The sequence below is a fragment of the Pseudomonas sp. IT-P260 genome, from assembly GCF_949768395.1.
GTDB lineage: Bacteria > Pseudomonadota > Gammaproteobacteria > Pseudomonadales > Pseudomonadaceae > Aquipseudomonas > Aquipseudomonas parakoreensis.
Genome location: NZ_CATKPO010000041.1, coordinates 281339 through 338597 on the forward strand (window position 1 = coordinate 281339; position 57259 = coordinate 338597).

Sequence of the window (57259 nt, forward strand, 5' to 3'; positions counted from 1 at the left end):
CGGTTTCCAGCGCATGGATCGCCGCCTCGGCAGTCTTGCGCCAGGCGTCGCGCACTTCCTGACGGCGCTTGTCGTCCGGACTTTTCTCGATCCCGCGCAGCAGCAACGGCAAAGCGATACAGGCGCAAATCAGCGACAACAGAATCACCCCGGCGGCGATGAAAATCAGCAGATCGCGCTCGGGAAACGCCTCGGCCCCCATCAGCATCGGCACCGACATCACACCGGCCAGCGTCACCGCGCCGCGCACACCGCCGACGGTCAGCAGCCAGCAGGATCGCGCGGTCGGCACTTGCGTCAGGTCGCCCTTGCCGCGCAAACGGCGCAGCAGTACCGACAGGCGCCAGATGCTCTGCACCCAGATAAAGCGCAACAGCACCAGCGCGAGGAATATCGCCACCACATCCAGGCCACGGTACAGCAGCGTCGGCCACAACGTCGGCTCGTGGCTGACCACCGCTTTGATGATGTCCGGCAATTGCAGACCCAGCAGCAGGAAGATCAGACCGTTGAAGGCAAATTCGAGCAGCGACCAGACGCTACGGTTGAGCAAGCGAGTGCTGGTCTGTCGTGGCAACAGATCGAGCCAGCTCTGCATCATCCCCGCCGCCACCGCCGACAGGATGCCGGAAGCGCCCAACCGCTCGGCCAGCACATAAGCCGCGAATGGCAGCAGCAACATGAACACCACGTGGGTGGCCGGATCGTCCCAGCCCCGGGCGATCATCCAGGCGCGCAAACGCCCGACCAGCCAGCTCAGCACCACGCCGACGGCCAAGCCTCCGACCGCCACCAGCACGAAGGTCAGGCTGGCATTGGCCAGTGAGAACACTCCGGTCACTGCCGCAACCAGGGCAAACTTGAACGTCACCAGACCCGAGGCATCGTTCATCAGCGCCTCGCCTTGCAGGATATGCATCAGCGGCGTCGGCAAACGGTTCTGCGAGATCGCCGACACCGCCACGGCGTCGGTCGGCGACAGCACAGCGGCGAGCGCGAAGGCCACCGGTAGTGGAATTGTCGGCAACAGCCAGTGAATGAAGTACCCGGCACCGACCACGGTAAACAGCACCAGGCCGACCGCCAGCGTCAGGATCGGCCCACGCAAATGCCAGAACTCGCGTTTGGGCATCCGCCAGCCGTCGGAAAACAGCAGCGGCGGCAGGAACAGAAACAGGAACAATTCGGGGTCCAGCGCTACGTGCAGGCCCAATGTCGGCCAGGCCAGCAAGGCACCGGCGGCGATTTGCACCAGGGGCAACGGCAGCGGGATGACCCGTCCGACCAGCCGCGAGACGCTGACCAGCATCAGCAGGATCAGGACGGTATAAGCGGTTTGCATAAAGCGGAAATCTCAGACAATCGACAGCGTTGAACGGTCATATTAGCCGCTCAGGATACGTCTGACCGTTGCACCTATGTCGCACTGCTGGAACGCAGTCCCCTTGTGGGAGCGAGCCTGCTCGCGAATGCGGTGTCTGATTCAACAGAGATATTGCCTGACACGGCCCCTTCGCGAGCAGGCTCGCTCCCACAGGTTTTGCACCGTTACGACAACCGTGGCCGCCCGAAACGCGTTGGTCATGGCATAATCCGACACCATTTTTTTCCAGCACCTGTAAAGGGGGCGATTCCTTGACCGTTTCAAGTAAAACGTTGCACCTTTTCGGCATCAAAGCCTGCGACACCATGAAGAAGGCGCGCACCTGGCTCGATGAACACGCTGTCAGCTACGACTTTCACGACTACAAAACCGCCGGTATCGACCGTGAGCACCTGACTCAATGGTGCAACGAGCACGGCTGGCAAACGGTGTTGAACCGTGCCGGCACGACCTTTCGCAAACTCGACGACGAACGCAAAGCCGATCTCGACCAGTCGAAAGCCATCGAACTGATGCTCGCGCAGCCCTCGATGATCAAGCGCCCGGTGCTCGATCTCGGTGACCGAACCCTGATTGGCTTCAAGCCAGACATCTACGCGGCCGCACTCAAGTAAGCAGCCCGTCACTTATTGCTAGAGGTATTCACATGTCCAACTCTCTGTTCAGCATCGCCTTTGGTGTCGGCACGCAAAACCGTCAAGGTGCCTGGCTGGAAGTGTTCTACGCCCAGCCACTGCTCAACCCGTCGGCCGAACTGGTCGCTGCCGTTGCGCCGATCCTCGGCTACACCGAAGGCAACCAGGCCATCACCTTCACCACCGCGCAGGCGGCGCAACTGGCTGAAGCGGTCAAAGGCATCGACGCCGTTCAAGGCAAGCTGCTGACCCGTCTGGCCGAAAGCCACAAGCCGCTGGTCGCCACCCTGCTGGCCGAAGACGCACAGCTGACCTCGACGCCAGAGGCGTACCTGAAGCTGCACCTGCTGTCCCATCGCCTGGTCAAGCCGCACGGCGTGAGCCTGGCCGGGATCTTTCCGCTGCTGCCGAACGTGGCCTGGACCAGCCAGGGCGCGATCGACCTGAGCGAACTGGCCGAAATGCAACTCGAAGCGCGCCTGCGCGGCGAGCTGCTGGAAGTGTTCTCGGTGGACAAGTTCCCGAAAATGACCGACTACGTGGTGCCGGCCGGCGTGCGTATCGCTGACGCCGCACGTCTGCGTCTGGGTGCGTACGTGGGCGAAGGCACCACCGTGATGCACGAAGGCTTCATCAACTTCAACGCCGGCACCGAAGGCCCGGGCATGATCGAAGGCCGCGTTTCCGCTGGCGTATTCGTCGGCAAGGGTTCGGACCTGGGCGGCGGCTGCTCGACCATGGGCACTCTGTCGGGCGGCGGCAACATCGTGATCAAGGTTGGCGAAGGCTGCCTGATCGGCGCCAACGCCGGTATCGGTATTCCGTTGGGCGACCGCAACACCGTCGAGTCGGGCCTGTACGTGACCGCCGGCACCAAAGTCGCGCTGCTGGACGAGCACAACAACCTGGTCAAAGTGGTGAAGGCGCGTGAACTGGCAGGTCAGACCGACCTGCTGTTCCGTCGCAACTCGGAAACCGGTGCCGTGGAATGCAAAACCCACAAATCGGCGATCGAGCTGAACGAAGCGCTGCACGCTCACAACTAAGCAGCACATTGATAACCTGTGGGAGCGAGCCTGCTCGCGAAGCTTTTAGCGTCCTCAAGGACGCCTTCGCGAGCAGGCTCGCTCCCACAAGGTTCGGCGTACATCCCGCCCCTCTTCACCTGGGCTGAAAACTGTGATGATTCCCTCCCCCTGGCGCGCCGACTTTCCGGCCATCGCCGCCCTGCAACGGCAAGACCAGACCTATCTGGACAACGCCGCCACCACGCAAAAACCCCAGGCCCTGCTTGACGCACTGACGCATTACTACGCCAACGGCGCGGCCAATGTGCATCGCGCGCAGCATCTGCCCGGCGCCCACGCCACGCAGGCGTTCGAAGACAGTCGCCTGAAGGTTGCCCAGTGGCTGAATGCCGGTGACAGCGGGCAGATCATCTTCACCCACGGCGCCACCAGCGCGCTGAATCTCCTGGCCTATGGCCTGGAACCTCTTTTCCAACCGGGCGATGAAATTGTCATCAGCGCCCTGGAGCATCACGCCAACCTGCTGCCGTGGCAGCAACTGGCGCAGCGTCGCGACCTGAAACTGGTGATCCTGCCACTGGACGAAGACGGGGTGATCGACCTCGGCGCCGCTGTGCGTCTGATCACCCCGCGCACTCGCCTGCTGGCGGTCAGTCAGCTGTCCAACGTGCTCGGTGTCTGGCAACCGTTGCCGGCGCTGCTGGCGATGGCCAAGGCGCACAACGCGCTGACCGTGGTCGATGGCGCCCAGGGTGTGGTGCATGGTCGCCACGACGTGCAGGCGCTGGGTTGCGACTTCTATGTGTTTTCCAGCCACAAGCTGTACGGCCCCGATGGCCTCGGCGTGCTGTTCGGGCGCAACAAGGCGCTTGAGCAACTGCAGCCGTGGCAGTTCGGCGGCGAAATGGTGCTGGAAGCCAATTATCACGATTCACGCTTCCGCCCTGCCCCGCTGGGTTTCGAGGCGGGCACACCGCCGATCGCCAGCGTGATTGGCCTCGGTGCCACGCTCGATTATCTGGCCGGGCTGGATCAGGACGCGGTGTCGGCCCACGAAGCGGCGCTGCACGCCTATCTGCTGCAAGGCCTGGCCGCGCGTAACGGCATTCGTCTGCTGGGCAAGCCGCAACTGGCGCTGGCCAGTTTTGTCGTCGAGGGTGTGCACAACGCCGATCTGGCGCACCTGCTCACCGAGCAAGGCATCGCCGTGCGCGCCGGGCATCACTGCGCCATGCCGTTGCTGAAAAGCTTCGAACTGGCCGGGGCGATCCGCGTGTCGCTGGCGCTGTACAACGACTCCGAGGATCTGGAGCGTTTCTTTGACGCGCTGGATCAGGCCCTGGAGTTGCTGCGATGAGCCTGCCGCTCGCCGCCGCCGATGTGCTGCAGACCTTTCAGAGTGCCGCCGGTTGGGAACAACGCGCACGGTTGCTGATGCAGTTTGGCGATCGTCTGCCGCCGCTGAACGACGCGGACAAATGCGAAGCCAACCGGGTGCATGGCTGTGAGAGTCAAATGTGGCTGGTGGGGGAATTGCAGGACGGCCATTGGCAGTTCAGCGCTGCCAGCGATGCGCGGATGATTCGTGGGTTGGTGGCGTTGTTGCTGTTGCGGGTCAACGGTTTGAGCGCTGGCGAGTTGCAGCAGGTGGATTTGCCGGACTGGTTCAATCAGCTGGGACTCTCGCGGCAGTTGTCGCCGTCGCGCAGTAATGGCTTGAATGCCGTGCTCCAGCGGATGAATGAGTTGGCCGGTTAATCGCCTTCGCGAGCAAGCTCGCTCCCACAGGGGATCTGTGAACACCACAAATCCAATGTGGGAGCGAGCCTGCTCGCGAAGGGGCCATTAAAGGCAACCTCAGACCTGAGGCTTGACCCGATCCGCCGGCCGCCGCACACCCGCCACAATCTTGTCCACCGCCTTGGTCGCCGCGACCATGCCGAACGTCGCCGTGACCATCATTACCGCGCCAAACCCGCCGGCGCAGTCGAGCTTCACCCCGTCGCCGACAAAACTCTTCTGCAAGCAGATGCTGCCGTCCGGTTTCGGATAGCGCAGTTGTTCGGTGGAGAACACACACGGCACGCTGTAATGGCGAGTCACGGTACGCGAGAAGCCATAGTCGCGACGCAACGTCGAACGCACTTTCGAGGCCAGCGGGTCGTTGAACGTGCGGTTGAGGTCACAGACCTGAATCAACGTCGGATCGATCTGCCCACCGGCACCGCCAGTGGTAATGATCTGAATCTTGCGACGTTTGCACCAGGCGATCAGCGCAGCCTTGGCGTTGACCGCGTCGATGCAGTCGATCACGCAGTCGATGTTCGGCGTGATGTACTCGGCCATGGTGTCGCGCGTCACGAAGTCCGCCACCGCATGCACGGTGCAATCCGGATTGATCCCGCGCAGGCGCTCGGCCATCACTTCGACCTTGGGTTTGCCGACGGTGCTGTCCAGCGCGTGCAACTGGCGGTTGGCGTTGCTGACGCAGACGTCATCGAGGTCGAACAGCGAAATCTCGCCGACGCCACAGCGGGCCATGGCTTCCGCCACCCAGGAACCGACGCCACCGACGCCGACAATCGCCACATGGGCCGCACGCAGGCGCTCGAGGCCCTCGATGCCATACAAACGGGCGATGCCTGCAAACCGCGGATCTTCTGTACTCATGACCATTACCCCAAAAACCGGCGCGCATTATAGGGCCGTCGGCGGCCAAGAGCATCTTTGACGCTATGAACGGTGAACGCAGGCGTTTTCACACAACCTTTGTGGAGAGGGAGCTTGCTCCCGCCGGGTCGCAAGCGGCCCTTTGAAAGCGGCCTGCTTCGCAGTCCAGCGGGAGCAAGCTCCCTCGCCACCGGGAATTGCTATAACTGAATAACAAAGTTTTCTCTTACAAGCTGTTACTAAAGAACTTAAATCAGGTTGGACTGCCCAATGTCTGGCATTTCCCTGTCCGGTGTACGAGCAGTGAACTGCCGGTGTAGGATTCGCGCCCTTTTGGCGCATGCCGACCGATCCTTCGTTCCACAGCCTTTGGAACCCGAAATAGCTATGTCATCGCGTAAATTTGGTCTCAACCTGGTGGTGGTTCTGGCAATCGCCGCCCTGTTCACCGGTTTCTGGGCGCTGATCAACCGCCCGGTCTCCGCGCCCAACTGGCCGGAGCAGATCTCCGGTTTCTCTTATTCGCCATTCCAGCAGGGCCAATTCCCGCAGAAGGATCAATATCCGACTGACGATGAAATGCGCCGCGACCTGGAGATCATGAGCAAGCTGACGGACAACATCCGCATCTACTCGGTCGACGGTTCGCTGCAGGACATCCCGAAACTGGCGGAAGAGTTCGGTCTGCGCGTGACCCTCGGGATCTGGATCAGCCCCGATCAGGAACGCAACGAGCGCGAGATCCAGCGCGCCATCGAACTGGCCAACACCTCGCGCAGCGTGGTGCGGGTAGTGGTCGGTAACGAGGCGATTTTCCGCAAGGAAATCACCGCTGAACAACTCAGCGTGCTGCTGGATCGCGTGCGCGCCGCGGTGAAAGTGCCGGTGACCACCTCCGAGCAATGGCACGTCTGGGAAGAACACCCGGAACTGGCCAAACACGTCGACCTGATCGCCGCGCACGTGCTGCCTTACTGGGAATTCATTCCGGTGGACAAGGCCGGGCAGTTCGTCTTCGACCGCGCCCGCGACCTGAAAAAGCTGTTCCCGAAAAAACCGTTGCTACTGTCCGAAGTCGGCTGGCCGAGCAACGGGCGCATGCGCGGTGGCGCCGATGCGTCGCCGGCGGATCAGGCGATCTACCTGCGCACGCTGGTCAACAAACTCAACCGTCAGGGCTTCAACTACTTCGTGATTGAAGCCTTCGACCAGCCGTGGAAGGCCAGTGACGAAGGTTCGGTCGGCGCCTACTGGGGCGTGTTCAACGCCGCGCGCCAGCAGAAATTCAACTTCGAAGGCCCGGTGGTGGCGATCCCGCAATGGCGCGTGCTGGCCATCGGTTCGGTGGTGCTGGCGCTGTTGTCGCTGACCCTGCTGATGATCGACGGCTCGGCCCTGCGTCAGCGCGGCCGGACCTTCCTGACCTTTATCGCGTTCCTCTGCGGTTCGGTGCTGGTGTGGATCGGTTACGACTACAGCCAGCAATACAGCACGTGGTTCAGCCTGACGGTGGGTTTCCTCCTGGCGTTGGGTGCGCTCGGGGTGTTCATCGTGTTGCTGACCGAGGCGCATGAACTGGCCGAAGCCGTGTGGATTCACAAGCGTCGGCGGGAATTCCTGCCGGTGATCGGTGATTCGGACTACCGGCCGAAAGTCTCGATCCACGTGCCCTGCTACAACGAGCCGCCAGACATGGTCAAACAGACCCTCGACGCTTTGGCCGCCCTCGATTACCCGGACTATGAAGTCCTGATCATCGACAACAACACCAAGGACCCGGCGGTCTGGGAGCCGGTGCGCGACTACTGCGCAACCCTCGGCCCGCGCTTCAAGTTCTTCCATGTCTCGCCCCTGGCCGGTTTCAAGGGCGGCGCGCTGAACTACTTGATTCCGCACACCGGCAAGGACGCCGAAGTGATCGCGGTGATCGACTCCGACTACTGCGTACACCCGAACTGGCTCAAGCACATGGTGCCGCATTTCGCCGATCCGAAAATCGCCGTGGTGCAGTCGCCGCAGGATTACCGCGACCAGAACGAAAGCACCTTCAAGAAGCTCTGCTACGCCGAATACAAAGGCTTCTTCCACATCGGCATGGTCACCCGTAACGACCGCGACGCGATCATCCAGCACGGCACCATGACCATGACCCGGCGTTCGGTTCTGGAAGAGCTGGGCTGGGCCGACTGGTGCATTTGTGAAGACGCCGAACTCGGTCTGCGCGTGTTCGAAAAAGGCCTGTCGGCGGCGTATTACCACGACAGCTACGGCAAGGGTCTGATGCCGGACACCTTCATCGACTTCAAGAAGCAGCGTTTCCGCTGGGCCTACGGCGCGATCCAGATCATCAAGCGCCACACCCGCAGCCTGCTGCGCGGCAAGGACACCGAGCTGACCCGTGGCCAGCGTTACCACTTCCTCGCGGGCTGGTTGCCGTGGGTGGCGGACGGCATGAACATCTTCTTCACCGTCGGCGCGTTGTTGTGGTCAGCGGCGATGATCATCGTGCCGCAACGGGTCGATCCGCCGCTGCTGATTTTCGCCATCCCGCCGCTGGCGCTGTTCGTGTTCAAGGTCGGCAAGATCATCTTCCTCTACCGTCGCGCCGTCGGCGTGAACCTCAAGGATGCGTTCTGCGCGGCGCTGGCCGGACTGGCGTTGTCGCACACCATCGCCAAAGCGGTGCTGTACGGTTTCTTCACCAGCAGCATTCCGTTCTTCCGCACGCCGAAAAACGCCGACAACCACGGCTTCTGGGTGGCGATTTCCGAAGCGCGGGAAGAGCTGTTCATCATGCTGCTGTTGTGGGGCGCGGCGCTGGGGATCTACCTGGTGCAAGGCATTCCGAGCAACGACATGCGCTTCTGGGTGGCGATGCTGCTGGTGCAGTCGCTGCCGTACGTCGCGGCGCTGATCATGGCGTTCCTGTCGTCGCTGCCAAAACCGGCGGCGGAGCCTGAACCGGCGCCTGTCGTCTAATTCCTCTTTGATCCACTAAACGGCGGCCAATGGTCGCCGTTTTGCTTTAAGATAACCGCCATTTTGCGGGGCACTCCTCTAATCCCTGTGGGAGCGAGCCTGCTCGCGAAGGCTTTGTAACATTCACTGATTATGTTGACTGACACACCGCATTCGCGAGCAGGCTCGCTCCCACATTGTTAGTCCGCGCCCACATTCATGACTTCGGAGTTTTCCATGACGGCCCACGCCGACCTTTCGCCGACCCTCCAACTCGCCATCGACCTGATCCGCCGTCCGTCCGTGACGCCGGTCGACGCCGATTGCCAGAAGCAGATGATGCAGCGCCTGGGCGATGCCGGTTTCACCCTCGAGCCGATGCGCATCGAAGATGTGGACAACTTCTGGGCCACCCACGGCAACGACGACGGCCCGGTGCTGTGCTTCGCCGGTCACACCGACGTGGTGCCGACCGGTCCGGTGACTGCCTGGCAGATCGATCCGTTCAACGCGGTGATCGATGAACACGGCATGCTCTGTGGCCGTGGCGCAGCGGACATGAAAGGCAGCCTGGCGTCGATGACCGTCGCCGCCGAGCGTTTCGTTGCCGACTACCCGAATCACAAGGGCAAGGTCGCGTTCCTCATCACCAGCGACGAAGAGGGCCCGGCGCATCACGGCACCAAAGCGGTGGTTGAACGTCTGGTGGCGCGCAAGGAGCGTCTGGACTGGTGCATCGTCGGCGAACCGTCGAGCACCACGCTGGTCGGTGACGTGGTGAAAAACGGTCGTCGTGGCTCGCTGGGCGCCAAGCTCACCGTGCGCGGCGTGCAGGGTCACGTGGCCTACCCGCATCTGGCGAAGAACCCGATCCACCTCGCAGCTCCGGCGCTGGCCGAGCTGGCCGCCGAGCATTGGGATCACGGCAACGATTTCTTCCCGCCGACCAGTTTCCAGATTTCCAACCTCAACTCCGGCACCGGCGCGACCAACGTGATTCCGGGTGATCTGGTGGCCGTGTTCAACTTCCGCTTCTCCACCGAATCCACCGTCGAAGGCCTGCAGAAACGCGTGGCCGACATCCTCGACAAACACAGTCTGGACTGGCACATCGACTGGGCGCTGTCCGGCCTGCCGTTCCTCACCGAGCCGGGCGCGCTGCTCGACGCGGTGTCATCGAGCATCAAGGACATCACCGGCCGCGAGACCCACGCGTCGACCAGCGGCGGGACTTCCGACGGTCGTTTCATCGCGACCATGGGTACGCAAGTGGTTGAGCTGGGCCCGGTCAACGCGACCATTCACCAGGTCAACGAACGTGTGCTGGCGGCCGATCTCGACGTGTTGACCGAGATCTACTACCAGACCCTGATCAAGTTGCTCGCCTGATGCTCGCGTGCCCGATCTGCAGTGAACCGCTCAGCCGCGTGGACAACGGCGTGGTCTGCCCCGCCGGCCACCGCTTCGACCGCGCGCGTCAGGGCTACCTGAACCTGTTGCCGGTGCAGCACAAGAACAGCCGTGATCCTGGCGACAATCAGGCGATGGTCGAGGCGCGCCGCGACTTCCTGAACGCCGGGCATTACGCCCCGGTGGCCAAGCGTCTGGCAGAACTGGCGGCGAGTTATGCGCCAGCGCGCTGGGTCGATATCGGCTGTGGCGAGGGTTACTACACCGCACAGATCGCCGAGGCCCTGCCGGACGCCGATGGCTACGCACTGGACATCTCCCGCGAGGCGGTGAAACGTGCCTGCAAGCGTAATCCGGCAATCACCTGGTTGATCGCCAGCATGGCCCGCGTGCCATTGGCGTCGGGCAGTTGCCAATTTCTCGCCAGCGTTTTCAGCCCGCTGGACTGGGAAGAGGCCAAGCGCCTGCTCAGCGTCGGTGGCGGCCTGATGAAAGTCGGCCCGACCAGCGGCCACCTGATGGAACTGCGCGAACGCCTGTACGACGAAGTGCGCGAATACACCGACGACAAGCATCTGGCATTAGTGCCCGAAGGCATGACGCTGGCGCACAGCGAAACCCTGGAATTCCAACTGACCCTGGACAAGCCAGAGGATCGCGCCAACCTGTTGGCGATGACGCCCCACGGCTGGCGCGCCAATGCCGAACGCCGCGCCGCCGTGATCGAACAGGCCGAGCCGTTCGTGACCACCGTATCGATGCGCTACGATTATTTCGTTCTTCAATAACTTTTGGTCTCGGGCAAGTGCCCGGGGCCGGCTAAATCCGCGAATGGATTTTTCAGACCCGCAGTGAGGACATCCATGCGCCAACCGGATATCGAGATTTACCTGAAAGACGCCGACGTCGACCACAAGGCGATTTCCGCCTGGCTCGGCGAAGCCCTGGGCCCGTGCAGCGACTGGGTACAGAAAGGCCAGACCTACAAGTGCAAGGCCGGCAACATCCCGGTGACGTGGCTGCCGAAAGCCGTGGGCAAATGGAACAGCCTGTACCTGGAAAGCGACGCGACTCCGTGGGACGACGACATCGCCTGCGCCCGTGCAGCCTTTGCCGCGCTGAACGTGGAAGTACGTTGCGCACCGGGCACGTGGGTAGAGGAAGAAGGTGAGGAAACGGCGGATCGCTGGATTCGCATCAGCGCCGACGGTGAAGAAGAAATCACCTGGAAAACCGCGTAACAACAGTCAACACAGATACAAATGTGGGAGCGAGCCTGCTCGCGAATGCGGTGTATCAGTCACCATTCATATCGACTGACACTACGCATTCGCGAGCAGGCTCGCTCCCACAATGGTTTTCAGGGACTTACAGGCCTACAACATCCTCGGCCTGCAACCCCTTCTGCCCTTCCACCACCGCGTATTCAACCTGCTGACCCTCGGTCAGCGAACGGTGGCCTTCACCACGAATCGCGCGGTAGTGCACGAACACGTCCACCCCGTCGTCGCGCTGAATGAAGCCGTAGCCCTTGGCGTCGTTGAACCACTTCACATTGCCGGTTTCACGTGTTGCCATCTGTTCATACTCCTTTTTTATTATTGAACAGGCTTTTCGCAGGAAAGCCTTTGCGGAACGTCAGCCTGCGCCCGACGTCCATAAAGGGCCCCGGCGACAGATTGCCGAGTATATGACAGGCGCAAAGACTCTCAACAGGAGATTACTTCGCCGCTTTTTTGCCGATTTTCGATGAATCCGGCAAACTGTCGACCGCCCGAGCAAACGCTCGGTTTTATTCACTCACGCAGAAGCCGTATGACCCGTTCCCCGTTCCGCCGTCTTGTGTTTGGCACCTTGCGCCGACTGTTGTACCTCTGGGTTCGCTCCGAGACGATCAACCAGTCGTCGCTCACCCTCAACCTCGACCGCAGTCGTCCGGTGTTCTACGTCCTGCAAAACCCATCGCTGACCGATCTGGCGGTGGTCGACACCGAGTGCACCAAGGCCGGTCTGCCGCGTCCGGTGCTGCCGGTGTCGGTGGGACCGTTGATCGAACCGGCGGCGTTTTTCTACCTGACGCCGGACCCGGACTGGCTCGGCCGTCAGGACAAGCGCGGTGCACCGCCGACCCTGACCCGTCTGGTCAGCGCCCTGACGCAGAACGCCGCCGAAGACGCGCAGATCATTCCGGTCAGCGTGTTCTGGGGCCAGTCGCCGGACAGCGAAAACAGTCCGTGGAAGTTGCTGTTCGCCGACAGCTGGGCCGTCACCGGGCGTCTGCGCCGACTGCTGAGCATCATCGTTCTGGGGCGCAAGACCCGCGTGCAATTCTCGGCGCCAATCCACCTGCGCGAACTGATCGAACACAACAAGGGCCACGAACGCACCGTACGCATGGCCCAGCGCATCCTGCGCGTGCACTTCCGCAACCTGAAGGCGGCAGTGATCGGCCCGGACATTTCCCACCGGCGCAATCTGGTCAAGGGTCTGCTCAATCAGCCACTGGTCAAGCAGGCGATCGTCGACGAAGCCGAACGCGAGAACATTTCCCTGGAAAAAGCCAAGGCCCAGGCCCTGCGCTACGGCAACGAGATCGCTTCGGACTACACCTACACCGCGATCCGTTTCCTCGAAGTGGTGCTGAGCTGGTTCTGGAACAAGATCTATGACGGGATCAAGGTCAACCACATCGAAGGCGTGCAGAAGGTCGCTCAAGGGCACGAAGTAATCTACGTGCCGTGCCACCGCAGCCACATCGACTACCTGCTGCTGTCGTACCTGCTGTTTCGCAACGGCCTGACCCCGCCGCACATTGCCGCCGGGATCAACCTGAACATGCCGGTGATCGGCAGCCTGCTGCGCCGTGGCGGCGCGTTCTTCATGCGCCGCACGTTCAAGGGCAATCCGCTGTACACCTCGGTGTTCAACGAATACCTGCACACCCTGTTTACCAAAGGTTTCCCGGTCGAATACTTCGTCGAGGGCGGCCGCTCGCGCACCGGGCGCATGCTGCAACCGAAGACCGGCATGCTCGCGATCACGATGCGCAGCTTCCTGCGTTCATCGCGGATGCCGATCGTCTTCGTGCCGGTGTACATCGGTTACGAGCGCGTGCTGGAAGGTCGCACCTACCTTGGCGAATTGCGTGGCGCGAGCAAGAAGAAAGAGTCGATCTTTGACATCTTCAAAGTCATCGGCGCGCTCAAGCAGCGCTTCGGTCAGGTCGCGGTGAATTTCGGCGAACCGATCAAACTTGCAGAGTTCCTCGACAGCGAACAGCCAGACTGGCGACAGCAGGAACTCGGCCCGCAGTACAAACCGGCCTGGCTCAACGAAACCACCAACCGCCTCGGCGAGAAAGTCGCGCAGCACCTGAACGAAGCGGCGGCAATCAACCCGGTCAATCTGGTGGCGCTGGCGCTGCTGTCCACCACCCGCCTGGCACTGGACGATCGGGCCATGGCGCGGGTGCTGGATCTGTACCTGGCGCTGCTGCGCAAAGTCCCGTACTCGCCGCACACGACCCTGCCGGAAGGCGATGGCCGCGCGCTGATCGAGCATGTGAAGGACATGGACCTGCTGTCCGAGCAGAACGATGCGCTGGGCAAGATTCTGTATCTGGACGAGCAGAACGCCGTCCTGATGACCTACTACCGCAACAACGTGCTGCACATCTTCGCCTTGCCAGCGCTGCTGGCGAGCTTCTTCCAAAGCACTTCGCGCATGAGCCGCGAGCAGATCCTGCGCTACACCCGCGCGCTGTATCCGTACTTGCAGTCGGAGCTGTTCATCCGCTGGAGCCTGGAGGAACTGGACGCAGTAATCGATCAATGGCTGGAAGCGTTCGTCGAGCAAGGCCTGCTGCGTTTCGAAAAGGACGTGTACCTGCGCCCCGCTCCAAGTTCGCGACACTTTGTGCTGTTGACCCTGCTGTCGAAAAGCATCGCGCAGACCCTGCAGCGCTTCTACATGACCGTCTCGCTGCTGCTCAACGCCGGGCAGAACAGCATCAGCGCCGAAGAGCTGGAAGACCTGTGCACGGTCATGGCCCAGCGCCTGTCGATCCTGCACGGCCTGAATGCCCCGGAGTTCTTCGACAAGAGCCTGTTCCGTCATTTCATCCAGACGATGCTCGACCTCGACGTCCTGCGCCGCGACGAAGCCGGCAAGTTGAGCTACCACGAACTGCTCGGCGAACTGGCGGAGGGCGCGGCCAAACGCGTGTTGCCGGCGGAGATTCGTCTGTCGATTCGTCAGGTGGCGCTGCATCGCAGTGAAGATGCCGCGGAAACGGCAGTGACACCGCAAGTCTGAAACTTGCCGACAACTAACGGGGTACCACTCGGGTTCCCCCGTTAGTTGATCCGTGAATTAATAGGCTCTTTAAAACAATCACGATAAGGATATCGAGATGAGCCTGTTACAAGATCCCGCTTCGGCAGTGACTTTAAACTTCAGCTTGCCTGCAGCCTTTCAAATCCCCTTCGACGGTGAACATGAAACCATTGTCAGTATCGAGGTGGTTAATCCGAAGTTGGCGACGCCCGCCAGGGAACAGCGCTTCGCGAGACTGTTCGAAGGCGACTGGAAGTTCGAGTTTGCCCATTCCCATACCAATATCGGCGTGAAGTACCGGATTACCGTGCGGATGTTCCACAACCGCCAACCCCTGCTGCTTGATCAGGAACACTTTGTTATCGTCAACACACTGCCTCATCGCCAGACTGTGCACTTGAGCCCGATCGGGCTGTTGTATGTTGAAGTTCAAGAGCCGGAAAGTTTCCCGACCGAAGAAGCGGTCACCATCAGCCTGCATGAAGCCGACAGCCCTGAAGTTGAACTGGTGCGCGTCAGCCATGACGAACAGACCGCGACTTCGTTCTATCTGCGATACGACCCGGCCAGCGTTACTCCCGGCAAACGTTATGCACTCAGCGGCATCGAAAATCGCTACCACCAGCGTATTTCGGTCAGTCCCGGTCGAATAGAACTGTGCCCGCCGCCACGCGCACAACGCGGGTGGTTCATGCAGACACTGGCGCAGTGGCTGGAAAAACCCTTACGTTTGTTCACTGACGCTGAAAGCAAAATCCGCTAGATTTCCATCGGCGCCGGGATTCTTCCGGCGCACCTGCCTCAGAGGTCCCGATGAAAAAACTCACCCTTCTCGCCGCAGCCACCCTGTTGAGCGCCTGCCAGTCGACCACCCCCGCCGGCAAAGTCGGCCTCGACGGTGAAGTGTTCTACCTGCAACGCATCGCCCTGCCACCGAGCGCGACGTTGAGCGTGAGCCTGCAGGACGTATCGCTGGCCGACGCCCCGGCGGTGGTCCTCGACGAGCAGAAAGGCCCGGTCAAAGGCCAGGTGCCGCTGCCGTTCCACTTGAGTTACGATCCGGCCCAGGTCAAACCCGGCCACCGCTACTCGGTCAGCGCGCGCATCGAAGTCAACGGCGAGCTGATGTTCATCACCACCGAGAACCACGCCGTGCAACTGGACGGCAACGATCCGCAGCCGCTGAAAATCCGCGTCGACGCCATTCGCTAATTGTCTTTCAAGGAAGCTGCCATGCTCCGCCCTACCCTTCGCTTCGCCGGCCTGTGCGCGGGCCTGATGATCTCTGCCAGCGCCCTGGCACTGTCGCTCAGCGACCTCTCGCAACAAGACGCCACCGGCGGCCTCAAGGACGCCCTGACCCAAGGCGCGCAAATCGCCGTCAAACAACTCGGCACCCCGGGCGGCTTCAGCAACAACCCGGAAGTGAAAATCGAACTGCCGGGCAAACTCGGCAAAGTCGCCGGCAAGATGAAAGCCTTCGGCATGGGCGCCCAGGTCGACGAACTCGAAACCGCCATGAACAAGGCCGCCGAAAGCGCCGTGACCCAGGCCCAGCCGATCCTCGTCGACGCCGTGAAGAAAATGACCGTGGCCGACGCCAAAGGCATCCTCAGCGGCGGCACCGACTCGGCCACCCAATACCTGGACAAAACCAGCCGCGAACAGATCCGCGCCAAGTTCCTGCCCATCGTCAAACAAGCCACCGACAAAGTCGGCGTAGCGCAAAAGTACAACGCCTTCGCCGGCCAGGCCGCGACCTTGGGCGTGGTGGATGCGAAAAGCGCCAACGTCGAAAACTACGTCACCGAACAAGCGCTCAATGGCCTGTTCGAAATGATCGGCAAACAGGAAGAAACCATCCGCAAAAATCCGGCGGCTGCAGCGACCGGTCTGGCGAAAAAGGTGTTCGGCACTTTGTAATTCTTGCCGCTGCACGAAAAAGCCCGCTGAACCGGTGAAGGTCAGCGGGCTTTTTATTGCGAGTCAGCCTTGCGGATCGACTTGATTGAGGAGGCGTTTTACCGAGGGCGTCGTGGAGCTTGCGCGAATCGAGGAAGGCGTAAGGTGCAGGGTCGCTTGGACATTCTGGTTCGGATTCGGGGGGTGTTTGAACAGAGTGGAACGCCTGACTATTCGAGTGGAGTAACCACCATCACTTGCAGATGATGAGCGGGCTTGCAGACCCGGTCGCTGAACTGGCAGCGACAGACTCAGGCTAGGGATCGCGCCTGCGACGGGCAACCTGAAAACCTTATGGGAAGGTTCTGATTAGCTGGAACATTTTTAAACAGACCAAAGAGTTGGGTGCCTGGGCGGACCTCTTCGCGAGCAAGCTCGCTCCCACATTTGGATTGGGTGCAGGCAGTTGGAGATTGGTCGGCTCATAGGCCGTCTTCGCGAGCAGGCTCGCTCCCACATTTGGATTGGGTGCAGGCAGTTGGAGATTGGTCGGCTGTCAGGCCGCCATTGCTGGCAAGCCAGCTCCCACAATTGATTGGGTATGGGCAGTTGGAAACTGGTCAGCTGTCAGGCCGCCATTGCTGGCAAGCCAGCTCCCACAATTGATTGGGTATGGGCAGTTGGAAACTGGTCGGCTGTCAGGCCGCCATCGCTGGCAAGCCAGCTCCCACAATTGATTGGGTATGGGCAGTTGGAAACTGGTCGGCTGTCAGGCCGCCTTCGCTGGCAGGCTGGCTCCCACAGAAAAGCAAAGCAATCCAGGCAGACCGCATGCTTTTCACCACTCAACAGGATGAGCGTTAGCTCGGCTGCAGCTCTTGATCTTGCCGTGCCGGCCCCATCGGCAGGCTGAGTGGAGGGGTTTATCCGGGGGTGGGAGCGCAGCGACCGTTGGGCGCAGCCAAACACATCGAGAGGAGGTGCAGCGAAGCAAACCGGAGGCGATGCCCCCCGGATGAGCCCCGCAACGAAGGAACCCGAGCCTAGGCGAGGGCCGTACGCCGGGGCCAAGACCTTTGCTTCCTTTGGGGCGTTTGCCAAAGGGAGTCGCCGTAAGGGCGAAACCGCCAGCGGCAGCACCCGAAGAAACGGATATTCACAAAGAACACCCAGAACCTGGTCGGCCCAAAGGCCGCCAAGTCCAAAACCATCAAGCGTCGCGACGCACTCGGAACCAGGCCGCATACAAAGCAGGCAAAAACAAAAGCGTCAAAGCCGTAGCCACAATCAACCCCCCCATGATCGCCACCGCCATCGGCCCGAAAAACACACTGCGCGACAACGGAATCATCGCCAGCACCGCCGCCAAAGCCGTCAAGACAATCGGCCGAAACCGCCGCACCGTCGCCTCGATAATCGCCTGCCAAGGCTTGAGACCAGAAGCAATATCCTGCTCGATCTGATCCACCAGAATCACCGAGTTGCGCATGATCATCCCCGACAGCGCGATCGTCCCCAGCATCGCCACAAACCCGAACGGCTGACGGAACACCATCAGAAACAACACCACCCCGATCAACCCCAACGGCGCCGTCAGAAACACCATCGCCGTGCGCGAGAAGCTACGCAATTGCACCATCAGCAACGTCAGCACCACCACGATAAACATCGGCACCCCGGCATTCACCGACTTCTGCCCACGCTCCGAATCCTCCACCGTCCCGCCGACATCCAACAGATACCCGTCAGGCAATTCGGCACGGATCGGATCCAGCGTCGGAGCGATCTGCTTCACCAACGTCGCCGGCTGCTCCTTGCCATAGATGTCGGCACGCACCGTCACGGTGGGCAGACGATTACGGTGCCAGATGATCCCTTCCTCAAACCCGTATTCCAGCGTGGCAATCTGCGACAACGCCACACTGCGACCGTTATCGGTCGGTACCGCCAGACTCGGCAGCAACGTCAACTCGGTGCGCTCATGCACCGTGCCGCGCAGCAGAATCTCGATCAGTTCGTTGTCCTCGCGGTACTGACTGACACTCGAACCGGTCAGCGAGCTCTGGAGGAATTTCGCCAGATTGGCCGTACTCACCCCGAGCGCCCGGGCGCGATCCTGATCGATGTTCAGGTACACCACTTTGCTCGGCTCTTCCCAGTCCAGGTGCACGTTGACCACGTGCGGGTTCTCGCGCACCTTGGCCGCCACTTTGCGCGCCAGCGCACGGACTTCCTCGATGTGCTCACCGGTGACGCGGAACTGCACCGGGTAGCCCACCGGCGGACCGTTTTCCAGACGCGTGACCCGCGAGCGCAGGGCCGGGAATTGCTCGTTGAGGGTTTCTATCAACCAGGTGCGCAGGGTCTCGCGCTCCTCGATGTTTTTCGCCAATACCACAAACTGGGCGAAGCTCGCCGCCGGCAGTTGCTGATCCAGCGGCAGGTAGAAACGCGGCGAACCGGTGCCGACATACGCCACATAGTTATCGATGCCAGCGTGATCCTTGAGCATCGCTTCCAGGCGTTTGACCTCGGCCGTGGTGTTGGCCAGCGACGCCCCTTCGGCCAATTTCAGATCGACCATCAACTCCAGTCGATTGGAGGCCGGGAAGAACTGCTGCGGGACGAAACGGAACAGCATCACCGACGCGATGAACAGCCCCACCGTCAGCACGATCACGGTTTTGCGATGCGCCACGCACCACTCCACCAGACGCCGCACCCGTTGATAGAACGGCGTGCCGTACGGGTCGGCTTGCCCGTCAGTCGTGCCATGTTTGGCCGCATGAATCTTCGCCAGATCCGGCAGGAGTTTTTCCCCCAGATACGGCACGAACATCACCGCCGCCACCCATGACGCGAGCAAGGCGATGGTCACCACCTGGAAGATCGAACGGGTGTATTCGCCGGTGCCGGATTGCGCGGTGGCAATCGGTAGAAAACCCGCGGCGGTGATCAGCGTACCGGTAAGCATCGGGAACGCAGTGCTGGTCCAGGCGTAGCTCGCGGCCTTGATCCGGTCGAAACCCTGTTCCATTTTGATCGCCATCATTTCCACGGCGATGATCGCGTCGTCCACCAGCAAGCCCAGCGCCAGCACCAGCGCGCCGAGCGAGATTTTGTGCAGGCCGATACCCAGGTAATACATGCAGGCGAAGGTCATCGCCAGCACCAGCGGAATGGTCAGCGCGACCACCATGCCGGTGCGCACGCCGAGGGAGAAGAAGCTCACCAGCAACACAATCGCCAGCGCCTCGACCAGCACCTGGACGAACTCGCCGACACCGGTCTTCACCGCCGCCGGTTGGTCAGAGACCTTGCGCAGTTGCATGCCGGCCGGGAGGTTTTTCTGCAGGCGCGAGAACTCGCCTTCCAGCGCTTTGCCCAGCACCAGAATGTCGCCACCGTCCTTCATCGCGACAGCGAGGCCAATAGCGTCTTCGCCCATGAAGCGCATGCGTGGCGCCGGAGGGTCGTTGAAACCGCGATGCACATCGGCGACATCGGAGATACGGAACGTCCGGTCACCGACGCGGATCGGGAAGTTCTTGATCTCCTCGACCGTTTGAAAATTCCCCGAAACCCGCAGTTGCACACGTTCGCTGCCGGTTTCAAAGAACCCCGCAGTGGACACCGCGTTCTGGTCTTCCAGCGCTTGCTGTACCGCCGCCAGTGGCAAACCGAGGGTGGCGAGTTTGACGTTGGACAGCTCGACCCAGATTTTCTCGTCCTGCAAACCGAGCAGATCGACCTTGCCGACATCCTTGACCCGCTGCAGCTGGATCTGGATGCGGTCGGCGTAATCCTTGAGCACCGCGTAATCGAAACCGTCGCCGGTCAGCGCGTAAATATTGCCGAACGTGGTGCCGAATTCATCGTTGAAAAACGGCCCCTGAATCCCCGGCGGCAAGGTTTGGCGAATGTCGCTGACCTTCTTGCGCACCTGGTACCAGAGGTCGGGGATTTCCTTGGAGTGCATCGAGTCGCGGGCAATGAAGGTGACCTGCGACTCGCCCGGGCGAGAGAACGACACGATGCGCTCGTACTCGCCGGTTTCCATCAATTTCTTTTCGATGCGTTCGGTGACCTGCCGCGAGACTTCCTGCGCGGTCGCCCCCGGCCAGCGGGTCTGGATGACCATGGCCTTGAAGGTGAACGGTGGGTCTTCGCTCTGGCCGAGTTTGGTGTAGGACAAGGCCCCGACGATGGCCAGCAAAAGCATCAGGAACAGGACGATCTGGCGATTACGCAGCGCCCATTCGGAAAGGTTGAAGCGCATCGGGACTTACTCCTTGTCCGCCAGATTGACTACTCGGTTGGAGCGATCCACGGGACGCACCTGCTGACCATCGAGCAACACATGGACGCCGGCTGCCACCACCCAGTCGCTGGCGTTGAGGCCTTCGAGCACAGGCACACTTTTCTCGCCGAACGGGCCGATACGCACTGGAGTCTTTTTCAGGGTGTTGTTGGCGCTGACGACCCAGACGTAGGTCGCACCGTTCTCGGCAGTCAGGGCCGAGAGCGGCACCGACAGCGGCACGCTTTCTGCCGATTGCACGAACACCCGGGCGCTCTGCCCGAGCTCAGCCGGGACTTTGCCGCTGGTGAACGAGATGCGCGCGGCGAAGGTACGGGATTTCGGATCGGCCGCCGGCGACAGCTCACGAATCTGCCCGGCGAAGCGCTGGTTCTGCTGGGTCCACAGTTCAACGGTCACTGGCTGGCCGACCTTGAACCGTCCGAAGCTCTGCTCCGGGAGGCTGATCGACACTTCGCGCTCGCCGTCGGTGGCGAGGGTAAACACGGTTTGCCCGGCGGCGACCACCTGCCCGACTTCCACCGAACGCTTGGCCACCACACCGTCCTGCGGCGCGCGCAGCACGGCGTAACTGGCCTGGTTGGTCGAGACGTTGAATTCGGCTTTGATCTGCTTGAGGCGGGCTTCGCCGGAGCGGTAGAGGTTTTCCGCGTTGTCATAGGCGGAACGGCTGACCATCTGCCGCTCCATCAAGGTTTTGTAGCGGTCACGCTCGGCGCGCACCAGGTTCAGATTGGCTTCAGCGGCGGCGACCTGGGCGCGGGTGGCTTCCAGTTGCAGGCGCACGTCCTGCGGATCGAGCTCGGCCAATGGTTGATCAGCCTTCACGCGCTGACCTTCCTCGACCAGTCGTCGGCTGACTTTGCCGCCAATGCGGAACGCCAGATCGGGTTCGTAGCGGGCGCGCACCTCACCCGGATAACTTTCCATCGCCTGCGCCGAAGGCTCTGGCTGCACCACCATGGCCGGTCGAACGCTGACTGGCGTCGCCTCTTCCTGACCGCATGCGGACAATAAAACAGCCAGGCTGACTGGCACGGCAAACGACAACGCATGGCGGAACATGGTGACGGACCTTTCGCTAATGGTGCTTGGAATATTTATACTGGCCGGTATGGTATTAATAGCAAACTCACCAGTCCAGTATTAAAAGCGAAGAATGTCGAACAATCTTTCAGCTCCAAACGGCCCGGGCCGTCCGAAGGATCCGGCCAAGCGCCGGGCTATCCTCGATGCGGCGAAAACCCTGTTTCTGAGTCACGGCTACGCCAACACCAGCATGGACGCGGTCGCCGCCGAGGCGGGCGTGTCGAAACTGACGGTTTACAGCCACTTCAACGACAAGGAGACGCTGTTCTCCTCCGCGGTAATGGCCAAATGCGAGGAGCAGTTACCGCCGCTGTTCTTCGAATTGCCCGCCGGCATCCCCGTGGAAAATGTGTTGCTGAACATTGCCCGGGGCTTTCATCAACTGATCAACAGCGACGAGTCGGTGAATTTGCATCGCTTGATGATGGCGCTGGGCACGCAGGATCCGAAGCTGTCGCAGATCTTCTTCGAGGCCGGCCCCGAGCGCATGGTGCAAGGCATGGAGCGGCTGCTCAAACGCATCAACGAGACCGGCGCGCTGAGCATCGACCTGCCGCGCAATGCCGCCGAACACTTCTTCTGCCTGCTCAAGGGTGCGGGGAATTTTCGTTTGCTGTATTGCTGCGGTGAGCCGCTGAGCGAAGAAGCGGCAGAGAGTCATGTGCAGGAAGTGGTGGGGTTGTTCATGCGGGCTTACAGACCCTAGAGATTGGTGATTGGTCTGCCCCTTCGCGAGCAGGCTCGCTCCCACATTTGAAATGCATTCCAATGTGGGAGCGAGCCTGCTCGCGAATGGGCGCGACGCGGTCTCAAGCCTTGAGTGCTTTCTTCGGGTAAATGTCATACCGGCTCGACTTGCCATCCAGCGCATGGCTCGGCTTCGGCCCCTCAATACACGGCGCCTTGCGCGGGCGCTTGACCACCACCCGGTGTGTCGCCAGGGCCAGCGCCGCTTCGAGCAACGCCGGCGCATCCGGATCATCCCCGACCAGCGGCCGGAACAGGCGCATCTCTTTCTTCACCAGCGCCGTCTTCTCGCGGTGCGGGAACATCGGGTCGAGGTAGATCACCTGCGGCGGCTCGCCTTGCCAGTTGCGCATGACCTCGATCGAGTTGCCCTTGAGCAGCTTCATCCGCGCGACAATCGGCGCCACGTCGAAATCTTCCGCCGCCCGCGCCAGACCATCCTCCAGCAACGCCCCGATCAGCGGCTGGCGCTCGATCAGGCTCATCTCGCAGCCCAGACTGGCCAGCACGAACGCGTCCTTGCCCAACCCCGCCGTGGCGTCCAGCACCCGAGGGCGCACGCCTTGGGCGATGCCAACCGCCTTGGCGATCATCTGCCCGCTGCCGCCGCCGTACAGACGCCGGTGCGCCGCGCCCCCCTCGACAAAGTCCACCCGCACCGGTCCCGGCGCATCCGGGCCGAGCTGCTGCAGCTGCAAACCCTGCTCGCCCACCTGCAAGGCGAACTCGCCGTCGTCCTCCTGCTGCGGCAGGCCCAGGCGCTCGGCCCATTGCTCGGCTTGCGCTTCAAACGTCGGGCCGAGGGCCTGGACATGGATGCGGCAGGCCGCGGGTTGCTCAATCATGAAAACACGCTCAAAAAAGTTAAGGATCGGCAAAAAGTGGCCGATAAACCAATCAACGCGCATTTTGCCAGAGCTGAGCGTCAACCGAAAAAAATGTCAGGCATTCTTCCCACATCGATTGGCTACATTTCGCCCAAGGGCGACTTCAGCCGTCATAACACTCAAGCATTGGGCGGCGTCAGTCACCTGTGGCAGGATTTCTTTGCCCAGGCGATGGCCGAACAAACGAGTGATGTGGTGCCGGCCTGTGGCACCTTTCCACCGGTTGACCTGAACAGCCCGGAAGAACCGACGTTGGGCAGCGAGCTGCACGCGCACATCGTCGAGCAGCGTCAGTGCGATGTGGTCGAGACCGAAGTGCGTCCGCCGGAGCCGCTGTTCCTGCCGATCGCCGAGTTCGAAACCGATCTGCTGGACAAGCCATTCCCACCGTTCCCGCCAGAAGAACTCAAGGCTCAGCAGGAGCAGCAAGACTTCGACAGCAGTTGGGTCCGTCCGATCGTGATCAACAATGGTCAGCCAGTGCCAGAGCCGGGTCCGGCGCCGCAGAAGAAGCCGTTGTACCTGCCGATTGCCGAGTTCGATCTCGACCTGCTGCAAAAACCTTATCCGCCGTTCCCGCCGGAAGAAATCGTCGAGCAGCAAAAAGCGCTGGACTTCGATAACGGTTGGGCGCGCCCGATCGTGTTGCAGAACCTGCGCCTCGCCGCCTGATCCCTCAGCGACACACGCTCCAGCGCCCGACATCGACATGAAAGTGATTGCGATGGGCAGCGTTGTAATCCGGACTCAACACCACACTGAACGCCTCGCAGGCGCCATCGCGCACCTGACGCAGAAACTGCGCGTCCTGATTTTGCTTCGGCCAGTCTTTGAGCACACTGACGCTGCGCCCGTCCGCCAGCCGAAAACCGCTGATGTCCAGCGCATCGGCACTGGCATGGCGGCTGAGCGCCCCGCTCTCGCGGTTGTAGACATTGCGGCAGGCAAAGCTGCCGAGGTGATCGATACGCGCCACAGACTGGCCGTAAAGCGCTTGCGCGGCAGGTTGCAGGGTATGTCGTTCAAACATCGCGTAAGCCACCGCCAACGGACAACTGGCGAGGAAGCTGCTGCTCAGCGCCACCTCGCCGCCCTGCACGCGCACGGCGCCAATCAGCGGGCACTTGGCGTCGGGACTGTCGGCTTGCGCGGTGATGCGCAGACCCGAGTTGCTGAGCACTTGTGCGCATAACTCGGGATTGCCGCGCAGGCGCATCAGCTTGAAACCGGTCAGCCAGTTCGGCGCGGCCTTCACGTCCAGCGGCGCCCACGGGTTCCACTCGGCCGGCACGTCGACCCAGCCGCGCCAGACGCTGACCACGGCGCCAGCAATCATCAACAGTACCGACAGCGCGATCCAGCGGCCCATGCTCAGCCTTTGAAGAACTGATTGGCCTGAGCGTACGGCATCGATTGCGCAGTGAAGCCGAAGGTGCCGTGCTGCTGGATCTCTTCAGCCGCGCGGAAAAACTCGCCGAACGCTGCCAAAGCCAGCGCCGAACCGGTGCTGATCCTGCGCACACCCATTTCTTCCAGCGCCTGTACGGTCAGTTTCAAACCGCCGGACATCAGCACGTTGACCGGTTTCGGTGCCACCGCGCGCACCACCGCCAGCACTTCTTCGGCGCTGCGCAAACCCGGCGCATACAGCACGTCGGCGCCCGCCTCGGCAAAGGCTTGCAGGCGGCGGATGGTGTCGTCGAGATCGGGATTGCCGTGCAAGTAGTTTTCCGCACGGGCGGTCAAGGTGAAGGGAAATGGCAGCGTGCGCACCGCAGCGACGGCGGCTTCAATGCGCGCCACAGCGTGTTCGAAGCAGTAGATCGGTGCGTCGGCACGACCCGTGGCATCTTCGATCGATCCGCCCACCGCACCCGCCTCGGCGGCACGCAGCAAGCTTTTCGCACATTCGGCCGGGTCATCGGCGAAACCGTTTTCCAGGTCCACCGCCACCGGCAGATCGGTGGCCGCGACAATTGCCCGGACATTGGCCAGGGTGTCATCGAGACTCAGGGCGCCATCGGCCTTGCCTTGGGAAAACGCATAACCGGCACTGGTGGTCGCCAACGCCTGATAGCCCAGACTGGCGAGCATTTTCGCCGAGCCGGCATCCCACGGGTTGGGAATCACAAAAATTCCCGCACCTTCATGCAGGGCCTTGAAGGCCTGGGCTTTTCGGGTTTGTTCTTGAAGGGCGTGGGCGTCCATCGGCAGGCTCCTGGGCAGGGGAAAAATCCGCCTTCAGAGCAAGCCGAGTTGCTCGGCGGCGGGTTCTCTGTATAGCTCAGGCAGGGACGGCAGGCCAGGCAAACGTTGCATCAATTGTGCGTGAAAACGTTGCGCCAGCTTCGCCGCCATCACGTTGTCGGCGGTGTGCAGGAAGATGTACGGCGTGCGGCCCTCTTCGATCCACTCGGCGATTTTCGCCACCCATGGCACGAGGAACGGATCGTTGGCTTCCAGCTCCGGGTGGCCGATGAACCGCACCTGCGGACACTGAGTGAACGCCGCCGGACGGGTCGGCACCCGTGGCTTTTTCGATTGCGCGTGGATCACCGAAGACTCGGTCGACAGGCAACTGAACAGCGCCCGTGGATCGAGGCAGATGCGCTCCACGCCACGTTCAAGCAGCAGACGATTGAGCAGGCGCTCGCTCTCGCCCTTGGCGAAAAACTGTTCGTGACGGACTTCCACTGCCAGTGGCCGGTCCAGCGCGTCGATGAACGCCGTCAGCTCGGGCAATCGATGCGGGGTGAAGCTTTTCGACAATTGCAACCACAGCGGCGAAACCCGTTCGCCGAGCGGGCTGAGAAGATTTACGAAGGTTTCGGCGGCGGTCAGTTGATCGCGCAGGTCACCGCTGTGGCTGATGTCGCCGGGAAACTTGGCGGTGAAGCGAAAATGTTCGGGCATGGTCTCGGCCCAGCGCTGCACGGTGGCCGGCGAGGGGCTGGCGTAGAAGGTCGTGTTGCCTTCGACGGCATTGAATACTTGGGAGTAGAGAGCGAGGAAGTCGGAGGTCTTGGCGTCTTCGGGGTACAGATACTCGCGCCAGGCGTTTTCGCTCCAGGACGGACAACCGAGGTAGTAAGGCAGATCCATCAGATGTACAGGTCGAGGCCCAGCACATCCGCATCCCAATCGACAAAACCGGCGGTGCTCAGGTAGCTGGCCAAGGCCATCGCTACGCTTTTGCTCATGGCGCGGTGATAAATCATGTCTTGCTGACGGGCGGGCAGATTGGCCAGGCGTTGTGCGGAGGCTTTGGCAGCGCGGGCGGCCAGTTGCTCTTCAGTCGGGAATTCCAGCTCGCCGTCGATATCGTCGACGGATTCATCCAGCGCCACATTGCCTTTGCGAGGCTTGCGCTTGATGGGGTAGGACTGAGAAGAAAGGCCGTCTATACGCATAATTTCATGCTCGGTATCGATGATGGCAATTTAGCGGCACTTGACCGACTTAGCAAACCGCCGAGTGATAACTAGAACACATAAAGCGTAAAAGGTTTAAAGCGAGGGGTTGGAAACTGACGATTGGCAGAATTTGGAATAAGCAGGGGGATTGTGGAGAGCCTTATGTGGTGAGGGGATTTATCCCCGATGGGTCGCGAAGCGGCCCTAAAATCGACGACTGCTTCGCAGGCGATCGGGGATAAATCCCCTCACCACAGAAGCTACCCCCGCTAGAAGTCAGGACTCAGCGAGCCTTTGGAGTAGCGACTTTATCGCGCAGGTAAACCGGTTGCGCCTCGTCTGCCGGGATCGACTCGCCGCGTTCCCAGGCAAATCGCGCCAGGGTCAGCAGGTCTTCGGCGTGAGGCAGCATGCCGGCATCCGAGCCGCTCAGGCTGAGCGCGATCCGCTCGCCATAGCCCCAACCGGTGCCCGCACCGAACCACTCGCCGCTGGCATCGGCCGGCAGCGCCGCGGCTTCCGGTGGCAACACCGCTTCGACACCGACCAGACGCATCTCGCCGGCGGTCTCGCGGTAGCAGCCCCAATACACTTCATCCATCCGCGCATCGATGGCCGCCGCGACCTGGTTCACACCGTGTTCGCGATACGCGCGCTGTGCCAGCACCGCCAGGTTCGACACCGGCAGCACCGGACGATCCAGCGCAAACGCCAGACCTTGCACTACACCAATGGCGATCCGCACACCGGTGAACGCACCCGGCCCACGACCGAAGGCAATGGCGTCCACCGCTTGCAGCGTGGTGCCGGCGTCGGCCAGCAGTTGCTGGATCATCGGCAGCAGCTTCTGCGCGTGCAGACGCGGGATCACCTCGTAATGGCTCGTGACCTTGCCGTCATGCAGCAAGGCAACGGAGCAAGCTTCGGTCGCGGTGTCCAGGGCCAGCAAGGTGCTCATCGATGTTTCCAAAACAGGTGGGAGAAAAAGGGCGTCAGTATAAACAACTACGGCCCGCAAGCGGGCCGTGGATGATGCAGCCGATCAGCTTTTTCAGCTCAGCGCTTCGAGCACCTTGGCGGTGATCGCTTCAACCGAACCAACGCCCGGGATGTGGCTGTACTTCGGCTTGCCGTTGGCAGCGGAGAGCTTCTGGTAGAAATCCACCAGCGGCTTGGTCTGCGAATGGTAGACCGACAGGCGATGACGCACGGTTTCTTCGGTGTCGTCCTTGCGCTGCACCAGATCGTCGCCGGTAACGTCGTCTTTGCCAGCCACTTTCGGCGGGTTGTAGACGATGTGGTAAACGCGGCCGCTGGCCTCGTGAACGCGACGACCGGCGATACGCTGAACGATTTCTTCGTCTTCAACAGCGATTTCAACCACGGCGTCCAGTTCGACACCGGCAGTCACCAGTGCCTCGGCTTGCGGAATGGTGCGCGGGAAGCCGTCGAACAGGAAGCCATTGACGCAGTCGGGTTGAGCGATGCGATCCTGCACCAGCGCGATGATCAGGTCATCCGACACCAGGCCGCCGGCATCCATGATGCTCTTGGCTTGAACGCCCAGCGGAGTGCCGGCCTTGACCGCAGCACGCAGCATGTCGCCGGTGGAGATTTGCGGAATGCCGAATTTCTCGGTGATGAACTTAGCCTGAGTACCTTTACCGGCCCCGGGAGCTCCCAGCAGAATGACGCGCATCGATGTGCTCCTCAATTTTTTATATAGAAAACAACGGGATTCGCCTCTTTGGGCCAATCTTAAAAAAACGGGTCGTGGCCGCACAAACGGCCAAAGGCTGATCAAGATACACAGCAGGCTGCGCCCACACAAGACGCCAAAAGTCGGAGAAACCGGCGCCCGCCGCGACCTTGCGACGCGGTAACCCAAGTCGCAACCCCATCATTAACTGTCGCCTGCCCGCACTTTCTGCCTGTGTACAAAGCGGCACCCGGCCTGTGCACCGGGTGCCTGATACCACCGCAAAAACCTTAGCCGGTATTGCGCAAACCGGCGGCAATTCCCGCCACAGACACCAGCAGCGCCTGCTCCACCGGGCTGCCCTGTTCGACATTCTGCTGCCGAGAACGGGCCAACAGCTCGGCCTGCAATAGATGAAGCGGGTCGAGGTAAGTGTTGCGCAGACGGATGAATTCCAGCGTCTCTGGGCTATGTGCCAGCAGTTGCGACTGACCGGTCAGGCCGAGCACCACCGCGCATGCCTGCGACAATAGGTCGCGTAACTGTGCGCCCAACGGCAGCAAGTCCGGCTCGACCAGACGCTGGTCGTACGACAGCGCGATGTCGGCGTCGGCCTTGGCCAGGACCATTTCCAGCATGTCGATACGGGTGCGGAAGAACGGCCACTGTTCACGCATCTGCCCGAGCAGTTCGCCCTCGCCGCGCTCCAGCGCCTTGCTCAACGCGCTTTCCCAACCGAGCCAGGCCGGCAGCATCAGGCGGGTCTGGGTCCAGCCGAAGATCCACGGAATCGCCCGCAGACTCTCGATCCCACCCGCACGGCGCTTAGCCGGACGGCTGCCGAGGGGCAAGCGTCCCAGCTCCTGCTCCGGTGTCGACTGGCGGAAATACTCGACGAACTGCGGATTCTCCCGCACCACGGCGCGATACGCGGCGACGCCGTCGGCGGCCAGTTCATCCATCAAGTGCCGCCATTCGGGCGTCGGCGGCGGTGGTGGCAACAGTGTCGCTTCGAGCACCGCGGCCAGATACAGATTGAGGTTCTGCTCGGCGATGTCCGGCAGGCCGAATTTGAATCGAATCATTTCGCCCTGCTCGGTGGTGCGGAAGCGCCCCGCCACCGACCCCGGCGGCTGCGACAGAATCGCCGCGTGCGCCGGACCGCCGCCGCGGCCCACGGTGCCACCGCGACCGTGGAACAACAGCAGTTCGACTTGCTGCTCGCGGCAGATCTCCACCAGCCGCTCCTGCGCGCGATATTGCGCCCAGGCGGCGGCGGTGGTGCCCGCATCCTTGGCCGAGTCGGAGTAACCGATCATGACTTCCTGCGGGCCTTGCAGCCTCGCGCGGTAGCCCGGCAGCAGCAACAGACGCTCCATCACCGGCCCGGCGTTGTCGAGGTCGGCGAGGGTTTCGAACAGCGGCACCACGCGCATCGGCCGCAACACGCCGGACTCTTTGAGCAGCAGTTGCACCGCCAGCACATCGGAAGCCGCGCCCGCCATCGAGATCACATAAGAGCCTAGCGAGGCGCCCGGTGCGGCGGCGATTTCCTTGCAAGTGGCGAGCACTTCCGCCGTGTCGGCGGACGGTTTGAAATGCGCCGGCAGCAGTGGCCGGCGATTGCTCAATTCGCGAGTGAGGAAGCTGATGCGCTGTTCTTCGTCCCAGTCTTCGTAGCGACCGAGGCCAAGGTAATCGGTGATTTCGGTCATTGCCGAACTGTGCCGCGTCGAATCCTGACGTACATCGAGGCGTACCAGAAACAGGCCGAAAGTCACCGCCCGGCGCAGGCAATCGAGCAACGGCCCGTCGGCAATCACGCCCATGCCGCATTCGTGCAGGGAGTTGAAACACAGTTCCAGCGGATCGAGCAGATCGCGGTTGTTGTGCAACACGTCGGCCGGCGCCGGTGTGCTGGCGCTGAGCGAGGCATGCGCCCAATTGCGCGTGGCACGCAGGCGTTCGCGCAATTGCTTGAGCACCGCACGGTAAGGTTCGGCGCTGTCACCGGCCTTGGCCTTGAGCGCATCACTGGCCTGCTGCATCGACAGTTCCGCAGCCAGATGATCGACGTCGCGCAGGTACAGGTCGGCAGCCATCCAGCGCGCCAGCAACAGCACTTCGCGGGTCACCGCTGCCGTGACATTCGGGTTGCCGTCACGGTCGCCGCCCATCCATGAAGCAAAGCGGATCGGCGCCGCTTCCAATGGCAAACGCAGGCCCGTCGCTTCATAAAGCGCCTTGTCGGCCTTGCGCATATGGTTGGGAATCGCCTGCCACAGCGAGTGTTCGATGACCGCAAACCCCCACTTGGCTTCATCGACCGGGGTCGGCCGGGTGCGGCGGATTTCTTCGGTGTGCCAGGCTTCGGCGATCAACCGTTGCAGGGTGTTATGGATCTGTTCGCGCTCGGCGCTGGTCAGGTCGCGGTGATCCTGCGCGGCCAGTTGCGCGGCGATCGCGTCGTACTTCTGGATCAGCGTGCGCCGCGCCACTTCGGTCGGGTGCGCAGTCAGCACCAGTTCGATTTCCAGGCGCGCCAGTTGCCGGGCCAGGGATTCGGCGCTGTGGCCTTCGTTGCGCAGGCGGGCGAGCAGTTCCGGCAGTACGCGGGACTCGAACGGTGCCGGCTGCGACTCTTCGCGGCGATGAATCAGCTGATACTGCTCAGCGATGTTCGCCAGGTTGAGAAACTGGTTGAACGCCCGCGCCACCGGCAGCAGTTCGTCTTCGCTCAACTGATTGAGGCTGGCGCTGAGTTCGGCGTCCATCGAGCCACGGCGGTCGGCCTTGGCGCCCTTGCGGATCTGCTCGATCTTGTCGAGAAATTCCTCGCCGTACTGATCGCGGATGGTATTGCCTAACAGCTCACCCAACAGGTGAACGTCCTCGCGCAAGCGTGCATCGATATCGGTCATCAGCAGTTCTCCAGCGGTAATCGGGACGGCGCAGAAACGAATGCTTTGCTCAGAGAGTGCCGCTCTACGGCGCTTCTTACAAGCAGACGACGAAGGGACTTTAAACCTTGCGGCTTGAAGCTAGTCTCAACAGTAAGCCGCACAACGGCTTGCCGGCCGCGCCGGACACTCACCCGATCCTGCCATGAGCAGGTACGACATGAGGTCATCATGAAAATCCGTGAACTCGCCCAGCATTGGGAAGAAAACGCCAAGGGTCGCCTGACCGACACTGGCTACACGATTCATCTGGACGTCGAGGCCGCTGCGCGCCTGGCGGCGATTGCCGAGATGTACCCCAAACGCCACCCCGAAGAACTGCTCGGCGAACTGATCGGCGCCGCGCTCGAAGAGTTCGAGGCGAGCCTGCCGTACGTGAAGGGCTCGACCGTGGTTGCGACCGATGAAGAAGGCGATCCGCTGTATGAGGACGTCGGTCCGACGCCGCGGTTTCTGGCGCTTTCACGCCGGCATTTGCAGGATTTATCGGCGGCTTCCGGTAAACAGAAACACTGACACAACACACATCAAACTGTGGGAGCGAGCCTGCTCGCGATAGCGTCCGAACAGTCACCTCTACAGTGCCTGACAGACTGATTTCGCGAGCAGGCTCGCTCCCACATTGACTGTATCGAACTTCAAAAATCGCACGCTTTTTACCCCGCGCGTACCTCTCCCCGCCTCCAAAGTTCCCGGTTTAGAGCCTTGTCGACTTGGTCAAAAAAACTTTTGGCGATAGGCCATCTTTTCTGAACTTTTGAAAAACGCCTTCGGTCGGAAGCTGTAACCACGCCTGGAACGAGCGTTTCAAAAACGCGCTTTTACACGACGCTTGCGGCTCCTCGACCAGGATGGATTTTCGGTTTTATCAGGAGTTAAACAATGGAGTTGAAGACCATGAAGACCCAAACCTCGTTCTCCCACCTGCGCGGTCTGAAACTGGCTGCTCTGGCCATCGGTACCAGCTTCGTACTGGCCGGTTGCGCCGGTAACCCGCCAACCGAGCAGTACGCCGTGACCCAATCGGCGGTCAACAGTGCGGTCAGCGCCGGTGGTACCGAGTTTGCTGCTGTGGAAATGAAGCAGGCGCAGGACAAGCTCAAGCAAGCCGAAATCGCCATGCACGACAAAAAGTATGAACAGGCTCGCACCCTCGCCGAGCAAGCCGAATGGGACGCTCGCGTAGCGGAACGCAAGGCTCAGGCTGCCAAGGCCGAACAGGCTGTGAAGGATTCCCAGAAAGGTGTTCAGGAACTGCGTCAGGAAAGTCAGCGCACCGTGCAGTAAGCGCGCATCCCGAATCGCAAAGCTGAAACTTTTATCGATAGAAAGGACGACAAATTATGCGTAAGCAACTGATGATCCCCGCTCTTCTGGCCGCAAGCGTTGCCCTGGCTGCCTGCTCCACACCGCCTAACCCGAACCTGGAGCAGGCACGTACCAACTACGCCGGCCTGCAGGCCAACCCTCAGGCGAGCAAAGTCGCGGCCCTGGAAACCAAAGACGCCAGCGATTACCTGGACAAGGCCGACAAGGCTTATCTGGACAAAGAAGACGCGGCCAAGGTTGACCAACTGGCCTACCTGACCAACCAGCGCGTGGAAGTGGCCAAGCAGACCATCGCCCTGCGCACCGCTGAGAACAACCTGAAAAACGCTGCCGCGCAACGTGCCCAGGCCCGCCTGGACGCTCGTGATCAGCAGATCAAACAACTGCAGCAGAGCCTGAACGCCAAGCAGACCGATCGCGGTACGCTGGTGACTTTCGGTGACGTGCTGTTCGCCACCAACAAGGCTGATCTGAAGTCCAGCGGTCTGGTGAACATCAATAAACTGGCGCAGTTCCTCCAGGAAAATCCGGATCGCAAAGTGATCGTCGAGGGTTATACCGACAGCACCGGCTCGGCTTCGTACAACCAGTCGCTGTCCGAGCGTCGCGCGACTTCGGTTCAAGTCGCACTGATCAAGATGGGCGTAGATCCTTCGCGCATCGTGGTTCAGGGTTACGGCAAGGAATACCCGGTTGCCGACAACGGCAGCGTTTCCGGTCGTGCGATGAACCGTCGCGTGGAAGTGACCATTTCCAACGACAACCAGCCAGTGATGCCACGTTCGGCGGTCAGCTCGAACTAAGCAACACGCAGTGACGTAAAAGCCCCGCCTGACTGAATCAGGCGGGGCTTTTTGTTGAAGATCAAAAGATCGCAGCCTGCGGCAGCTCCTACAGGGATCGCGTTCCAATGCAGGAGCTGCCGAAGGCTGCGATCTTTTGCGTTTAAGGCTCGAGTTTCTGCGGGGTTTCCTGGCCCATGCAACGCACAGCTTTTTTCTGCGCATTGATCAGCACCCCGGTCAGGCCTTTCTGCTCGGTGTCAAACAGCACCAACACGCCATCGATGCACTGCGCCACCTGCGGCGCCGGATCCAGCGAGACTTTGTAGTCTTCGCCCGGCACGGTCTTGAGCATGGTGAATTCGTTGAGCAGCAGCGCATCCTCGGGTTTGGCGAAGTGCAGGTAGCCGTAATACCACAGGGCACCAACGGTGCCGAGGATGCTGCAGATACCGGTGATGATCAGCGGGATGGCGTTACGTTCTTCAGTCATTGCGGACTCTCATCTTCAGAATTCGGGGGTTGCGGATAATTGGGGATCTCGCCGAGGCGGCGCAGGCCGTTGAAGTGCTCGGGATCTTCCAGATAACGCAGCATCACCTGGCGCCAGACCGGGTCGCCGAAAGTCTGTACGTGGCCGCCGCGGGTCAACTGCAACACCCGTGGCGGCGGCGCTGCCTGATACAGGCGGATGGCGTTGGACATTGGCACCAGTGGGTCGTCGATGCTGTGAAAGATCAGTTTCGGCACGCCGTTAAGCTGCGGCATCGACTTGATCGCACTGTCGCCGTCCGGCACCAGCCACGACAACGGCACCTGGAACGGCCAGGTCAGCCACGATGTGCTGAGGGCGTACTGACCGACGCTGCGGTAACTGGCGGGTACACCGTCGAGCACGAAGGCTTTCAGCTGTTTCTGCCGCTCGGGGTGCTGCACCAGCCAATGCACGGCCATCGAGCCGCCGAGGCTCTGGCCGAGCAGGATCAGCGGCTTGCCTTTGACCTCTGGCGCCTGATCCAGCCAGGCGAACGCAGCGTCGATGTCCTGATAGATCGCCGGCAGACTCGGCTCGCCCTCGGACAAGCCATATCCGCGATAATCCACCAGCAGCACCTGATAGCCGTTTTTCGGCAACCACCAACTGCCGCCCAGGTGCATCGGCAGATTGCCGCCGTTGCCGTGCAGGTGCAGGACTGTGCCTTTGACCTCGACACCGGGCTTGGCCGGCAGCCACCAGGCGTTGAGCTTGAGGCCGTCGGCCGTGGTCAGGGTGACGGTGCGGTATTCGAGCTTGGCTCTTTCCGGGGTAAAGACCTGGCCCGGCTCGGGGTAAAACAACAGCGAACTGCAACCGCCGAGGGTCAGGAGCAGGCAAAGGATGCCGAGGATTCTCATCCGGTGAAACCTCGCGAAAAAGTGGAATTAACGCAATCAAATGTGGGAGCGAGCCTGCTCGCGAAAGCGGTGTGTCAGCCAACAATCATGTTGAATGTTAAATCGCATTCGCGAGCAGGCTCGCCCCCACAGGAAATATTGGTAGTTCAGAGGATATTGGAGTAATCCGCCTCGATCCGGTCCAGGCTCAAGTGATTGAGGAAGTTGGAGAAGCACATCCACGCCGACAGCGCGTTCATGTCGCGGAACTGTTCCGGCAGATATTTCGGCGGCACCACCAGACCTTCATCGACCAGTTGACGCAGGGTACGCATGTCTTCCAGCGTGGTCTTGCCGCAGAACAGCAGCGGTACCTGCTCAAGCTTGCCCTTACGCACGGCCAACTGAATGTAGTTGTAAACCATGATAAAGCCCTTGAGGTAGGACAAGTCTTTGGTGAATGGCAGACCGGTTGGCGTCGAGCCTCGGAACACCCGGCTGGCGTTGCCGTAGCTTTCGGCCATTTCGAAACCCTGTTCGCGGAAGAACTCGAACACCTGCAAAAAGTCCGCGCCCTCCTCGACCATGTGAATGGCGCGGGTGCGGTTGGTCAATTTGCGCAGGCGGCTCGGATAGGAGGCGAAGGTGATGATTTCCATCAGGATCGCCAGACCTTCCTGGGTCACTGTCGACGACGGTGGGCCCTTGGACAGGAAGGTGCAGATCGGCTGGTTCAAGCCATTGAGCGTGGTTCCGACATGCACCAGGCCTTCGTGGACTTCCAGTGCACGCACGTCGCGGTCGTTGAACAGCGCGTCGGTGCGGATCTTGATGTAATCGGCGCCCGCGGCCGCGTCAGCGACGATGCCGTCGGACTCGAACACGCGAATGGTTTCCTCGGCCTCGCCGAACACCTTGTTCAACCGGGTTTGCAACAGGTGTACGGCATCCTTGGCGGTGAGGATTTTCGGCTCGTCCTTCAGGTCGCCACGGCCATCGATGTTGTTCAGGTAGTCGGACATCATCAGGCCGAGGTCGGCCAGGGTCGGGTCGCCGGCGTGAAACGCATCAGAGGCGGCGCCGTACAGCTCTTGCGAGATCAGGCCGAAATCCTCGGTGCCGCGCGCTTCGAGCATGCGCACCACCATGCGGTATTCCTTGCACATGCGGCGCATGATCTGCCCGACCGGGTTGAACTGGCCGAGCTGGCGGGTGATGTCGCGTTCGATGTTCTGGAACTCGAGTTTGACCTTGCTCGAATCGAAACTCAGTGGCCGATTGAGGTAGTAGTCGCGATCCACCGCCGGCATTTCCTTGCCTTTGGCCTTGAGAAAGCCCTTGCGGATGTTCTCGTCCCACTTCACCGCATCGAGCACGCGGATCGGCGTCTGCGCCAGCACAATGCGATCGGACAGCGTGCGTATCGTCTGCTGGTAATCGTCCACCCGAAACTCCTGTAGAAAACTGAATTATTTGGCGCGGGCCTGGCGCTGATAGCGTGCGGCCTCGACGAAGACATCGGAATTGGCCGGATCGTCGAGGTAAGCAAAGACCTTGTCGAGGCTACTGTCGACCTCCACGCCGTCGCCGTCGTCTTCAGTCTGGAAAGCCTTGCCGTCGAGGGCTTGCTGTTTGATCGCCTGATTGATCTGTTCGAGGTCGAGGTTGTACACCACCAATTCGTGTTTGTCGGTGAGTTCGAAACCGGCGATGGCGTATTGGCCACCGTAACGCGCCGGCACTTTCGCCGACAGGTACCAGCGGCTGCCGTGGCGCGACACGGTGAACGGGTAAGCCTCGCGCTCCTGAGGTCGGGCCTTGAACCAGGTGACGGCCTGATAGCGATCATGGCCGACGCGGGTCAGCTCAAGGTTCATCGGCTCACCCCAGGCATTGGTGCTCGACCACGTGCCCAGCAGGCCCTTGGGCGCCGGGTCACTGGCGGGCAGCGGATCCTTGAAAGTCACCAGACAACCGCTGAGCAGCAGTAACGACAAGGCGATCAGCACGCCACGCCAGGCTTTCATTCAATACTCCCTATGAACATATCCCGCCCTGACGATCACCACTTTCACCTGTGGGAGCGAGCCTGCTCGCGAAAGCGGTGTGTCAGGCAACAAAGATGTTGAATGTCAGACCGCATTCGCGAGCAGGCTCGCTCCCACAGGGATTGGCGTCAGACCGAGGCCAGGACCAGATGCATGTACCGCGTCAGAATCCCGAGCATGTCCTGTTCGGCCAAAGGCTCGGCGTCGTTGAGCAGGCCCTGATATTCCATCCGTCCGATAATCGCCGTCAACACTTTGGCATCCTGTTGCGGTTCACGCGAGCCCAGTACCTGGAACAACTGGCAGGTGCCCTGCAGCAGAATCTGCTGATGCGAGCGCACCAGATCCGCCAGCCGCGGGTTGAGCAGTGCTTCCTGGCGGAACGCCTGCTCGGCCATCAGGTGCTCGCGACGGTTGACCAGTTGCCGGTGCACATAGTCGGCCATCAGCCGCGCGATGTCGTCGGCCAGTTGCGAGCGCGACTCGGGGCTGCCGTCGCCACTGACGACCATCTCGCGCAGCAGGCCTTCGTTGTTGATCCACAGCTTGGCCATGTAGGCCGCGCTGCGTTCGACGTATTGGGCGAAGGTATCGGTGAGCAGGTCATCGATGTCCTTGAAGTAATAGGTGGTGGCCGACAGTGGCACGCCGGCCTCGGCCGCCACGGCCCGATGGCGCACGGCGCGCACGCCGTCACGCACGACAATGCGCATCGCCGCGTCGAGAATGTCCTGTCGACGCTGCTCACTGCCCTGTCGGCTGGCCTTGCGGCCCTGGTACTGAACACTTTCAGCGACCGCAGTGGCGATACCCGCTGCACCTTCTTGAGCGATTGCAACCATCACGACTGGACTTCCTCTGCTATTGCAAAATTAACCAATTGATACATTTGTACCAGACAGGCAATAAAAAGCCGCCTGTTTTAGGCGGCTTTTTAACTGAAACGTTTACGCTTGCGGTCGCATGTGCGGGAACAGGATCACATCGCGGATCGATGGCGAGTTGGTCAGCAACATCACCAGACGGTCGATGCCGATGCCTTCACCGGCCGTTGGCGGCATGCCGTACTCCAGCGCACGCACGAAGTCGGCGTCGTAATGCATGGCTTCGTCGTCGCCGGCGTCCTTGTCGGCCACCTGCGCCATGAAGCGCTCGGCCTGGTCTTCCGCGTCGTTCAACTCGGAGTAGGCGTTGGCGATTTCACGGCCGCCGATGAACAGCTCGAAACGGTCGGTGACGTTCGGGTTCTCGTCGTTACGACGAGCCAGCGGCGACACTTCGAACGGGTACTGAGTGATGAAGTGCGGCTGCTCCAGCTTGTGCTCGACCAGCTCTTCGAAAATCATCACCTGCAGCTTGCCCAGACCTTCGAAGCCCAGCACCTTGGCGCCGGCCTTCTTGGCGATGGAGCGCGCCTTGTCGATGTCGTTCAGGTCATCGGCAGTCAGCTCAGGGTTGTACTTGAGGATCGAGTCGAACACCGAGAGACGGGCAAACGGCTCGCCGAAGTGAAACACCTTGTCGCCGTATGGCACGTCGGTGCTGCCCAGCACCAGTTGCGCCAGTTCACGGAACAGCTCTTCGGTCAGGTCCATGTTGTCTTCGTAGTCGGCGTAAGCCTGGTAGAACTCCAACATGGTGAATTCAGGGTTGTGACGGGTCGAAACGCCTTCATTACGGAAGTTGCGGTTGATCTCGAACACTTTCTCGAAACCGCCAACCACCAGACGCTTGAGGTACAGCTCAGGCGCGATACGCAGGAACATTTCCATGTCCAGCGCGTTGTGGTGGGTTTCGAACGGCTTGGCCGCAGCGCCGCCCGGAATGGTCTGCAGCATCGGCGTTTCGACTTCGAGGAAGTCGCGCTTCATCAGGAAGCTGCGGATGTGCGCGATCACTTGCGAACGCACGCGGAACGTCTGGCGTACTTCTTCGTTGACGATCAGGTCAACGTAACGCTGACGGTAGCGCTGTTCGGTGTCGGTCAGGCCGTGGTGCTTGTCCGGCAGCGGGCGCAGCGACTTGGTCAGCAGGCGCACATTGGTCATTTCGACGTACAGGTCGCCCTTGCCGGAACGCGCCAGGGTACCTTCGGCGGCGATGATGTCGCCCATGTCCCAGGTCTTGACGGCGGCCAGGGTGTCTTCGGACAGGGTCTTGCGGTTGACGTAGACCTGGATGCGACCGGTCATGTCCTGGATCACCATGAACGAGCCACGGTTGAGCATGATGCGACCGGCAACCTTGACCGGGATTGCAGCCTCGGCCAGCTCTTCCTTGGTCTTGTCCGCGTATTTCTTCTGCAGATCTTCGCAGTAGTTTTCGCGGCGGAAGTCGTTCGGGAAGGCGTTGCCCTTGGCGCGCTCGGCAGCCAGCTTTTCCTTGCGCAGGGCGATCAGGGAGTTTTCTTCCTGTTGCAGGGCTTGCGGGTCGAGTTGTTGGTCGCTCATGTCTTCAGATATTCCATCAGGTTCGTTGCCCCCGGGCCTGGCGGCCCGGGAATCGCCAGCAGGGCTGGCTCCTACAGGGATCGCGTTGCGTCAGCGATCCTGTGTGCGTCTGTTACAGCCCCGATTTCAGGCTGGCTTCCAGGTATTCGTCGATATCGCCGTCGAGTACCTTGTCGCAGTCGCTGCGTTCGATGTTGGTGCGCAAGTCCTTGATCCGCGACGCGTCGAGCACGTACGAACGGATCTGGTGACCCCAGCCGATGTCCGACTTGGTGTCTTCCAGCGCCTGGGAAGCGGCGTTGCGCTTCTGCATTTCCTGCTCGTACAACTTGGCCCGCAGCATTTTCATCGCGGTGTCCTTGTTGGCGTGCTGGGAACGTTCGTTCTGGCAGCTGACCACGGTGTTGGTCGGTACGTGGGTGATACGTACGGCCGAGTCGGTGGTGTTTACGTGCTGACCACCGGCACCGGAGGAACGATAGGTGTCAATCCGCAGGTCTGCCGGGTTGATTTCGATTTCGACCTTGTCGTCGATCTCTGGCGAGACGAAAACGGCCGAGAACGAAGTGTGGCGACGGTTGCCGGAGTCGAACGGGCTCTTGCGCACCAGACGGTGCACGCCGATCTCGGTGCGCAGCCAGCCAAAGGCGTATTCGCCCTTGATGTGCACGGTCGCACCTTTGATACCGGCGACTTCACCGGCCGACAGCTCCATGATGGTCGCGTCGAAACCGCGTTTGTCCGCCCAGCGCAGGTACATGCGCAGCAGGATGTTGGCCCAGTCCTGGGCCTCGGTGCCGCCGGAACCGGCCTGGATGTCCAGGTAGGCGTTGTTCGGGTCCATCTCATGGCTGAACATGCGGCGGAATTCAAGCTTGGCCAGTGACTCTTCAAGGCCTTGAAGCAGTTCAACGACGTCGTTTACCGCGCCTTCGTCGTTTTCTTCAACGGCCATGTCGAGCAGCTCGCGGGAATCGGCCAGACCGCTGGACAGCTCATCCAGGGTGTCGACGATCTGCGCCAGCGATGCACGCTCGCGGCCCAGTTCCTGGGCGTATTCAGGTTTGTTCCAGACGGCAGGATCTTCAAGCTCGCGATTGACTTCGATCAGACGCTCATGCTTTTGATCGTAGTCAAAGATACCCCCGAATAGTTTCGGAGCGCTCGGACAGGTCCTTGATGGTGTTCAGGATCGGGTTGATTTCCATGACGGGCAGCACTCGTTGGCGAACTTTTGAAAGCCGGCGAGTATAACGTAATCACGCGGTCACGGCAGCCCGTCTGGCGGCTACATGCCGCCGATCCACTGTGGGAGCGAGCCTGCTCGCGAAGACGGTGCATCAGACAACATCAATGTCGCCCGTGCGGCCGCTTTCGCGAGCAGGCTCGCTCCCACAGGGGGCTTGCGTGGGTTACTCGATACCTACCTGGTTACGGCCATTGTTTTTCGCCTGATACAACCCACGATCCGCCGCCGAAATCAGCAACCGGCAGTCGCTGCCCGCCTGCGGCACCATGGTCGCCAGGCCGATGCTGATGGTCAGGCTCGACCCTTCGCTCGGGGTGTTGTGCGGAATCTTCAGCGCCGCCACGGTCTGGCGCAGTTTCTCTGCCACCAGCCGGGCACCGCCCGGCGAGGTGTTCGGCAGTACCAGCGCGAACTCTTCACCGCCGTAGCGTGCCGGCAGATCCGACGGTCGCGCGCTGGCGTCGCGGATCGCCGTGGCGACCTTGCGCAGCGCCTCATCGCCTTCGACATGGCCAAAGCTGTCGTTGTAGGACTTGAAGTAATCGACGTCGATCATCAGCAACGACAACTGGCTCTGATCGCGCAACGAGCGGCGCCACTCCAGCTCCAGGTACTCGTCGAAGTGCCGGCGGTTGGACAGCCCGGTCAGGCCGTCGGAGTTCATCAGCCGTTGCAGCACCAGGTTGGTGTCGAGCAACTGCTGCTGGCTGACGCGCAACGCACGGTACGCCGCATCCCGCTGCAGCAGGGTCATGTAGGAGCGCGAGTGATAGCGAATGCGCGCCACCAGCTCGATGGTGTCCGGCAGTTTCACCAGATAATCGTTGGCCCCGGCGGAGAACGCCGCGCTCTTGATCAGCGGATCTTCCTTGGTCGACAGCACAATGATCGGGATGTCCTTGGTCGCCGGGTGATTGCGGTATTCGCGCACCAGGCTCAGGCCGTCGAGGCCGGGCATCACCAGGTCCTGCAAAATCACCGTCGGCTTGATCCGGACCGCCTGGGCGATGGCCTGGTGCGGGTCGGAACAGAAGTGGAAGTCGATGTTCTCTTCGTTCGACAGCCCACGGCGCACGGCTTCGCCGATCATCGCCTGATCGTCCACCAACAACACCATGGCGGCGTTCTCGTCGGTTTTAATGTCGTCGATCTGTAAATCATTCATGGGCGGTCACCTGAGTACTACGGGGGCCAGGATTGCGGAAAACGCTGTTCATTTGGGGAAAACCTCCAGCAATCGTGGCGCTATCTTTTCCAGTGGACGGATTTCGACGGCTGCATCGATCGCCGCTGCGGCCTTGGGCATGCCGTACACCGCACTGCTTTGCTGATCCTGCGCGATGGTCAGGTATCCCTGCTGGCGCATGAGCTTAAGCCCTTGCGCCCCGTCGCGTCCCATTCCGGTCAATAAAACCCCGATGGCATCACCGTTCCAATAGTTGGCGACACTTTCGAAGAAGACGTCGATCGAGGGTCGGTAGATCTCGTTGACCGGCTCGGCGGTGTAGGCCAGCGTGCCGTTTTTCAATAAGCGAATATGGTGATTGGTGCCAGCCAGCAGCACCGCGCCGGCCTGTGGTGGCTCGCCTTCGCGGGCCAGGCGCACGTCCAGGCCACTGGCGCTGGCCAGCCATTCGGCCATGCCCGCGGCAAACACCTGATCGACGTGCTGCACCAGCACAATCGCCGCCGAAAAATTGCGTGGCAGGCCTTTGAGCAATACTTCCAGCGCTGCCGGTCCGCCGGCAGAGGAGCCGATCGCCACCAGCCGCTTGCACGACGCCGAACTGCGGTGCGGTGTCGGCACCGGACGCGAACGCGGGGTTTTCTCGCCGATCAGCCAGCCGATATTGAGGATCTTGCGCAGCAACGGCGCCGCCGCTTCCTGCGCATTACCGGCCCCCAGGGCCGGGGTATCGACCACATCCAGCGCACCGTGGCCCATGGCCTCGAACACCCGATGCACGTTCTGCTGGCGGTCAACCGTAACGATGACGATCGCGCACGGGGTTTCGGCCATGATCCGTCGCGTGGCCTCGACACCGTCCATGACCGGCATGATCAGGTCCATCAGGATCAGATCCGGGGTGTTTTCGGCGCACAGACGCACGGCCTCGGCGCCGTTGCCGGCCACCCAGACCACTTGATGCGCCGGCTCGAAGGCCAGCGCACGGCGCAAAGCCTCCACCGCCAGTGGCATGTCGTTGACGATTGCGATTTTCATGCCCGCGCTCCTCCAATGAGCTCAACCACTGCATCGAGCAGGGCGTCGTCATGAAAACTGGCCTTGGCTAAATAATAGTCGGCGCCCGCATCCAGTCCACGACGGCGGTCCTCTTCACGGTCCTTGTACGAGACCACCATCACCGGTAGCGATTGCAGACGGGTATCACGGCGCAGCAACGTAACCAGCTCGATGCCGTCCATGCGCGGCATGTCGATGTCGGTGATCAGCAAATCGAAGTCCTCCGAACGCAGCGCGTTCCAGCCGTCCATGCCATCTACCGCGACAGCCACGTCGTAGCCGCGATTGAGTAGCAGCTTGCGCTGCAGCTCGCGCACCGTGAGCGAATCGTCGACCACCAGAATCCGTTTGCGCGCCACCTCGGCGGCCTGATTGCCGTGACGCGCGATGCGTTCCAGGCGCCCGGTATTGAGCAGTTTGTCCACCGAGCGCAGCATGTCCTCGACATCGACGATCAGCACCACCGAGCCATCGTCAAGCAGCGCCCCGGCGGAGATGTCCTGCACCTTGCCCAGCCGTTCATCCAGCGGCAGCACCACCAGGGTGCGCTCGCCGACAAAACGTTCGACCGCCACGCCATAGACCGCATCGCGCTCGCGGATCACCACGACCTTGAGGGTTTCGCCGCTGCTCTGACTGGCCGGACGATTCAGCAACTGACTGGCGGCGACCAGCCCGACGTGTCGGCCTTCATGCCAGAAATGCTGACGGCCCTCGATCTGTACGATGTCCTGTGGCTCCAGATCACACATGCGCTCGATGTGCGCCAGCGGAAACGCATAAGCCTCCTCGCCGACTTCCACCACCAGACTGCGCACCACGGACAGAGTCAGCGGCACTTCCAGATGAAAGCGGCTGCCCTCGCCCGCCGTCTGCTCCAGCACCACCGCGCCGCGCAGCTGCCGCACCATGTGCTGCACCGCGTCGAGGCCGACGCCACGCCCCGACACTTCGGTGACGGTGTCGCGCAGGCTGAAACCCGGCAGGAACAGGAACGTCAGCAACTCTTCTTCGCTCAATTGTGCGGCGGTTTCGGCCGGTGACAATTGGCGTTCGACGATACTGCGGCGGACCTTTTCCAGGTCGACACCATTGCCGTCGTCACTCAGTTCGAGCACCAGCAAACCGGCCTGATGCGAAGCACGCAGGCGGATCAGGCCCTCTTCGGACTTGCCCTTGAGCAGGCGTTGTTCCGGGGTTTCGATGCCGTGGTCGACCGCGTTGCGCAGCAGATGAGTCAGCGGCGCTTCGAGTTTTTCCAGTACGTCGCGGTCGACCTGCGTCTTCTCGCCTTCGATTTCCAGCCGCACCTGTTTGCCAAGACTGCGCCCCAGATCCCGAACCATGCGCACCTGACCGGTGAGCACGTCGGCAAACGGGCGCATGCGGCAGGCCAGCGCGGTGTCGTAGAGCACTTGTGCGCGCTGGCTGGCCTGCCAGGCGAATTCGTCGAGCTCGGCGTTCTTTTCCGCGAGCAATTGCTGAGACTCGGCCAGCAGGCGCCGCGCATCTTCAAGGGCTTCCTGGGCTTCGAGGCTCAGCGCCTGTTCCTTGAGATGCACGTTGAGGCTTTCCAGTGCCCGCAGGCCATTATTCTGCATGCGTTTGAGACGCTGCATGGTCGCCAGATGCGGCTTGAGGCGCTGGGTTTCGACCAGTGACTTACTCGACAGGTCGAGCAGGCTGTTCAGACGCTCGGCAGTGACCCGCAGCACGCGCTCGCCACCTTCGGTGGTGCGTTTGTTCTTGCGCGGCGCCGGGTCGGAGGTTTCCGGCGCTGTATCAACCGCCGGCATGGGCGCTGGCGGTGGCGTTTCAATCGGCGCAGACGGTGCCTGCATCTGCAATTCGGCCATGGGCGGCGACGCCACGGCGGGCGGTGTCGAAGGATCGAGCAGGCGGCCCATCAACGCCACATACGCCTCAATGTCCGGCGCTTGCGGGGCATTGGCCGGTGTGGCGATACGCATCAACAGATCGGTGCCCTGCAACAACGCATCGATGTGCTCGGGGCGCAGCAACAGCCGCTTTTCCTGAGCGCTGACCAGACAATCTTCCATCACGTGGGCGACGCTGACACCGTTGTCGATGCCGACGATCCGCGCCGCGCCCTTGAGCGAGTGCGCCGCACGCATGCACGATTCCAGATAGTCGGCCTGGGTCGGATTACGCTCCAGCGCCAGCAGCCCGCTGCTCAGCACCTGGGTCTGGGCCTCGGCTTCGAGGCTGAACAGTTCCAGCAGCGAGGCGTCGCGCATTTGCTCGGGGGTCATGTGAGGCTCCGGGTCACGGCGGACAGCAACTGTTCTTCATCCAGCCAACGCAAGCTGCGCCCGCGGTATTGCAGGACGCCCCGAGTGTATTTGGCGCTGGCCGTGCTGTTGTGTTCAGCACCGGCACGCGACGCAGCGTCGAGAATGCGTTCGTCGATGGCGTGGATGCCGTCGACCTCATCCACCGGCACCACCACCGGCCCACCGTGGGCGGCGATGATCAACATGCGCGGCATGATCCGTGCGCCCGTGGCTGGTGCGGCGTTGCCATCCAGATCGAGCAACTCGACCAGCGACAGGCACGCCACCAACGCCCCGCGCACGTTCGCCACACCGAGCAAGGCCCGCGAGCGCTGGTGTGGCAACGAGTGGATCGCCTGCAGCGGAGCGACTTCCACCAGACTGCGAGTGGCCAGCCCCAGCCACTCTTCGCCAAGGCGGAACATCAGCAGCGAACGGGTTTTCACATCGCTTTCGACCGCCACGGCGACCGGGTCGCGCTCATCCTGCTGCAACGCATAGCGGTCGAGCAGACGCGTGGCGGCAGCGGAATACACCGCGCAATTGCGGCAGTGAATATGCTCGGTCAGCAACGGGCAGGACTTGTCGCCGTGAATGCCGATGCGGTTCCAGCAATCATCGATGGCCCGCGCGTCTTCGTGGGTGACGTTCAAGGTGTCGGACGGGATCATCGTTTACGCTCACTGTCGGCGGTGCGGCCGCTGCGGGCGGCGCGTTCCTGCAATCGTCTGGCACCGGCGCTGTCGCCCTGGGCCTGCAGCAACGCAGCCAGGTGCATCAAGGCTTCGGGGTGTTGCGGCTCAAGGTACAAGGCCTTGCGGTAATGGCTCTGGGCTTCGAGGGTGGCGCCGGCCACGTCACTGAGCAGGCCGAGCCAGTAAAACACCTGCGCCACCGGTTCGTGACTGCGCAGGTACTGCTCGCACGCCGCACGGGCCTCGGCGCTTTTGCCTTCGTTGGCCAGCGCAGCGATGTTGGCGAGCAAGGTCGCCGCGTCCGGCTTGACGCTTTTGCTGCTGACGGGCAACGGTGCAACGTTGGCAAACGGACGCGGGCGCACGGGTGGCGGCGGCGTGCGCAGCGGTTGGCGCACGGGCAATGGTGGCGGAGTCGGCAGCGACAGCGGTTGCGGTACCGGATCGTTTTGTCGACTGAAGGCAAACGACTGCGGTATGCCAATCGAGCGCATGCCCAGACGCCCGAGCAGACTGCCCTCGGCCGGGCCGATGAACAGCACGCCATCCACGTGAGTCAGACGCTTGAGCACTTCGAACACCTGCTTCTGGGTCGGCTGGTCGAAATAGATCAACAGGTTGCGGCAGAACACGAAATCGAACGGCGGCTCACCCGCCAGCAGCGTCGGATCCAGCACATTGCCGGCCTGCAGGCGCACCTGTTCGCGCACGGCGTCGCTGACTCGATGGCCGTCCTGTTCGGCGGTGAAATGACGCTCGCGAAAGTCCAGATCCTGACCCCGAAACGAGTTTTTGCCGTACAGCCCGCGCCGCGCCTTGTCCACCGACAGCGGGCTGACATCCATGCCATCGACCTTGAACTGATGGGGCTTGAGTCCGGCATCGAGCAAGGCCATGGCAATCGAATAGGGTTCCTCGCCGGTCGAACACGGCAGGCTGAGGATGCGCAGCGCGCGCATGTTGTTCAATTCGTCCAGACGCTTGCGCGCCAGCTTGCCGAGGGTGGCGAAGGATTCCGGGTAACGGAAAAACCAGGTTTCGGGGACGATCACCGCTTCGATCAACGCTTGCTGTTCATCCCGCGAACCTTGCAGCAGTTGCCAGTATTCATCGCTGTGCGCCGCTTGCGAGAGCGTGGTGCGTTGGCGCACCGCGCGCTCGATGATCGCAGGCCCGACCGACGTGACATCCAGACCGATACGTTCCTTGAGAAAATCGAAAAAACGCTGATCGCTGCTCATGACGGCGTCTCATGCGGCGCGGGAAAGAGCAGGCTGCGCACGGCGTCATCCAGCAAATCGTTGACCCGCACCCACTGCACCAGGCCCTGGGCATCTTCGCGCACCGGGCCGAGGTACGGCGCCTGACGATTGTCCAGACCATACGGCTGAAAATCCTCGGGATTGCAGCGCAGGGTATCGGTCGCCTGTTCGAGTATCAGTCCGAGCCAGTGTGACGGCTGCCGTTCATCCGGGCGGTAATGCACCAGCACCAGCCGGGTGCTGGTGCGCGCCTCGGCCGGGTGGCCGAAGGTCAGCGCACTGAGGTCGATGGCCGGCACCACCGCACCGCGATAGGCGAACACCCCGGCCACCCACTTCGGCGCCTGGGCGATCGGCTTCAACGGCAGACGCGGCAACACTTCCGCGACCTCGGTGGCGCGCAGGGCGTAACGCTCGCTGCCAATGCGAAACAGCAGAAACAGCGCCTGTCTGGCCACCGGCGCAGCGCTGCGTTTGGCGGTGATTTCGCTCATCAGACTTTGAATCGCGAAACGCCACTGCGCAGCCCGACGGCCACCTGGCTCAGTTCGTCGATGGCGAAACTGGCCTGACGCAACGACTCGACGGTCTGGCTGCTGGCGTCGCCCAACTGCACCAGCGCATGGTTGATCTGTTCGGCACCGGTGGCCTGGGCCTGCATGCCTTCGTTGACCATCAACACCCGCGGCGCCAGCGCCTGCACCTGATGGATGATCTGCGACAGTTGCTCGCCGACCTGCTGCACTTCGGCCATGCCCCGACGCACTTCTTCGGAGAACTTGTCCATGCCCATCACACCGGCAGACACCGCCGACTGGATCTCGCGGACCATCTGTTCAATGTCGTACGTGGCGACGGCGGTCTGATCCGCCAGACGCCGCACTTCGGTGGCGACCACGGCAAAACCACGGCCGTACTCACCGGCCTTCTCGGCCTCGATGGCGGCGTTGAGCGACAGCAGGTTGGTCTGGTCGGCGACCTTGACGATGGTCACCACCACCTGATTGATGTTGCCGGCCTTCTCGTTGAGGATCGCCAGTTTGGCGTTGACCAGGTCAGCCGCGCCCATCACCGAGTGCATGGTGTCTTCCATGCGCGCCAGGCCTTGCTGGCCGGACCCGGCGAGCACCGAGGCCTGATCGGCGGCGGTGGACACTTCGGTCATGGTGCGCACCAGATCCCGCGAGGTGGCAGCGATTTCCCGCGAGGTCGCGCCAATTTCGGTGGTGGTGGCGGCGGTTTCGGTGGCGGTGGCCTGTTGCTGCTTCGACGTAGCGGCGATCTCGGTCACCGAGGTGGTCACCTGCACCGAGGAACGCTGGGCCTGAGACACCAGCGAGGTCAGCTCGGTCATCATGTCGTTGAAGCCGGTTTCCACCGCGCCGAACTCGTCCTTGCGATCCAGATTAAGACGGCTGCTCAAATCACCGGTGCGCATGATTTCGAGGATCTTCACGATGCGGTTCATCGGCGCCATGATTGCGCGCATCAGCAGCAGGCCACAGGCACCTGCCGCCAGCACGGCCACCAGCAGCGAGACAAACATGCTGACCTTGGCCGCCGCTACCGCCTCATCGATGTTGGCCATGGCCTGATCGGCGACCCGCTTGTTCTCGCCGATGATGTCATTGAGTTTCATGCGACCGGTGTACCAGGCCGGGGTCAGCTTCTCGGTGAACAGCTTGACGGCCTCGGCTTCGAGATTGCGCTTGTGCAGATCGAGTACCTGATCCTGAATCTGCATGTAGGTGTCGTGATCCTTCTCGAACGCAGCGAACTCGACCCGGTCTTCGTCGGTGGTGACGGTGCTGCGGTAGTTGGCCATTTGCTCCTGCAGGCGCGTCTCGAACGCCTTGTAGTCCGCCGCATCTTCACTGCTGATACCCTGCCCTTCCTTGAGGCCGAGCAGTTCCTGGGTCTGCAGGTAACTGTCAACCCACGCACCGCGAATCATCGAGCTGTAATAGACGCCGGGAACGGCGTCATCACGCACGCTGCTTTCACTGGCTTCGATTTTCAGCAGGCGGGAATACGAAACAACCACCATCAGCAACATGATGGCGATAATCACCGCAAAGCTCGCCAAAATGCGTTGGCGCAACGTCCAGTTCTTCACAGTGATTCCTCGTGCCTAAGTCGAAATGCGGGGAGTATAGCCGAGGGCAGTGTTTCATTTATAAGACGCTTTTTAACCCTCGGGCCGGCCCGACGTGGTTGGCGGGAAGGCTCTGGGGTGGGACTGTCCGACAATCCGGGGCTGACGTGCCAGTGATGGAACGGCAAAAAGGGGCGATGGATCGGCCATTGCTGTTGTTGTGAGGCTGGAAACGCAATCGCGAGCAGGCTTCGGTGCCTGGCCCAAAACCTGTAGGAGCTGCGGTACGCTGCGATCTTTTGATGTTGGCTTTGAAAATCAAAAGATCGCAGCGTACCGCAGCTCCTACATAAGTACCGCGTATTCCGGCAGCTCTATTGCGATGCCTGGCGCACCTGTTTCTCCAACTCCACCTTCAACCCCGGCTCCAGCTTCAGTTGCTTGGCCAGTTCCTCCAGATACGCCTTTTCCATAAAGCTCTCCTCATCCACCAGCATCACGCTGGCGATGTACATTTCCGCCGCCATCTCCGGCGTACTCGCGGCGCGGGCGACGTCGCTTGGGTCGAGGGGTTTGTTGAGTTCGGCGTGCAGCCAGTGTTGCAGTTCCTGATCGTTGTCGAGTTTGGTGAATTCGCCTTCGATCAATTGGCGCTCGCGATCATCGATATGGCCATCAGCCTTTGCGGCGGCGACCAGTGCTTTGAGAATGGCCTGGCTGTGTTGCTCGGCCTGCGCCGGTGGCAAGCGGTCGAGGGTTTGCGGTTCGGTTTGTGGGGCGGTGCCTTTTTGCGCGTTCCAGTTGCCGTAGGCCTTGTACGCCAGCACACCCAGCGCCGCGAGGCCGCCGTAGATCGCGACCTTGCCGCCGACCTTGCGCACTTTCTTGTTGCCGAGAAGCAGCCCCATCGCCCCGGCCGCCAGCGCACCACCGCCGGCTCCCGACAGCAGACCGCCCAGCGCCCCTGAGCCTGAAGACCCACCCAGCAAACCGCCCAGGCCGCCAGCCGCCGGTTTGTTCTGCGCGCCGCCGGCCTTGTTCTGCAACAGATCCTGGCCGGATTTGAGTAGTTGGTCGAGCAATCCACGGGTGTTCATGTTCCGCCTCCAAAACAGGGGTTATCCGGATCTATCAGGCCCTCAGCCTAGTTCGAAAGTGCCCTGGCCCGGCCTGCGAGTGTGCTTCCAGATGTTGCTCAGCAGGCGCAGGCCCTTCGTGAAAATCGATATACACTCGGGCCAATCGATAAAAACCGCCCACCGGGTACCCTTCTCATGATGACCCTGCGTCAGATCCGTCACTTCATCGCGGTGGCCGAGACCGGCTCGATCTCCGCCGCCGCGCAAACCGCGTTCATATCCCAGTCGACCCTGACGCTGGCGATTCAGCAACTGGAAGAGGAAATCGGCGTCAGCCTGTTCAACCGTCACGCCAAGGGTATGACCTTGACTCATCAGGGTCATCAATTCCTGCGCCAGGCGCATCTGATTCTGGCAACGGTGGATAACGCCAAGCGCAGCCTGCAACAAAGCACCGACCAAGTGGCCGGGCAGTTGATTGTCGGCGTGACCAGTCTGGTGGCCGGTTATTACCTCGCCGATTTGCTCACCCGTTTTCAGCGCGCCTATCCCAATGTCGAGATCCGGGTGATGGAGGACGAGCGGCCGTACATCGAACATTTGCTGGTCAGCGGCGAGATCGATGTCGGCGTGCTGATCCTGTCCAACCTCGAAGACCGCCACGCCTTGCAAACCGAAGTGCTGACTCACTCGCCGCACCGTCTGTGGCTGCCGGCCCAGCATCCGCTGCTGGAGCACGACAGTATCAACCTCGCCGATGTTGCCCGCGAACCGCTGATTCAACTGAACGTCGACGAGATGGATCGCAATGCCCAGCGCCTGTGGCGCGGCGCCGGGCTGCAACCGAAGATCACCCTGCGCACGGCATCCACCGAAGCCGTGCGAAGCCTTGTCGCAGCGGGCCTGGGCGTGTCGATCCAGCCGGACATGACGTACCGCCCGTGGTCACTGGAGGGCGACATCATCGAAGCGCGGCCGATTGCCGACCTCAACCAGACCCTCGACGTCGGTCTGGCCTGGCGCCGTGGGACAGCGCGCCCCGCTCTGGTCGATCCATTCCTGACCGTGGCCCGCGAGCAACCGCACGGCGGACGCAAGCCATCTATTTAATCGAATGCCACCTTCAGTATTTAGAATTTGTCGACCTCGGAGCCGCGCACTAGTCTTGCTGCATCTATAAGACGGTCGGTTCCCCGGTACGGGAGCCCCAATGACCACACAAGAAAAGAGATCGCGGAAAATGGCTGGCGTGCAGACCTCGATGTGTACCGCGTTGCTGATCGACGGCGAACTGGTCGCCGGGCAGGGTTTTGTCGAACCGATCCTCAACCCGGCCACCGGTGAAACTCTCACGCACATCGCCGAGGCCAGCACCGAGCAGGTCGAAACCGCGATTCTCGCCGCCCACCGCGCCTTTGCCGAATGGTCGCGCACCACGCCGCAACAACGTTCCAGTCTGCTGCTGGACATCGCCAACGCCGTCGAAAAACACGCCGATCACCTCGCCCGCCTCGAAGCGCTGAACTGCGGCAAGCCGCTTCATCTGGCGCGGCAGGACGATCTGACTGCGACCGTCGATGTGTTCCGCTTCTTTGCCGGTGCCGTACGCTGCCAGACCGGCCAGCTCAGCGGCGAGTACCTGCCGGGCTACACCAGCATGGTGCGCCGCGATCCGATTGGCGTGGTGGCGTCGATTGCGCCGTGGAACTACCCGATCATGATGGCCGCGTGGAAAATCGCCCCGGCCCTCGCCGCCGGCAATACGCTGGTGTTCAAACCCTCGGAACACACACCATTGTCGATCCTCGCGCTGGCGCCAGCACTGGCCGAGATCCTGCCGCGCGGGGTGATCAACATCATCTGCGGCGGTGGCGAAGGCGTCGGCAGCCATCTGGTCGGCCACGCCAAGGTGCGCATGGTCTCGCTGACCGGCGATATCGTCACCGGGCAGAAAATCCTTCAAGCCGCTGCAAAGACCCTCAAGCGCACGCATCTGGAACTCGGCGGCAAAGCCCCGGTGATCGTCTGCAACGACGCCGACCTGCAAGCCGTGGTCGACGGCGTGCGCACCTACGGTTACTACAACGCCGTTCAGGACTGCACCGCCGCGTGCCGCATCTACGCGCAGGCCGGGATTCACGACAAACTGGTTGCCGAACTGGGTGCGGCAGTCAGCAGCCTGCGCTTCGCCGGCAAGCGCGATGCCGACAACGAGATCGGCCCGCTGATCAGCACCCGCCAGCGCGACCGCGTGGCCAGTTTCGTCGAGCGCGCCCTCGGCCAGCCGCACATCGAGCGCGTGACCGGCGCGGCGGTGCATTCCGGCGCCGGGTTCTTTTACCAGCCGACGCTGCTGGCCGGTTGCAAACAAACGGATGAAATCGTTCAGCGCGAAGTGTTTGGCCCGGTGGTGACCGTGACCCGCTTCGACGAACTCGCACAAGCGGTGGACTGGGCCAACGACTCCGAATACGGCCTCGCCTCGTCGGTGTGGACGCAGAATCTGGACAAGGCAATGCAGGTCGCCGCCCGTTTGCAGTACGGCTGCACCTGGATCAACAGCCATTTCATGCTGGTCAGCGAAATGCCCCACGGCGGACTGAAACGCTCCGGATACGGCAAAGACTTGTCCAGTGATTCGCTGCAGGACTACAGCGTGGTGCGGCACATCATGGCCCGCCACGGCCAGCATCTCTGACTACGCTAATAACAAGCCATCAACGGCATGCTTCACCGCGTTCACAACTGCCCCGACCATAATTTAAAGAAGAGGGTTCAACCATGTTCGTGCACAAGACCGCACTGCTCAGTGCAATCACCACGGCCCTGTTGGCCAGTGCCAGTCTGCAAGCCGCCGAGCCGCTGAAGGCCGTCGGCGCCGGCGAGGGTCAGCTGGATATCGTGGCCTGGCCCGGTTACATCGAACGTGGCGAGAGTGACAAGGCTTACGACTGGGTCACCGGTTTCGAAAAAGAAACCGGCTGCAAGGTCAATGTGAAGACTGCCGCCACCTCCGACGAAATGGTCAGCCTGATGGCCAAGGGTGGTTACGACCTGGTCACCGCGTCCGGTGATGCGTCATTGCGCTTGATCGTCGGCAAACGCGTGCAACCGATCAACACCGCGTTGATCCCGAACTGGAACACCCTCGATCCACGCCTGAAAGATGCGCCATGGTACGTGGTCAACAAGCAGACCTACGGCACCCCGTATCAGTGGGGCCCGAACGTGCTGATGTACAACACCAACGTGTTCAAGACGCCGCCGACCAGCTGGAATGTGCTGTTCGACGCGCAGAACTTCCCCGACGGCAAGCCGAACAAGGGTCGCGTGCAGGCCTATGACGGGCCGATCTACATCGCCGATGCGGCGCTGTACCTGAAAACCGCCAAGCCTGAGCTGGGGATCAAGGATCCGTATCAATTGACCGAAGCACAGTACAAAGCGGTGCTCGATCTGTTGCGTGCGCAGCAGCCTTTGATCCACCGCTACTGGCACGACACCACGGTACAGATGAGCGACTTCAAGAACGAAGGCGTGGTGGCGTCGAGTGCCTGGCCGTATCAGGTCAACGGCCTGATCAATGAGAAACAGCCGATTGCCTCGACCATCCCGAAAGAAGGCGCCACCGGTTGGGCCGACACCACCATGCTGCACGCCGAGGCCAAGCACCCGAACTGCGCTTACAAGTGGATGGACTGGTCGCTGCAGCCGAAAGTCCAGGGTGACGTGGCGGCGTGGTTTGGTTCGTTGCCAGCCGTGCCGGCGGCGTGCAAGGAGAGCGAATTGCTCGGCGCCGAGGGTTGCAAGACCAATGGCTTCGACCAGTTCGACAAGATCGCTTTCTGGAAAACCCCGCAGGCTGAAGGCGGCAAGTTCGTGCCTTATAGCCGCTGGACCCAGGACTACATCGCGATCATGGGCGGCCGCTGACACGCCGCTCACCTGTGGCGAGGGAGCTTGCTCCCGCTGGGTGGCGAAGCCGCCCCAAGACCTGTCAATGCGGTCTGCCAGGCAAATCGCATGTGGCCAATTTGGGAGTGCTGCGCACTCCAGCGGGAGCAAGCTCCCTCGCCACAAAAGAAACAAGATTCAGCTTTTTCAGAAGTCCAGGCAGGGCCGCTGCGACGGCCCGCGCCTTTTTGGAGCACCGCACCATGACGCTTGCAGTCCAGTTCACCAACGTTTCCCGGCAGTTCGGCGAGGTGAAGGCCGTTGACCGGGTTTCCATCGATATCCAGGACGGCGAGTTCTTTTCCATGCTCGGCCCATCCGGCTCGGGCAAAACCACCTGCCTGCGCCTGATCGCCGGGTTTGAACAACCGAGCGCCGGCTCGATCCGCATCCACGGCGCTGAAGCGGCCGGTCTGCCGCCGTATCAACGTGATGTAAACACCGTCTTCCAGGACTACGCGCTGTTCCCGCACATGAACGTGCTGGACAACGTCGCCTACGGCTTGAAGGTCAAAGGCGTGAGTAAAACCGAGCGCCACAAGCGCGCCGAAGAGGCGTTGGACATGGTCGCGCTCGGTGGTTATGGCGCACGCAAACCGGTGCAGTTGTCCGGCGGTCAGCGCCAGCGTGTCGCCCTCGCCCGCGCCTTGGTCAATCGCCCGCGCGTGCTGCTGCTCGACGAGCCGCTCGGCGCCCTCGACCTGAAACTGCGCGAGCAGATGCAGAGCGAACTGAAGAAGCTGCAACGCCAGCTCGGCATCACTTTCATCTTCGTCACTCACGACCAGACCGAGGCGCTGTCGATGTCCGATCGCGTGGCGGTGTTCAACAAGGGCCGCATCGAACAGGTCGACACCCCGCGCAATCTGTACATGAAACCGACCACCACCTTCGTCGCCGAATTCGTCGGCACTTCCAATGTGATTCGCGGCGATCTGGCGCGCCAGCTCAGCGGCCATCCGCAGCCGTTTTCGATTCGCCCCGAGCACGTGCGCTTCGCCGACGGCCCGCTGGCCAGCCACGAAATCGAAGTCAGTGGCGTGCTGCATGACATCCAGTATCAGGGCAGCGCGACGCGCTATGAACTGACCCTGGAAAACGGCCAGACCCTGAGCATCAGTCACGCCAACAATCAGTGGATCGACAGCAGCGCGCAGCACCAGACCGGCCAGCGCCTGCACGCACGCTGGGCGCGGGAAGCGATGATCCCACTGCACGACACTGTTTCGAGCGGGGTGTGAGATGAGCACGCTCGCAATGACTCAAGCACCGCCGTTGCGGCGGTTTTCCAACCTGCTCTATCGCAAGCCGAATCTTTATCTGTCGCTGCTGCTGGTGCCGCCGTTGCTGTGGTTTGGCGTGATCTACCTCGGCTCGCTGCTGGTGCTGTTGTGGCAGGGTTTCTACACCTTCGACGACTTCACCATGGCGGTCACCCCCGACCTGACCCTGGCGAATTTTGCCGCGCTGTTCCAGCCGTCGAACTTCGACATCATCCTGCGCACGCTGAGCATGGCCATCGTCGTGTCGATCGCCAGCGCCATCGTCGCGTTCCCGATTGCCTATTACATGGCGCGCTACACCACGGGCAAGACCAAGGCGTTTTTCTACATCGCGGTGATGCTGCCGATGTGGGCCAGTTACATCGTCAAGGCCTATGCGTGGACGTTGCTGCTGGCCAAGGGCGGTGTGGCGCAGTGGTTCGTGCAGCATCTGGGACTGGAGCCGGTCCTGCAGTTCATTCTGGGGATTCCCGGCGTCGGCGGCAGCACCTTGTCGACCTCGCATCTGGGACGCTTCATGGTCTTTGTCTATATCTGGTTGCCGTTCATGATCCTGCCGATTCAGGCCTCGCTGGAGCGTCTGCCGCCGTCGCTGCTGCAGGCCTCCGCCGACCTCGGGGCCAAGCCGCGCCAGACCTTCATGCAGGTGATTCTGCCGCTGTCGGTGCCGGGTATTGCTGCCGGTTCGATCTTCACTTTTTCCCTGACCCTGGGCGACTTCATCGTGCCGCAACTGGTCGGCCCGCCGGGCTACTTCGTTGGCAGCATGGTGTATGCGCAGCAAGGCGCGATCGGCAACATGCCCATGGCGGCGGCGTTCACGCTGGTGCCGATTGTGTTGATCGCCATTTACCTGTCCATCGTCAAACGACTGGGGGCCTTCGATGCACTCTGAAAAAGCCTCTCTCGGTCTGCGCATCGCAGCCTGGGGCGGGTTGGTGTTTCTGCACTTCCCGATCCTGATCATCTTCCTTTACGCCTTCAACACCGAGGAAGCGGCGTTCAGTTTTCCGCCAAAAGGTTTCACCCTGCACTGGTTCAGCGTGGCGTTTTCGCGGCCGGACGTGCTGGAGGCGATCAAGCTCTCGCTGCAGATTGCCGCTATCGCCACGTTGATCGCGATGGTGCTCGGTACGCTGGCTTCAGCCGCGTTGTACCGCCGGGACTTCTTCGGCAAGCAGGGTATTTCGCTGATGCTGATTCTGCCGATTGCGTTGCCGGGGATCATCACCGGGATCGCGCTGCTGGCGACGTTCAAGACGCTGGGGATCGAGCCGGGGATGTTCACCATCATCGTTGGTCACGCGACGTTCTGCGTGGTGATCGTCTACAACAACGTCATCGCCCGCCTGCGCCGCACTTCGCACAGTCTGATCGAGGCCTCGATGGACCTCGGTGCCGATGGCTGGCAGACCTTTCGCTACATCATCCTGCCGAACCTTGGCTCGGCGCTGCTGGCCGGCGGCATGCTCGCGTTTGCGCTGTCGTTCGATGAAATCATCGTCACCACGTTTACCGCCGGGCATGAGCGCACGTTGCCGCTGTGGTTGCTCAATCAACTCAGCCGTCCTCGGGATGTGCCGGTGACCAACGTCGTCGCGATGCTGGTGATGATGGTGACCATGCTGCCGATCCTAGGCGCGTATTACCTGACCCGGGGTGGCGAGAGTGTCGCGGGCAGT

At 61.6% G+C, this 57259-nt stretch carries 51 protein-coding genes (2 of these 51 cut by a window edge); 23 read left to right on the forward strand and 28 right to left on the reverse strand.

Annotation, left to right across the window (positions count from 1 at the left end; all coding sequences use genetic code 11):
* Positions 1-1342, reverse strand: the 5' portion of a protein-coding gene (locus tag ACM6HV_RS22475) for a Na+/H+ antiporter (RefSeq protein WP_041072355.1). It extends 290 nt beyond the left edge of the window; 1342 of the gene's 1632 nt are visible here — the first part of the coding sequence; it begins with the start codon at positions 1340-1342; the stop codon falls past the left edge of the window.
* Positions 1343-1635: 293 nt separating this feature from the next.
* Between ACM6HV_RS22475 and ACM6HV_RS22480 the strand changes: the two genes are divergently transcribed.
* From ACM6HV_RS22480 to ACM6HV_RS22495, 4 genes are all read left to right on the forward strand, one after another.
* On the forward strand, positions 1636-1998 hold the full coding sequence (locus ACM6HV_RS22480; protein WP_041072357.1) for an ArsC family reductase: 363 nt from the start codon (positions 1636-1638) through the stop codon (positions 1996-1998).
* A gap of 32 nt (positions 1999-2030) precedes the next feature.
* Entirely contained in the window at positions 2031-3065 is a 1035-nt protein-coding gene (dapD, locus tag ACM6HV_RS22485) for a 2,3,4,5-tetrahydropyridine-2,6-dicarboxylate N-succinyltransferase (RefSeq protein WP_003222105.1), read from the forward strand.
* 133 nt (positions 3066-3198) lie between these two features.
* Positions 3199-4404 (forward strand): aminotransferase class V-fold PLP-dependent enzyme, encoded by a 1206-nt coding sequence (locus ACM6HV_RS22490; protein WP_414905321.1) that lies wholly within the window; start codon positions 3199-3201, stop codon positions 4402-4404.
* Entirely contained in the window at positions 4401-4805 is a 405-nt protein-coding gene (locus tag ACM6HV_RS22495) for a SufE family protein (RefSeq protein WP_414905322.1), read from the forward strand. Before ACM6HV_RS22490 ends, ACM6HV_RS22495 begins: the two co-directional genes overlap by 4 nt.
* A gap of 99 nt (positions 4806-4904) precedes the next feature.
* On the opposite strand, the gene tcdA is transcribed toward ACM6HV_RS22495, so the two are convergent.
* Entirely contained in the window at positions 4905-5723 is an 819-nt protein-coding gene (gene tcdA, locus ACM6HV_RS22500; RefSeq protein ID WP_414905323.1) for a tRNA cyclic N6-threonylcarbamoyladenosine(37) synthase TcdA, read from the reverse strand.
* A 381-nt stretch (positions 5724-6104) separates the two neighbouring features.
* Here tcdA and ACM6HV_RS22505 point away from each other — a divergent pair, with 381 nt between their 5' ends.
* From ACM6HV_RS22505 to ACM6HV_RS22520, 4 genes are all read left to right on the forward strand, one after another.
* Positions 6105-8696: a glycosyltransferase gene (locus tag ACM6HV_RS22505; RefSeq protein ID WP_414905324.1), complete on the forward strand. Its 2592-nt coding sequence runs from the start codon at positions 6105-6107 to the stop codon at positions 8694-8696.
* 216 nt (positions 8697-8912) lie between these two features.
* The gene (dapE, locus tag ACM6HV_RS22510; protein WP_414905325.1) at positions 8913-10064 is read left to right on the forward strand and encodes a succinyl-diaminopimelate desuccinylase; all 1152 of its coding nucleotides are present in this window, start codon (positions 8913-8915) and stop codon (positions 10062-10064) included.
* Entirely contained in the window at positions 10064-10873 is an 810-nt protein-coding gene (locus tag ACM6HV_RS22515; RefSeq protein WP_414905326.1) for a putative RNA methyltransferase, read from the forward strand. The genes dapE and ACM6HV_RS22515 overlap by 1 nt, the downstream gene beginning before the upstream one ends.
* A 75-nt stretch (positions 10874-10948) precedes the next feature.
* Positions 10949-11326 carry a hypothetical protein gene (locus tag ACM6HV_RS22520; RefSeq protein WP_007964251.1) on the forward strand — a complete coding sequence of 126 codons (378 nt, stop codon included), beginning with the start codon at positions 10949-10951 and terminating at the stop codon, positions 11324-11326.
* Between the two features lie 127 nt (positions 11327-11453).
* Here the strand turns inward: ACM6HV_RS22520 and ACM6HV_RS22525 are convergent, their stop codons facing one another.
* Entirely contained in the window at positions 11454-11663 is a 210-nt protein-coding gene (locus tag ACM6HV_RS22525) for a cold shock domain-containing protein (protein ID WP_041072369.1), read from the reverse strand.
* A gap of 237 nt (positions 11664-11900) precedes the next feature.
* Here ACM6HV_RS22525 and plsB point away from each other — a divergent pair, with 237 nt between their 5' ends.
* The 4 genes from plsB (at position 11901) to ACM6HV_RS22545 (ending at position 16343) form a co-directional block, all read left to right on the forward strand.
* The gene (gene plsB, locus ACM6HV_RS22530) at positions 11901-14399 is read left to right on the forward strand and encodes a glycerol-3-phosphate 1-O-acyltransferase PlsB (RefSeq protein WP_041072371.1); all 2499 of its coding nucleotides are present in this window, start codon (positions 11901-11903) and stop codon (positions 14397-14399) included.
* Between the two features lie 97 nt (positions 14400-14496).
* Positions 14497-15183 (forward strand): hypothetical protein, encoded by a 687-nt coding sequence (locus tag ACM6HV_RS22535; RefSeq protein WP_414905327.1) that lies wholly within the window; start codon positions 14497-14499, stop codon positions 15181-15183.
* 50 nt (positions 15184-15233) lie between these two features.
* The gene (locus ACM6HV_RS22540) at positions 15234-15632 is read left to right on the forward strand and encodes a YbaY family lipoprotein (protein ID WP_003222082.1); all 399 of its coding nucleotides are present in this window, start codon (positions 15234-15236) and stop codon (positions 15630-15632) included.
* 21 nt (positions 15633-15653) lie between these two features.
* On the forward strand, positions 15654-16343 hold the full coding sequence (locus ACM6HV_RS22545) for a DUF4197 domain-containing protein (RefSeq protein ID WP_086792179.1): 690 nt from the start codon (positions 15654-15656) through the stop codon (positions 16341-16343).
* A 1189-nt stretch (positions 16344-17532) separates the two neighbouring features.
* Here the strand turns inward: ACM6HV_RS22545 and ACM6HV_RS22550 are convergent.
* Both ACM6HV_RS22550 and ACM6HV_RS22555 read right to left on the reverse strand, forming a co-directional pair.
* A complete protein-coding gene (locus ACM6HV_RS22550; protein WP_414905328.1) occupies positions 17533-20601 on the reverse strand; it encodes an efflux RND transporter permease subunit in 3069 nt (1022 codons plus the stop codon).
* Positions 20602-20607: 6 nt separating this feature from the next.
* Complete coding sequence (locus ACM6HV_RS22555) at positions 20608-21708, reverse strand: efflux RND transporter periplasmic adaptor subunit (RefSeq protein ID WP_414905329.1); 1101 nt, start codon at positions 21706-21708, stop codon at positions 20608-20610.
* 94 nt (positions 21709-21802) lie between these two features.
* Between ACM6HV_RS22555 and ACM6HV_RS22560 the strand changes: the two genes are divergently transcribed.
* Positions 21803-22438: a TetR/AcrR family transcriptional regulator gene (locus ACM6HV_RS22560; protein ID WP_414905330.1), complete on the forward strand. Its 636-nt coding sequence runs from the start codon at positions 21803-21805 to the stop codon at positions 22436-22438.
* 103 nt (positions 22439-22541) lie between these two features.
* On the opposite strand, the gene ACM6HV_RS22565 is transcribed toward ACM6HV_RS22560, so the two are convergent.
* Positions 22542-23324, reverse strand: a complete 783-nt coding sequence (locus ACM6HV_RS22565) for a class I SAM-dependent methyltransferase (protein WP_414905331.1) — start codon at positions 23322-23324, stop codon at positions 22542-22544.
* A gap of 93 nt (positions 23325-23417) precedes the next feature.
* On the opposite strand from ACM6HV_RS22565, the gene ACM6HV_RS22570 reads away from it, so the two are divergent.
* The gene (locus tag ACM6HV_RS22570) at positions 23418-24038 is read left to right on the forward strand and encodes a hypothetical protein (protein ID WP_041063310.1); all 621 of its coding nucleotides are present in this window, start codon (positions 23418-23420) and stop codon (positions 24036-24038) included.
* A 4-nt stretch (positions 24039-24042) separates the two neighbouring features.
* Here the strand turns inward: ACM6HV_RS22570 and ACM6HV_RS22575 are convergent, their stop codons facing one another.
* The 7 genes from ACM6HV_RS22575 to ppc form a co-directional block, all read right to left on the reverse strand.
* A complete protein-coding gene (locus ACM6HV_RS22575) occupies positions 24043-24735 on the reverse strand; it encodes an extensin family protein (protein WP_414905332.1) in 693 nt (230 codons plus the stop codon).
* 2 nt (positions 24736-24737) lie between these two features.
* Positions 24738-25574 carry an isocitrate lyase/PEP mutase family protein gene (locus tag ACM6HV_RS22580; protein ID WP_414905333.1) on the reverse strand — a complete coding sequence of 279 codons (837 nt, stop codon included), beginning with the start codon at positions 25572-25574 and terminating at the stop codon, positions 24738-24740.
* Positions 25575-25607: 33 nt separating this feature from the next.
* Entirely contained in the window at positions 25608-26468 is an 861-nt protein-coding gene (locus ACM6HV_RS22585; protein ID WP_041063287.1) for a DUF72 domain-containing protein, read from the reverse strand.
* Entirely contained in the window at positions 26468-26776 is a 309-nt protein-coding gene (locus ACM6HV_RS22590) for a hypothetical protein (protein WP_003222071.1), read from the reverse strand. The genes ACM6HV_RS22585 and ACM6HV_RS22590 overlap by 1 nt, the downstream gene beginning before the upstream one ends.
* A 286-nt stretch (positions 26777-27062) precedes the next feature.
* The gene (gene tsaB, locus ACM6HV_RS22595; protein WP_414905334.1) at positions 27063-27737 is read right to left on the reverse strand and encodes a tRNA (adenosine(37)-N6)-threonylcarbamoyltransferase complex dimerization subunit type 1 TsaB; all 675 of its coding nucleotides are present in this window, start codon (positions 27735-27737) and stop codon (positions 27063-27065) included.
* 93 nt (positions 27738-27830) lie between these two features.
* The gene (adk, locus tag ACM6HV_RS22600; RefSeq protein ID WP_025112233.1) at positions 27831-28478 is read right to left on the reverse strand and encodes an adenylate kinase; all 648 of its coding nucleotides are present in this window, start codon (positions 28476-28478) and stop codon (positions 27831-27833) included.
* Positions 28479-28768: 290 nt separating this feature from the next.
* Positions 28769-31399 carry a phosphoenolpyruvate carboxylase gene (ppc, locus tag ACM6HV_RS22605; protein WP_414905335.1) on the reverse strand — a complete coding sequence of 877 codons (2631 nt, stop codon included), beginning with the start codon at positions 31397-31399 and terminating at the stop codon, positions 28769-28771.
* Positions 31400-31609: 210 nt separating this feature from the next.
* Between ppc and ACM6HV_RS22610 the strand changes: the two genes are divergently transcribed.
* The 3 genes from ACM6HV_RS22610 to ACM6HV_RS22620 all read left to right on the forward strand — a co-directional run bounded on the left by ACM6HV_RS22610 (position 31610) and on the right by ACM6HV_RS22620 (position 33570).
* Entirely contained in the window at positions 31610-31954 is a 345-nt protein-coding gene (locus tag ACM6HV_RS22610) for a pilin assembly protein (RefSeq protein WP_145597630.1), read from the forward strand.
* A 366-nt stretch (positions 31955-32320) separates the two neighbouring features.
* On the forward strand, positions 32321-32725 hold the full coding sequence (locus ACM6HV_RS22615) for a DUF4398 domain-containing protein (protein WP_007964219.1): 405 nt from the start codon (positions 32321-32323) through the stop codon (positions 32723-32725).
* Positions 32726-32781: 56 nt separating this feature from the next.
* Positions 32782-33570: an OmpA family protein gene (locus tag ACM6HV_RS22620; protein ID WP_047292806.1), complete on the forward strand. Its 789-nt coding sequence runs from the start codon at positions 32782-32784 to the stop codon at positions 33568-33570.
* Between the two features lie 142 nt (positions 33571-33712).
* Here ACM6HV_RS22620 and ACM6HV_RS22625 read toward each other — a convergent pair whose 3' ends face one another.
* The 15 genes from ACM6HV_RS22625 to ACM6HV_RS22695 form a co-directional block, all read right to left on the reverse strand.
* Complete coding sequence (locus ACM6HV_RS22625) at positions 33713-34042, reverse strand: hypothetical protein (protein WP_007964217.1); 330 nt, start codon at positions 34040-34042, stop codon at positions 33713-33715.
* Positions 34039-34944: an alpha/beta hydrolase gene (locus tag ACM6HV_RS22630; RefSeq protein WP_414905336.1), complete on the reverse strand. Its 906-nt coding sequence runs from the start codon at positions 34942-34944 to the stop codon at positions 34039-34041. The genes ACM6HV_RS22625 and ACM6HV_RS22630 overlap by 4 nt, the downstream gene beginning before the upstream one ends.
* Before the next feature lie 146 nt (positions 34945-35090).
* The gene (locus tag ACM6HV_RS22635; RefSeq protein WP_003222055.1) at positions 35091-36368 is read right to left on the reverse strand and encodes a flavohemoglobin expression-modulating QEGLA motif protein; all 1278 of its coding nucleotides are present in this window, start codon (positions 36366-36368) and stop codon (positions 35091-35093) included.
* Positions 36369-36392: 24 nt separating this feature from the next.
* Positions 36393-36950, reverse strand: coding sequence for a hypothetical protein (locus ACM6HV_RS22640; RefSeq protein ID WP_414905337.1), 558 nt, complete (start codon positions 36948-36950; stop codon positions 36393-36395).
* 149 nt (positions 36951-37099) lie between these two features.
* Positions 37100-37813: a TetR/AcrR family transcriptional regulator gene (locus ACM6HV_RS22645; protein ID WP_007964212.1), complete on the reverse strand. Its 714-nt coding sequence runs from the start codon at positions 37811-37813 to the stop codon at positions 37100-37102.
* A 105-nt stretch (positions 37814-37918) separates the two neighbouring features.
* Complete coding sequence (gene lysS, locus ACM6HV_RS22650) at positions 37919-39421, reverse strand: lysine--tRNA ligase (protein ID WP_414905338.1); 1503 nt, start codon at positions 39419-39421, stop codon at positions 37919-37921.
* A gap of 112 nt (positions 39422-39533) precedes the next feature.
* A protein-coding gene (gene prfB / locus ACM6HV_RS22655) for a peptide chain release factor 2 (RefSeq protein ID WP_096795805.1) occupies positions 39534-40629 on the reverse strand; the annotation gives its coding sequence in 2 pieces (ribosomal slippage) (positions 39534-40556 and positions 40558-40629; 1095 coding nt in all).
* Positions 40630-40833: 204 nt separating this feature from the next.
* On the reverse strand, positions 40834-41835 hold the full coding sequence (locus tag ACM6HV_RS22660) for a response regulator (RefSeq protein ID WP_041063261.1): 1002 nt from the start codon (positions 41833-41835) through the stop codon (positions 40834-40836).
* Between the two features lie 48 nt (positions 41836-41883).
* A complete protein-coding gene (locus ACM6HV_RS22665) occupies positions 41884-42894 on the reverse strand; it encodes a chemotaxis response regulator protein-glutamate methylesterase (protein WP_041063258.1) in 1011 nt (336 codons plus the stop codon).
* Positions 42891-45188 (reverse strand): hybrid sensor histidine kinase/response regulator, encoded by a 2298-nt coding sequence (locus tag ACM6HV_RS22670; RefSeq protein ID WP_414905339.1) that lies wholly within the window; start codon positions 45186-45188, stop codon positions 42891-42893. Before ACM6HV_RS22670 ends, ACM6HV_RS22665 begins: the two co-directional genes overlap by 4 nt.
* A complete protein-coding gene (locus tag ACM6HV_RS22675) occupies positions 45185-45880 on the reverse strand; it encodes a chemotaxis protein CheW (protein WP_145597617.1) in 696 nt (231 codons plus the stop codon). The genes ACM6HV_RS22670 and ACM6HV_RS22675 overlap by 4 nt, the downstream gene beginning before the upstream one ends.
* Positions 45877-47145, reverse strand: a complete 1269-nt coding sequence (locus ACM6HV_RS22680; RefSeq protein WP_414905340.1) for a CheR family methyltransferase — start codon at positions 47143-47145, stop codon at positions 45877-45879. Before ACM6HV_RS22680 ends, ACM6HV_RS22675 begins: the two co-directional genes overlap by 4 nt.
* Positions 47142-47660 carry a chemotaxis protein CheW gene (locus ACM6HV_RS22685; RefSeq protein ID WP_414905341.1) on the reverse strand — a complete coding sequence of 173 codons (519 nt, stop codon included), beginning with the start codon at positions 47658-47660 and terminating at the stop codon, positions 47142-47144. The genes ACM6HV_RS22680 and ACM6HV_RS22685 overlap by 4 nt, the downstream gene beginning before the upstream one ends.
* Positions 47660-49282 (reverse strand): methyl-accepting chemotaxis protein, encoded by a 1623-nt coding sequence (locus ACM6HV_RS22690; RefSeq protein ID WP_041063242.1) that lies wholly within the window; start codon positions 49280-49282, stop codon positions 47660-47662. Before ACM6HV_RS22690 ends, ACM6HV_RS22685 begins: the two co-directional genes overlap by 1 nt.
* A 353-nt stretch (positions 49283-49635) precedes the next feature.
* Positions 49636-50358, reverse strand: a complete 723-nt coding sequence (locus tag ACM6HV_RS22695; RefSeq protein ID WP_414905342.1) for a tellurite resistance TerB family protein — start codon at positions 50356-50358, stop codon at positions 49636-49638.
* A 177-nt stretch (positions 50359-50535) separates the two neighbouring features.
* On the opposite strand from ACM6HV_RS22695, the gene ACM6HV_RS22700 reads away from it, so the two are divergent.
* The 6 genes from ACM6HV_RS22700 to ACM6HV_RS22725 form a co-directional block, all read left to right on the forward strand.
* Positions 50536-51450 (forward strand): LysR family transcriptional regulator, encoded by a 915-nt coding sequence (locus ACM6HV_RS22700; RefSeq protein ID WP_007954670.1) that lies wholly within the window; start codon positions 50536-50538, stop codon positions 51448-51450.
* Between the two features lie 100 nt (positions 51451-51550).
* A complete protein-coding gene (locus ACM6HV_RS22705; protein ID WP_414905343.1) occupies positions 51551-53038 on the forward strand; it encodes a gamma-aminobutyraldehyde dehydrogenase in 1488 nt (495 codons plus the stop codon).
* A gap of 83 nt (positions 53039-53121) precedes the next feature.
* Positions 53122-54273 carry a putative ABC transporter substrate-binding protein YdcS gene (gene ydcS, locus ACM6HV_RS22710; RefSeq protein ID WP_095667415.1) on the forward strand — a complete coding sequence of 384 codons (1152 nt, stop codon included), beginning with the start codon at positions 53122-53124 and terminating at the stop codon, positions 54271-54273.
* Positions 54274-54497: 224 nt separating this feature from the next.
* Complete coding sequence (locus tag ACM6HV_RS22715; protein ID WP_414905344.1) at positions 54498-55535, forward strand: ABC transporter ATP-binding protein; 1038 nt, start codon at positions 54498-54500, stop codon at positions 55533-55535.
* Between the two features lies 1 nt (position 55536).
* Positions 55537-56472, forward strand: coding sequence for an ABC transporter permease (locus tag ACM6HV_RS22720; RefSeq protein WP_414905345.1), 936 nt, complete (start codon positions 55537-55539; stop codon positions 56470-56472).
* Positions 56462-57259, forward strand: partial view of an ABC transporter permease gene (locus ACM6HV_RS22725; RefSeq protein WP_007967757.1) — the 5' portion only. It continues 12 nt past the right edge of the window; only the first 798 of its 810 coding nucleotides appear in the window; it begins with the start codon at positions 56462-56464; its stop codon lies beyond the right edge, outside the window. The genes ACM6HV_RS22720 and ACM6HV_RS22725 overlap by 11 nt, the downstream gene beginning before the upstream one ends.

Excerpts from the sequence above, each read along its gene's own strand:
- ACM6HV_RS22560 (WP_414905330.1), top strand. The coding sequence starts at position 21,803 with ATGTCGAACAATCTTTCAGCTCCAAACGGCCCGGGCCGTCCGAAGGAT.
- ACM6HV_RS22540 (WP_003222082.1), top strand. The coding sequence starts at position 15,234 with ATGAAAAAACTCACCCTTCTCGCCGCAGCCACCCTGTTGAGCGCCTGC.
- ACM6HV_RS22625 (WP_007964217.1), bottom strand. The coding sequence starts at position 34,042 with ATGACTGAAGAACGTAACGCCATCCCGCTGATCATCACCGGTATCTGC.
- ACM6HV_RS22520 (WP_007964251.1), top strand. The coding sequence starts at position 10,949 with ATGCGCCAACCGGATATCGAGATTTACCTGAAAGACGCCGACGTCGAC.
- ACM6HV_RS22525 (WP_041072369.1), bottom strand. The coding sequence starts at position 11,663 with ATGGCAACACGTGAAACCGGCAATGTGAAGTGGTTCAACGACGCCAAG.
- tsaB (WP_414905334.1), bottom strand. The coding sequence starts at position 27,737 with ATGAGCACCTTGCTGGCCCTGGACACCGCGACCGAAGCTTGCTCCGTT.
- ACM6HV_RS22535 (WP_414905327.1), top strand. The coding sequence starts at position 14,497 with ATGAGCCTGTTACAAGATCCCGCTTCGGCAGTGACTTTAAACTTCAGC.
- ACM6HV_RS22610 (WP_145597630.1), top strand. The coding sequence starts at position 31,610 with ATGAAAATCCGTGAACTCGCCCAGCATTGGGAAGAAAACGCCAAGGGT.
- ACM6HV_RS22660 (WP_041063261.1), bottom strand. The coding sequence starts at position 41,835 with ATGAATGATTTACAGATCGACGACATTAAAACCGACGAGAACGCCGCC.
- ACM6HV_RS22615 (WP_007964219.1), top strand. The coding sequence starts at position 32,321 with ATGGAGTTGAAGACCATGAAGACCCAAACCTCGTTCTCCCACCTGCGC.
- ACM6HV_RS22685 (WP_414905341.1), bottom strand. The coding sequence starts at position 47,660 with ATGAGCGAAATCACCGCCAAACGCAGCGCTGCGCCGGTGGCCAGACAG.
- ACM6HV_RS22555 (WP_414905329.1), bottom strand. The coding sequence starts at position 21,708 with ATGTTCCGCCATGCGTTGTCGTTTGCCGTGCCAGTCAGCCTGGCTGTT.
- ACM6HV_RS22580 (WP_414905333.1), bottom strand. The coding sequence starts at position 25,574 with ATGGACGCCCACGCCCTTCAAGAACAAACCCGAAAAGCCCAGGCCTTC.
- ACM6HV_RS22550 (WP_414905328.1), bottom strand. The coding sequence starts at position 20,601 with ATGCGCTTCAACCTTTCCGAATGGGCGCTGCGTAATCGCCAGATCGTC.
- adk (WP_025112233.1), bottom strand. The coding sequence starts at position 28,478 with ATGCGCGTCATTCTGCTGGGAGCTCCCGGGGCCGGTAAAGGTACTCAG.
- ACM6HV_RS22680 (WP_414905340.1), bottom strand. The coding sequence starts at position 47,145 with ATGAGCAGCGATCAGCGTTTTTTCGATTTTCTCAAGGAACGTATCGGT.
- ACM6HV_RS22565 (WP_414905331.1), bottom strand. The coding sequence starts at position 23,324 with ATGATTGAGCAACCCGCGGCCTGCCGCATCCATGTCCAGGCCCTCGGC.
- ACM6HV_RS22585 (WP_041063287.1), bottom strand. The coding sequence starts at position 26,468 with ATGGATCTGCCTTACTACCTCGGTTGTCCGTCCTGGAGCGAAAACGCC.
- ACM6HV_RS22495 (WP_414905322.1), top strand. The coding sequence starts at position 4,401 with ATGAGCCTGCCGCTCGCCGCCGCCGATGTGCTGCAGACCTTTCAGAGT.
- ACM6HV_RS22620 (WP_047292806.1), top strand. The coding sequence starts at position 32,782 with ATGCGTAAGCAACTGATGATCCCCGCTCTTCTGGCCGCAAGCGTTGCC.
- tcdA (WP_414905323.1), bottom strand. The coding sequence starts at position 5,723 with ATGGTCATGAGTACAGAAGATCCGCGGTTTGCAGGCATCGCCCGTTTG.
- dapD (WP_003222105.1), top strand. The coding sequence starts at position 2,031 with ATGTCCAACTCTCTGTTCAGCATCGCCTTTGGTGTCGGCACGCAAAAC.
- ACM6HV_RS22700 (WP_007954670.1), top strand. The coding sequence starts at position 50,536 with ATGATGACCCTGCGTCAGATCCGTCACTTCATCGCGGTGGCCGAGACC.
- plsB (WP_041072371.1), top strand. The coding sequence starts at position 11,901 with ATGACCCGTTCCCCGTTCCGCCGTCTTGTGTTTGGCACCTTGCGCCGA.
- ACM6HV_RS22665 (WP_041063258.1), bottom strand. The coding sequence starts at position 42,894 with ATGAAAATCGCAATCGTCAACGACATGCCACTGGCGGTGGAGGCTTTG.
- lysS (WP_414905338.1), bottom strand. The coding sequence starts at position 39,421 with ATGAGCGACCAACAACTCGACCCGCAAGCCCTGCAACAGGAAGAAAAC.
- dapE (WP_414905325.1), top strand. The coding sequence starts at position 8,913 with ATGACGGCCCACGCCGACCTTTCGCCGACCCTCCAACTCGCCATCGAC.
- ACM6HV_RS22675 (WP_145597617.1), bottom strand. The coding sequence starts at position 45,880 with ATGATCCCGTCCGACACCTTGAACGTCACCCACGAAGACGCGCGGGCC.
- ACM6HV_RS22645 (WP_007964212.1), bottom strand. The coding sequence starts at position 37,813 with ATGGTTGCAATCGCTCAAGAAGGTGCAGCGGGTATCGCCACTGCGGTC.
- ACM6HV_RS22570 (WP_041063310.1), top strand. The coding sequence starts at position 23,418 with ATGTCAGGCATTCTTCCCACATCGATTGGCTACATTTCGCCCAAGGGC.
- ACM6HV_RS22670 (WP_414905339.1), bottom strand. The coding sequence starts at position 45,188 with ATGACCCCCGAGCAAATGCGCGACGCCTCGCTGCTGGAACTGTTCAGC.
- ACM6HV_RS22575 (WP_414905332.1), bottom strand. The coding sequence starts at position 24,735 with ATGGGCCGCTGGATCGCGCTGTCGGTACTGTTGATGATTGCTGGCGCC.
- ACM6HV_RS22715 (WP_414905344.1), top strand. The coding sequence starts at position 54,498 with ATGACGCTTGCAGTCCAGTTCACCAACGTTTCCCGGCAGTTCGGCGAG.
- ACM6HV_RS22720 (WP_414905345.1), top strand. The coding sequence starts at position 55,537 with ATGAGCACGCTCGCAATGACTCAAGCACCGCCGTTGCGGCGGTTTTCC.
- ACM6HV_RS22545 (WP_086792179.1), top strand. The coding sequence starts at position 15,654 with ATGCTCCGCCCTACCCTTCGCTTCGCCGGCCTGTGCGCGGGCCTGATG.
- ACM6HV_RS22505 (WP_414905324.1), top strand. The coding sequence starts at position 6,105 with ATGTCATCGCGTAAATTTGGTCTCAACCTGGTGGTGGTTCTGGCAATC.
- ACM6HV_RS22590 (WP_003222071.1), bottom strand. The coding sequence starts at position 26,776 with ATGCGTATAGACGGCCTTTCTTCTCAGTCCTACCCCATCAAGCGCAAG.
- ppc (WP_414905335.1), bottom strand. The coding sequence starts at position 31,399 with ATGACCGATATCGATGCACGCTTGCGCGAGGACGTTCACCTGTTGGGT.
- ACM6HV_RS22640 (WP_414905337.1), bottom strand. The coding sequence starts at position 36,950 with ATGAAAGCCTGGCGTGGCGTGCTGATCGCCTTGTCGTTACTGCTGCTC.
- ACM6HV_RS22705 (WP_414905343.1), top strand. The coding sequence starts at position 51,551 with ATGACCACACAAGAAAAGAGATCGCGGAAAATGGCTGGCGTGCAGACC.
- ACM6HV_RS22630 (WP_414905336.1), bottom strand. The coding sequence starts at position 34,944 with ATGAGAATCCTCGGCATCCTTTGCCTGCTCCTGACCCTCGGCGGTTGC.
- ACM6HV_RS22515 (WP_414905326.1), top strand. The coding sequence starts at position 10,064 with ATGCTCGCGTGCCCGATCTGCAGTGAACCGCTCAGCCGCGTGGACAAC.
- ACM6HV_RS22695 (WP_414905342.1), bottom strand. The coding sequence starts at position 50,358 with ATGAACACCCGTGGATTGCTCGACCAACTACTCAAATCCGGCCAGGAT.
- ydcS (WP_095667415.1), top strand. The coding sequence starts at position 53,122 with ATGTTCGTGCACAAGACCGCACTGCTCAGTGCAATCACCACGGCCCTG.